The organism is Planococcus sp. 1R117A (genome assembly GCF_051417975.1).
In the GTDB taxonomy this organism is placed as follows: domain Bacteria; phylum Bacillota; class Bacilli; order Bacillales_A; family Planococcaceae; genus Planococcus; species Planococcus shenhongbingii.
Genome location: NZ_JBPRLO010000003.1, coordinates 115,344 through 172,238 on the forward strand (window position 1 = coordinate 115,344; position 56,895 = coordinate 172,238).

61 protein-coding genes and 1 other RNA gene (2 of these 62 running past the window's edge) are annotated in these 56,895 nt (G+C 44.2%); 4 read left to right on the forward strand and 58 right to left on the reverse strand.

The window, feature by feature from the left end; all coding sequences use genetic code 11:
* The 7 genes from ACSFXN_RS10330 to ACSFXN_RS10360 all read right to left on the reverse strand — a co-directional run.
* Window positions 1–463, reverse strand: the 5' portion of a protein-coding gene (locus ACSFXN_RS10330; RefSeq protein ID WP_437150036.1) for an ATP-dependent DNA helicase. It extends 1,445 nt beyond the left edge of the window; the window shows 463 of its 1,908 coding nt (coding positions 1–463); it begins with the start codon at window positions 461–463; the stop codon falls past the left edge of the window.
* 50 nt (window positions 464–513) lie between these two features.
* A complete protein-coding gene (locus tag ACSFXN_RS10335; RefSeq protein WP_437150037.1) occupies window positions 514–1,650 on the reverse strand; it encodes a THUMP domain-containing class I SAM-dependent RNA methyltransferase in 1,137 nt (378 codons plus the stop codon).
* A 608-nt stretch (window positions 1,651–2,258) separates the two neighbouring features.
* Window positions 2,259–2,640, reverse strand: an RNA gene (gene rnpB, locus ACSFXN_RS10340) — RNase P RNA component class B.
* Between the two features lie 49 nt (window positions 2,641–2,689).
* A complete protein-coding gene (gene gpsB / locus ACSFXN_RS10345; RefSeq protein WP_300989432.1) occupies window positions 2,690–2,983 on the reverse strand; it encodes a cell division regulator GpsB in 294 nt (97 codons plus the stop codon).
* 167 nt (window positions 2,984–3,150) lie between these two features.
* Window positions 3,151–4,398, reverse strand: coding sequence for a ribonuclease H-like domain-containing protein (locus ACSFXN_RS10350; RefSeq protein ID WP_437150039.1), 1,248 nt, complete (start codon window positions 4,396–4,398; stop codon window positions 3,151–3,153).
* Window positions 4,399–4,405: 7 nt separating this feature from the next.
* Entirely contained in the window at window positions 4,406–6,676 is a 2,271-nt protein-coding gene (locus tag ACSFXN_RS10355; protein WP_437150041.1) for a DEAD/DEAH box helicase, read from the reverse strand.
* Window positions 6,673–7,038: a YppE family protein gene (locus tag ACSFXN_RS10360; protein WP_437150042.1), complete on the reverse strand. Its 366-nt coding sequence runs from the start codon at window positions 7,036–7,038 to the stop codon at window positions 6,673–6,675. Before ACSFXN_RS10360 ends, ACSFXN_RS10355 begins: the two co-directional genes overlap by 4 nt.
* Window positions 7,039–7,332: 294 nt before the next feature.
* On the opposite strand from ACSFXN_RS10360, the gene recU reads away from it, so the two are divergent.
* Window positions 7,333–7,929, forward strand: a complete 597-nt coding sequence (gene recU, locus ACSFXN_RS10365) for a Holliday junction resolvase RecU (RefSeq protein WP_437150043.1) — start codon at window positions 7,333–7,335, stop codon at window positions 7,927–7,929.
* A 33-nt stretch (window positions 7,930–7,962) separates the two neighbouring features.
* Entirely contained in the window at window positions 7,963–10,755 is a 2,793-nt protein-coding gene (locus ACSFXN_RS10370; RefSeq protein WP_437150044.1) for a PBP1A family penicillin-binding protein, read from the forward strand.
* 305 nt (window positions 10,756–11,060) lie between these two features.
* Here ACSFXN_RS10370 and ACSFXN_RS10375 read toward each other — a convergent pair whose 3' ends face one another.
* The 16 genes from ACSFXN_RS10375 to ACSFXN_RS10450 form a co-directional block, all read right to left on the reverse strand.
* On the reverse strand, window positions 11,061–11,384 hold the full coding sequence (locus ACSFXN_RS10375) for a YpoC family protein (protein WP_437150045.1): 324 nt from the start codon (window positions 11,382–11,384) through the stop codon (window positions 11,061–11,063).
* Window positions 11,359–12,039: an endonuclease III gene (nth, locus tag ACSFXN_RS10380; RefSeq protein ID WP_301854599.1), complete on the reverse strand. Its 681-nt coding sequence runs from the start codon at window positions 12,037–12,039 to the stop codon at window positions 11,359–11,361. The genes ACSFXN_RS10375 and nth overlap by 26 nt, the downstream gene beginning before the upstream one ends.
* Window positions 12,040–12,051: 12 nt before the next feature.
* On the reverse strand, window positions 12,052–12,753 hold the full coding sequence (locus tag ACSFXN_RS10385) for a DnaD domain-containing protein (RefSeq protein ID WP_437150046.1): 702 nt from the start codon (window positions 12,751–12,753) through the stop codon (window positions 12,052–12,054).
* 43 nt (window positions 12,754–12,796) lie between these two features.
* On the reverse strand, window positions 12,797–14,092 hold the full coding sequence (gene asnS / locus ACSFXN_RS10390) for an asparagine--tRNA ligase (protein ID WP_437150047.1): 1,296 nt from the start codon (window positions 14,090–14,092) through the stop codon (window positions 12,797–12,799).
* A 26-nt stretch (window positions 14,093–14,118) separates the two neighbouring features.
* On the reverse strand, window positions 14,119–15,309 hold the full coding sequence (locus ACSFXN_RS10395; RefSeq protein ID WP_437150048.1) for a pyridoxal phosphate-dependent aminotransferase: 1,191 nt from the start codon (window positions 15,307–15,309) through the stop codon (window positions 14,119–14,121).
* Window positions 15,310–15,322: 13 nt separating this feature from the next.
* Window positions 15,323–15,799: a cell wall elongation regulator TseB-like domain-containing protein gene (locus ACSFXN_RS10400; RefSeq protein ID WP_437150049.1), complete on the reverse strand. Its 477-nt coding sequence runs from the start codon at window positions 15,797–15,799 to the stop codon at window positions 15,323–15,325.
* An 8-nt stretch (window positions 15,800–15,807) separates the two neighbouring features.
* A complete protein-coding gene (locus ACSFXN_RS10405) occupies window positions 15,808–15,978 on the reverse strand; it encodes a YpmA family protein (RefSeq protein WP_300989443.1) in 171 nt (56 codons plus the stop codon).
* Between the two features lie 93 nt (window positions 15,979–16,071).
* The gene (gene dinG / locus ACSFXN_RS10410) at window positions 16,072–18,834 is read right to left on the reverse strand and encodes an ATP-dependent DNA helicase DinG (RefSeq protein WP_437150050.1); all 2,763 of its coding nucleotides are present in this window, start codon (window positions 18,832–18,834) and stop codon (window positions 16,072–16,074) included.
* Between the two features lie 209 nt (window positions 18,835–19,043).
* Entirely contained in the window at window positions 19,044–19,427 is a 384-nt protein-coding gene (gene panD, locus ACSFXN_RS10415; protein WP_437150051.1) for an aspartate 1-decarboxylase, read from the reverse strand.
* A 3-nt stretch (window positions 19,428–19,430) separates the two neighbouring features.
* Window positions 19,431–20,267 carry a pantoate--beta-alanine ligase gene (gene panC / locus ACSFXN_RS10420; protein ID WP_437150052.1) on the reverse strand — a complete coding sequence of 279 codons (837 nt, stop codon included), beginning with the start codon at window positions 20,265–20,267 and terminating at the stop codon, window positions 19,431–19,433.
* 222 nt (window positions 20,268–20,489) lie between these two features.
* The gene (locus ACSFXN_RS10425) at window positions 20,490–21,473 is read right to left on the reverse strand and encodes a biotin--[acetyl-CoA-carboxylase] ligase (protein WP_437150053.1); all 984 of its coding nucleotides are present in this window, start codon (window positions 21,471–21,473) and stop codon (window positions 20,490–20,492) included.
* Window positions 21,451–22,584: a CCA tRNA nucleotidyltransferase gene (locus tag ACSFXN_RS10430; RefSeq protein ID WP_437150054.1), complete on the reverse strand. Its 1,134-nt coding sequence runs from the start codon at window positions 22,582–22,584 to the stop codon at window positions 21,451–21,453. The genes ACSFXN_RS10425 and ACSFXN_RS10430 overlap by 23 nt, the downstream gene beginning before the upstream one ends.
* Entirely contained in the window at window positions 22,581–23,723 is a 1,143-nt protein-coding gene (gene bshA, locus ACSFXN_RS10435; RefSeq protein WP_437150465.1) for an N-acetyl-alpha-D-glucosaminyl L-malate synthase BshA, read from the reverse strand. The genes ACSFXN_RS10430 and bshA overlap by 4 nt, the downstream gene beginning before the upstream one ends.
* 10 nt (window positions 23,724–23,733) lie before the next feature.
* On the reverse strand, window positions 23,734–24,138 hold the full coding sequence (mgsA, locus tag ACSFXN_RS10440) for a methylglyoxal synthase (RefSeq protein ID WP_437150055.1): 405 nt from the start codon (window positions 24,136–24,138) through the stop codon (window positions 23,734–23,736).
* A gap of 14 nt (window positions 24,139–24,152) precedes the next feature.
* Window positions 24,153–24,953 carry a 4-hydroxy-tetrahydrodipicolinate reductase gene (gene dapB / locus ACSFXN_RS10445; RefSeq protein WP_300989450.1) on the reverse strand — a complete coding sequence of 267 codons (801 nt, stop codon included), beginning with the start codon at window positions 24,951–24,953 and terminating at the stop codon, window positions 24,153–24,155.
* A complete protein-coding gene (locus tag ACSFXN_RS10450) occupies window positions 24,950–25,288 on the reverse strand; it encodes a nucleotide pyrophosphohydrolase (RefSeq protein WP_437150056.1) in 339 nt (112 codons plus the stop codon). The genes dapB and ACSFXN_RS10450 overlap by 4 nt, the downstream gene beginning before the upstream one ends.
* 108 nt (window positions 25,289–25,396) lie before the next feature.
* Here ACSFXN_RS10450 and ACSFXN_RS10455 point away from each other — a divergent pair, with 108 nt between their 5' ends.
* Window positions 25,397–26,263, forward strand: a complete 867-nt coding sequence (locus tag ACSFXN_RS10455; protein WP_437150057.1) for a YitT family protein — start codon at window positions 25,397–25,399, stop codon at window positions 26,261–26,263.
* A gap of 338 nt (window positions 26,264–26,601) precedes the next feature.
* On the opposite strand, the gene ACSFXN_RS10460 is transcribed toward ACSFXN_RS10455, so the two are convergent.
* From ACSFXN_RS10460 to cmk, 28 genes are all read right to left on the reverse strand, one after another.
* Complete coding sequence (locus ACSFXN_RS10460) at window positions 26,602–27,276, reverse strand: zinc metallopeptidase (protein ID WP_437150059.1); 675 nt, start codon at window positions 27,274–27,276, stop codon at window positions 26,602–26,604.
* Between the two features lie 51 nt (window positions 27,277–27,327).
* Window positions 27,328–27,939, reverse strand: coding sequence for a DUF1405 domain-containing protein (locus ACSFXN_RS10465; RefSeq protein WP_437150060.1), 612 nt, complete (start codon window positions 27,937–27,939; stop codon window positions 27,328–27,330).
* A gap of 58 nt (window positions 27,940–27,997) precedes the next feature.
* Entirely contained in the window at window positions 27,998–28,783 is a 786-nt protein-coding gene (locus ACSFXN_RS10470) for a menaquinol-cytochrome c reductase cytochrome b/c subunit (protein ID WP_301854611.1), read from the reverse strand.
* A 38-nt stretch (window positions 28,784–28,821) separates the two neighbouring features.
* Window positions 28,822–29,496 carry a menaquinol-cytochrome c reductase cytochrome b subunit gene (qcrB, locus tag ACSFXN_RS10475; RefSeq protein ID WP_300989457.1) on the reverse strand — a complete coding sequence of 225 codons (675 nt, stop codon included), beginning with the start codon at window positions 29,494–29,496 and terminating at the stop codon, window positions 28,822–28,824.
* Between the two features lie 21 nt (window positions 29,497–29,517).
* Entirely contained in the window at window positions 29,518–30,021 is a 504-nt protein-coding gene (locus tag ACSFXN_RS10480) for a ubiquinol-cytochrome c reductase iron-sulfur subunit (RefSeq protein ID WP_301854612.1), read from the reverse strand.
* A gap of 141 nt (window positions 30,022–30,162) precedes the next feature.
* A complete protein-coding gene (locus ACSFXN_RS10485; RefSeq protein ID WP_437150062.1) occupies window positions 30,163–30,615 on the reverse strand; it encodes a DUF2487 family protein in 453 nt (150 codons plus the stop codon).
* Between the two features lie 5 nt (window positions 30,616–30,620).
* Window positions 30,621–31,184: a ReoY family proteolytic degradation factor gene (locus ACSFXN_RS10490; protein WP_300989460.1), complete on the reverse strand. Its 564-nt coding sequence runs from the start codon at window positions 31,182–31,184 to the stop codon at window positions 30,621–30,623.
* A 14-nt stretch (window positions 31,185–31,198) separates the two neighbouring features.
* The gene (locus ACSFXN_RS10495) at window positions 31,199–32,452 is read right to left on the reverse strand and encodes a tetratricopeptide repeat protein (RefSeq protein WP_437150466.1); all 1,254 of its coding nucleotides are present in this window, start codon (window positions 32,450–32,452) and stop codon (window positions 31,199–31,201) included.
* 85 nt (window positions 32,453–32,537) lie between these two features.
* Window positions 32,538–33,824 carry a 3-phosphoshikimate 1-carboxyvinyltransferase gene (gene aroA, locus ACSFXN_RS10500; RefSeq protein WP_437150064.1) on the reverse strand — a complete coding sequence of 429 codons (1,287 nt, stop codon included), beginning with the start codon at window positions 33,822–33,824 and terminating at the stop codon, window positions 32,538–32,540.
* A 15-nt stretch (window positions 33,825–33,839) separates the two neighbouring features.
* Entirely contained in the window at window positions 33,840–34,928 is a 1,089-nt protein-coding gene (locus ACSFXN_RS10505; RefSeq protein ID WP_437150066.1) for a prephenate dehydrogenase, read from the reverse strand.
* On the reverse strand, window positions 34,925–35,308 hold the full coding sequence (gene aroH, locus ACSFXN_RS10510; RefSeq protein ID WP_437150068.1) for a chorismate mutase: 384 nt from the start codon (window positions 35,306–35,308) through the stop codon (window positions 34,925–34,927). Before aroH ends, ACSFXN_RS10505 begins: the two co-directional genes overlap by 4 nt.
* Window positions 35,305–36,381 (reverse strand): 3-dehydroquinate synthase, encoded by a 1,077-nt coding sequence (gene aroB / locus ACSFXN_RS10515; protein WP_437150069.1) that lies wholly within the window; start codon window positions 36,379–36,381, stop codon window positions 35,305–35,307. Before aroB ends, aroH begins: the two co-directional genes overlap by 4 nt.
* Before the next feature lie 2 nt (window positions 36,382–36,383).
* Window positions 36,384–37,556 carry a chorismate synthase gene (gene aroC / locus ACSFXN_RS10520; protein WP_437150070.1) on the reverse strand — a complete coding sequence of 391 codons (1,173 nt, stop codon included), beginning with the start codon at window positions 37,554–37,556 and terminating at the stop codon, window positions 36,384–36,386.
* 478 nt (window positions 37,557–38,034) lie between these two features.
* On the reverse strand, window positions 38,035–38,481 hold the full coding sequence (gene ndk, locus ACSFXN_RS10525; protein ID WP_300989466.1) for a nucleoside-diphosphate kinase: 447 nt from the start codon (window positions 38,479–38,481) through the stop codon (window positions 38,035–38,037).
* Between the two features lie 85 nt (window positions 38,482–38,566).
* Complete coding sequence (gene hepT, locus ACSFXN_RS10530) at window positions 38,567–39,541, reverse strand: heptaprenyl diphosphate synthase component II (protein ID WP_437150071.1); 975 nt, start codon at window positions 39,539–39,541, stop codon at window positions 38,567–38,569.
* An 18-nt stretch (window positions 39,542–39,559) separates the two neighbouring features.
* A complete protein-coding gene (locus ACSFXN_RS10535; protein ID WP_437150072.1) occupies window positions 39,560–40,264 on the reverse strand; it encodes a demethylmenaquinone methyltransferase in 705 nt (234 codons plus the stop codon).
* 5 nt (window positions 40,265–40,269) lie between these two features.
* Window positions 40,270–41,049, reverse strand: a complete 780-nt coding sequence (locus tag ACSFXN_RS10540; RefSeq protein ID WP_437150073.1) for a heptaprenyl diphosphate synthase component 1 — start codon at window positions 41,047–41,049, stop codon at window positions 40,270–40,272.
* A gap of 77 nt (window positions 41,050–41,126) precedes the next feature.
* Window positions 41,127–41,348, reverse strand: coding sequence for a trp RNA-binding attenuation protein MtrB (gene mtrB / locus ACSFXN_RS10545; RefSeq protein WP_437150074.1), 222 nt, complete (start codon window positions 41,346–41,348; stop codon window positions 41,127–41,129).
* A 28-nt stretch (window positions 41,349–41,376) separates the two neighbouring features.
* On the reverse strand, window positions 41,377–41,961 hold the full coding sequence (gene folE, locus ACSFXN_RS10550) for a GTP cyclohydrolase I FolE (RefSeq protein ID WP_301854619.1): 585 nt from the start codon (window positions 41,959–41,961) through the stop codon (window positions 41,377–41,379).
* A gap of 237 nt (window positions 41,962–42,198) precedes the next feature.
* Window positions 42,199–42,471, reverse strand: a complete 273-nt coding sequence (locus ACSFXN_RS10555; protein WP_036801889.1) for an HU family DNA-binding protein — start codon at window positions 42,469–42,471, stop codon at window positions 42,199–42,201.
* Window positions 42,472–42,645: 174 nt separating this feature from the next.
* Entirely contained in the window at window positions 42,646–43,356 is a 711-nt protein-coding gene (locus ACSFXN_RS10560) for a hypothetical protein (protein ID WP_437150075.1), read from the reverse strand.
* Window positions 43,357–43,366: 10 nt separating this feature from the next.
* Entirely contained in the window at window positions 43,367–43,570 is a 204-nt protein-coding gene (locus tag ACSFXN_RS10565; RefSeq protein ID WP_300989473.1) for a DUF2768 domain-containing protein, read from the reverse strand.
* Between the two features lie 87 nt (window positions 43,571–43,657).
* Window positions 43,658–44,677 carry an NAD(P)H-dependent glycerol-3-phosphate dehydrogenase gene (locus tag ACSFXN_RS10570; protein ID WP_437150076.1) on the reverse strand — a complete coding sequence of 340 codons (1,020 nt, stop codon included), beginning with the start codon at window positions 44,675–44,677 and terminating at the stop codon, window positions 43,658–43,660.
* Between the two features lie 21 nt (window positions 44,678–44,698).
* Complete coding sequence (gene der / locus ACSFXN_RS10575) at window positions 44,699–46,009, reverse strand: ribosome biogenesis GTPase Der (RefSeq protein ID WP_437150077.1); 1,311 nt, start codon at window positions 46,007–46,009, stop codon at window positions 44,699–44,701.
* 93 nt (window positions 46,010–46,102) lie between these two features.
* Window positions 46,103–47,137, reverse strand: a complete 1,035-nt coding sequence (gene fni / locus ACSFXN_RS10580) for a type 2 isopentenyl-diphosphate Delta-isomerase (RefSeq protein ID WP_437150078.1) — start codon at window positions 47,135–47,137, stop codon at window positions 46,103–46,105.
* Window positions 47,138–47,159: 22 nt separating this feature from the next.
* Window positions 47,160–48,305 carry a 30S ribosomal protein S1 gene (gene rpsA, locus ACSFXN_RS10585; RefSeq protein ID WP_300989477.1) on the reverse strand — a complete coding sequence of 382 codons (1,146 nt, stop codon included), beginning with the start codon at window positions 48,303–48,305 and terminating at the stop codon, window positions 47,160–47,162.
* 68 nt (window positions 48,306–48,373) lie between these two features.
* Complete coding sequence (locus ACSFXN_RS10590) at window positions 48,374–48,964, reverse strand: lysophospholipid acyltransferase family protein (protein ID WP_437150080.1); 591 nt, start codon at window positions 48,962–48,964, stop codon at window positions 48,374–48,376.
* A 1-nt stretch (window position 48,965) separates the two neighbouring features.
* Window positions 48,966–49,640: a (d)CMP kinase gene (cmk, locus tag ACSFXN_RS10595; protein WP_437150081.1), complete on the reverse strand. Its 675-nt coding sequence runs from the start codon at window positions 49,638–49,640 to the stop codon at window positions 48,966–48,968.
* A gap of 80 nt (window positions 49,641–49,720) precedes the next feature.
* Here cmk and ACSFXN_RS10600 point away from each other — a divergent pair, with 80 nt between their 5' ends.
* On the forward strand, window positions 49,721–50,134 hold the full coding sequence (locus ACSFXN_RS10600) for a hypothetical protein (protein WP_437150083.1): 414 nt from the start codon (window positions 49,721–49,723) through the stop codon (window positions 50,132–50,134).
* Here the strand turns inward: ACSFXN_RS10600 and prsW are convergent.
* From prsW to ACSFXN_RS10635, 7 genes are all read right to left on the reverse strand, one after another.
* Window positions 50,107–50,787, reverse strand: a complete 681-nt coding sequence (gene prsW, locus ACSFXN_RS10605; RefSeq protein ID WP_437150084.1) for a glutamic-type intramembrane protease PrsW — start codon at window positions 50,785–50,787, stop codon at window positions 50,107–50,109. The two genes, ACSFXN_RS10600 and prsW, sit on opposite strands and share 28 nt — an antisense overlap.
* Before the next feature lie 82 nt (window positions 50,788–50,869).
* Window positions 50,870–51,838, reverse strand: coding sequence for an asparaginase (locus tag ACSFXN_RS10610; RefSeq protein ID WP_437150085.1), 969 nt, complete (start codon window positions 51,836–51,838; stop codon window positions 50,870–50,872).
* A gap of 90 nt (window positions 51,839–51,928) precedes the next feature.
* Window positions 51,929–52,897: a YpdA family putative bacillithiol disulfide reductase gene (locus ACSFXN_RS10615; protein WP_437150086.1), complete on the reverse strand. Its 969-nt coding sequence runs from the start codon at window positions 52,895–52,897 to the stop codon at window positions 51,929–51,931.
* A gap of 199 nt (window positions 52,898–53,096) precedes the next feature.
* Entirely contained in the window at window positions 53,097–53,843 is a 747-nt protein-coding gene (locus ACSFXN_RS10620) for a metallophosphoesterase (protein ID WP_437150087.1), read from the reverse strand.
* 78 nt (window positions 53,844–53,921) lie between these two features.
* A complete protein-coding gene (locus ACSFXN_RS10625) occupies window positions 53,922–54,551 on the reverse strand; it encodes a CBS domain-containing protein (protein ID WP_437150088.1) in 630 nt (209 codons plus the stop codon).
* Window positions 54,552–54,618: 67 nt separating this feature from the next.
* The gene (locus ACSFXN_RS10630; RefSeq protein ID WP_437150089.1) at window positions 54,619–55,425 is read right to left on the reverse strand and encodes a LysM peptidoglycan-binding domain-containing protein; all 807 of its coding nucleotides are present in this window, start codon (window positions 55,423–55,425) and stop codon (window positions 54,619–54,621) included.
* Window positions 55,426–55,504: 79 nt separating this feature from the next.
* A protein-coding gene (locus tag ACSFXN_RS10635; protein ID WP_437150091.1) for a RecQ family ATP-dependent DNA helicase crosses the window boundary here: on the reverse strand, window positions 55,505–56,895 show its 3' portion. Its footprint extends 37 nt past the window's final position; only the last 1,391 of its 1,428 coding nucleotides appear in the window; its start codon lies beyond the right edge, outside the window; it ends in the stop codon at window positions 55,505–55,507.

Consider the following 56,895-nt stretch of genomic DNA (forward strand, 5'->3'; position numbering starts at 1 on the left):
GGCTGTCTTCAATATCGTACAAAAAATCAGCGTCGCTGCGTTTTTGCGCACCTTCAAACCGCTGCAGGCAAAGATATTGATCGCGTGATTTTGCCAGGCGGACATCCAGTTTTAAATCGAACAAATCGTTCAACCGGTCGATATCCCCGCCTTTTTTCACAAGCTGTTCAATCAGCGTTTCATCCGCACAGGAAATCAATGCCGGTTTGCCGGTATAGCGGGCGTAAGCAATCGCAGGCAGCAAATAAGCCAAGGTTTTCCCGGTGCCGACTCCAGCTTCAGCGAAAAGCACCGATTTTTCTTTTAATGCCTGTTCAATCTGGAATGCCATAAAGATTTGTTCATCACGCAAATCAAAGCCTTTTTCCGGCAACTCGTCGTAAAACACGTCACCGATCCAATCGTTGAGCGATTCAAAAAATGTTTTATCTTTACTTAATGGAAATGGTATAGGCTGTCTCATAAGTTCTCCTCACAGAGAAACGGAAGAGCTCCGGCCCTTCCGTTCTCGAGTCATTTATTTTTTGGCCGTTCTCCCCAGAATTGGAACAAATCTGTGCGAATAAAACCATTGAATAATTTTCGTTTTTTAGTTGCTGGCTGGCCGTAATGCGTCTCGAATTTTTCCATCGATGACAAGATGTAAATCGACCAGGTCGGGTGTTTGGAAAAGATCTGGCCCATATCACTGATCATCTGTTCAATCACTTCTACTTCACCAATCCGCTCTCCGTACGGCGGGTTCCCGACAACAACGCCATTTTCTTCATGCGTCACAAAGTCTCTCACTTGGCGCTGCTGGAATTGAATGATATCGGCGAATCCCGCTTCCCGGGCATTTTCTTCCGCTACTTTGATCATCCGATGATCGATATCGGTGCCGAGGATATTCAGCGGTTGGTCGTAATTCGCCAATTCCTCCGCTTCTGCACGGACATCATCCCAGATTTGCTGTTTCATCCATGGCCATTCTTCACTGTCAAAATCGCGGTTATAGCCAGGTGCAATATTTTGGCCGATCATCGCTGCTTCAATGACAATCGTCCCGGATCCACAGAAAGGATCTACAAACGGACGGTCCGGTGTCCATCTTGAAAGCTTCACTAAAGCTGCCGCCAACGTTTCTTTCAACGGTGCTTCCCCTTGGTCTAAGCGGTATCCGCGCTTATGCAGGCCAGCTCCGCTTGTGTCGATCGACAATTGGACTTTATCTTTTAAAATGGAGACTTCAATTTTAAAACGGGCTCCAGATTCATCTAAGAACGAGTTTCGTTTATAAGCTTTTTTCAATCGTTCCACAATTGCTTTTTTCACAATCGACTGGCAATCCGGCACGCTGTAAAGCTTCGATTTAACCGATTTTCCTTGGACTGGAAAATTCGCATCGACCGGAAGAAATTTTTCCCATTCAATTTCTTTAGTGCGTTCGAATAATTCATCAAACGAATAAGCATTAAATTCACCGGCAATGATTTTTACGCGGTCTGCAGTGCGCAGCCATAGATTCGCTTTTGCGATATCCCGTTCGTCTCCTTCAAAAAAGACCTTGCCGTTCTCTGTTTGTGTCTGGTATCCCAGTTCTTTTACTTCGTCCGCTACAATCGATTCAAGACCCATTGCAGCAGTTGCTAACAGTTTAAACTTACTCATAACTACTTCCTTTCCTGTTGCAGGTTATTTCTAATTTTTGTTTACATAATTATTAATAAAGGATTATTCCTTTTCATACATCGCTTCGGCCGCTTTGGGCAAGGCTCCCGCCATGAGCCGAGAAGAACACTCGTCTCATCGCTAAAAACCTCCTGCTCCTGCATCGCTGCGCTAGCTTCGTCGCAAAGGAAATGCCCCAAACTACCTTTGGTTCATTTCCTTGCCTAGCCCGTGGACGCGCCTTCACTGGATAAGTTTTTTAGAAAAGAGAGAATCATTGAAATAGCTTTTTAATGATTGCTTATATAGATATGGAGCAAAGCAGCGAAGACGCCAGCGGCTAAAACATATGCTCCTGTTTCTGCATCGCTACGCTAGCTTCGAAACATGAAAGTGCGTTGCAGCGCTGTGCGCTTCGTCGCAAAGACTTGGCCTCACAGACCTCGGCCAATGTCTTCGCAGTTTTTTTGCGGAATATCAGCAGATATATATGAATAATTCAATATATATTATTTATCCTTTTTAGGAAAGTTAAGTATATTTTCTGTAATAAGTAGAAAAGCCCCCCTAAAGGAGAGCCTTTGATAATAATTTAAAGCCAAAAGAAATTCTATAAGCCATGTTTTGTTTCCACGTACTCAAACGGCTTGCACCTTGTACTAGTGGACGGCAACCATCTATCTGCATGCCTAAAGCTTGCCTCTTCATCGGTTCATTTCCTTCAGAAAAGTGCCCCTACCATAATTTGGGTTTCTCACTCGCGGGGTTTACCTCGTTCCACCTGCATAATTTCTTATGCAGCTCCGTCACTGTGGCACCTTCAGGGTATTTCGGCCATATCCGAAGACTTAGGCGTTCTACCCGCCGTCAACTGCAAAAGCAGCTGCCTTAGCTTATTGTTTCGCTAAGCGCGATCACTACGGCCATCGCAGGTCCGTGTGAGCATGGACTTTCCTCTCCGGTAAAATACCGGAGCGATTGCCAGAATTTCCAATGGCTTAACAAGTATACGTTATTTCGTTGAATAATTCAATGGAATTTACTTGTTGTTCAATTTATTGCCGAATACGTGGTTTTCAAGATGAGACAACCGGCGCAAAATATCAAAATTCGTTGTCCCCGGAGCCGGAGCGGCCTGTCTTCTCGGCGCTTCTTCCAGTTCTGCACGCAGGCGTTTGTTCTCGTTTTGAAGCTGTTCGATTTTTTTCGAAAAAATCTCGTAGTCTTGAATAATTTCATCTAAAAAATGGTCTACTTCGTCTTGATTATAGCCGCGCATCCCAGTTTTAAAATCTTTTTCTAAAATGTCTTTTGCTGTGAATTTATTGTCCATTTTTATCGTCCTTCCATAAGGTGAAACTGCAATTAGTGAGGAATCCCTGCCCTGTTCATTGCTCGCTGAACCATTCGAACTTGTTCGAGCAGTTCTTACTGCCCTTTAATACAGGATTTAAAAAAACTGCCTTACGCTAAGTATAGCATAAGGCCAGTTTTCCGTGTTTAGTTCCGGGCAACTTCAGACCGTTTTTTTCGCTTTTTTCCTTCCAGGCGCAATAACCTTTTGTCGATATCCTGGATAAGGGAATTCCGGACTTTTGTGTGCTGGCTCGCCTCTTTCGCAAATCCTGCCATGATAATCGCCTGATCCAGATTACTCAGTTGGTGTTCATATAATTTAGCTGCGTGAATCCATGCCTCCACTTCAACTGCTCCGCGTAAATGAGGAGCTGCTTCTTTGAACAGCTGCACCGCTTCCTCGTACTGGCCGTTTCGCTTTTTCTGGATAGCCAGCAAGAACCTGGCAAACGCCGCAGAACTTCCGCGTTGTTGGGTAACATGTTCCAGATACGCGGCACTTTGGTCGAATTGCTTTAAATCTGCGTACCATTTCCCAATATTTGTATAAGCGCCACTTGTTTCAGAAATCAAATCTTGCATCAGCAAATCCGATGACAAAACGTATAAAGACACAAGCGACAAAATATCAAGTTCGTTGTGGTATAAAACTTTTGCCAAGCCATCCGAAAATCCGCTTTTCACAGCATCCAGATAAATCGGCGGAATCAAATACCCCGGCACATCCCCTTCTCGGATAAAACCAAGTTTTTCTTCTTCAATCGTACTTAGTTTCATACGTGCCAATTCGTTTTTCCAAATCCGTTTTGTGCCATGGAACAAATCGATTTGCTGCGGAGTCGGCAGCTTCGGCAATACTTGGCGGTGCATCGTCCATCTGGACGTTAATTGCGGCCAGTCAAAGCTTTTGCCGTTATAGGAAAAAATGATCGGTTCCTCGTCACGCCACAAGCCGGTCTCATACAAAAACGCCGCTTCGTGCGAAGGATCCGGCATAATATACTGTGTCATTTCAAAATGATCCTCTTTTTGGACCAGCAAGCCAATCAGAAAAATATAAGCTCCAGTTCCGCTGAGCCCGGTCGTTTCCGTGTCAAAAAAGACAATCGGATCTCCTTGCTTCAGCTTGAACGGGTGTTCAAACGGCGTCTGTTCCCACGCGGCCAAAACCCGGTTCAATTCATCTAATTGCACTTTGCCATGTATTTGATGAAGAGGGTAATGTATTTTTTTCTCGTAGACAAAACCGAATTTATTTTCTTTCAGCTCTAGTCCGATCTTACGCCATTCCTTTTCGTACAGCGGGCGTTCGACCGCTCTCGCTGCCTGTTTCTTGGCTGGCTGCTTTTTCAGCATGCCTTTCATCTGGAGAAGCTTATTTTCAAAAGACATGGACCGCTCACCTCTCTTTGCGAAGCTCATTCAATAACTTGATGACATGGCTTTTCATGCTGATCGCCGCGTCCTGGGCTCCGATGCATGATGGACAGCCGTCCAGGCATGGACATTCTGATACGTGCTCTTGTGCTTTATCCAACAGCGGCTGCCATAAATCATATATCCGTTCACTGATGCCAATGCCGCCTGGATAAGAATCATGGATGAAAAATGACGGCATGTCGTTATGGGTCGATTTGACTTGCGGCACGACATGCACATCGCGGCGGTCGCATTGTACAAAAATTGGGATGAACGATTCAATGGCATAAGCTGCTCCGGTCATGGTATCCGATAATTCCGAATCGCTAAAGCCGTCGGGTTTGACAAAGCTCAGCCATGTCGAAGAAGTATGCAATTCCTCAGCGGGCAAGGAAATCGGTCCAGAGCCGATATTATCATGGGTATCAAAACGGATTTTCTTAAATATCGTCGGCATGGCGAGTACGGCAATATCTCCGTATTGAACATCCGCATCATGCAATTTTTTGGTTTTGTCTTCACTCATCACTTTCAACTCAATTGCCAGATTGGCATCGGTAAAATAATCAACGTCCACTTCGCGGACATAAGCCTTTTTCTCTTCCCAGTCCAAAATCTCGACTTGGAACTGAGTGCCTTGATGGAGGTAAATCGCTTCTTCATGCAATAAAGTCAAGGCGCTGAAGCGGTCCATTTCTCCGATGACTCTCGTGTCGGCAGGAACAGACTGGTCGATGATCACGACGTTTTCCTGCGATGCTGACCGCAGCGATATATCATGAGCCGGGAAACGGTCGCTCATCCAGTGCCAGCGGTCAGAGGTTTGGACCAGGACGCCTTGTTCCTGCAAATACTCAAGCAATTCCTGCACTTCAAATTCCCCGTATTGGTCATCCGTTCTGAACGGCAATTCAAACGATGCGCATTTTAAATGATCCATCAGGATAATAATATTTTCCGGATGGATCCGCGCTTCTTCCGGTGACTGGTCAAGCAAGTATTCCGGATGATTGATAATATACTGGTCCAGCGCTGTGGATTGCGCTACATAAACGACAAGTGATTCATCCTGCCTTCTTCCCGCTCTTCCCGCCTGCTGCCAAGCGCTCGCAATATTGCCGGGATAACCCGTCATGATGCAAGCCTGCAGTTGGCCGATATCAACGCCAAGTTCGAGCGCATTGGTCGAAACCACGCATTTGATCGTCCCATCCCGCAGCCCTTTTTCAATAGCACGCCGTTCGGTTGGCAAATAGCCTCCCCGGTAGCCTTTAATCGATTCATCCTGCAGCTTGGTTTTTGTTATGGCTTGCAGATAAGTGACCAGCATTTCAACCCGTACCCGGCTTTTGGCAAAAACAATCGTTTGTATCCCTTGTTTCACCAGATGGGTAGCCAAATCGCGGACTTCCAAAACCGCACTTCTCCTTACGCCGAATGTCGGATGGATAATCGGCGGATTGTAGAAGACAATATGCTTTTTGCCGGAAGGCGCCCCGTTTTGGTCAATTAAAACATGATCTGTGTTTGTCAGATTCTCGGCAAGCTCTTTTGGATTGGCAATCGTCGCTGATGTACAGATGAATACCGGATTGCTGCCGTAAAATTCACAAATCCGCTTTAATCGCCGGATTACATGGGCAACATGTGTACCAAAAACGCCTTTATAAGTATGGAGCTCATCTATTACTATATAATGAAGATTTTCAAAAAGTGACACCCATTTAGTGTGGTGAGGCAAAATCGCTGAGTGCAGCATATCGGGATTGGTCATGACAATCTGTCCCGCTTTTCTCACTTTCGTCCGGATAGCCGGAGAAGTATCGCCATCGTATGTGTACGATAAAATATCCTGCTCCGTTTTTTCAATCAAATCATGCAGATCGCTTTTCTGATCCTGCGCCAATGCTTTTGTTGGAAATAAATATAAAGCCCGGGCTCCGGGGTCGTTGAGGATTTTATGAAGCACCGGCAAATGGTAGCAATAAGATTTTCCGGATGCTGTCGGAGTAACTGCAGTAAATGATTTTCCGCTCACTGCCAAATCGAAAGCCTGGCGCTGATGCGTATACAATTGGTCGATGCCTTTTTTGCGGAGTGCCGTTTTCAGGCTTTCGTGCATATCGGCCGGAAAGTCTGCATATGCAGCCGGCTTTTCCTTGACTGTATGCCAATGCTCAATCCGTTCCATCATATCCGGTTCAGTTTTCCACTCTTTCAATAGTTCAGGCAATTTTTTTCTTCTGATCATGTTTCTTCGCTCTTTTCGTCGATTGCCAGCATAAAAGTTTGCAGCGTATACTGTGCAGCTTGAATGGTCTGGATAAAGCGCTTCTTGCTGGTCTCTTTATAGAAGCTTTGCACAAAAAACTGCGCCATCCCTTCAGCGGCATTATCGATCTGTGGTTTGTGTACATATTTAGGGCGTTCTTGCTGAATGTACAACAAGGATTCCCGTTGCCATTCATTTATCTTTTGGTGCCAATAATCTGCGTATGGTTTTACTTCTTCATAAAAGTCCGGAACCGCATCCCGCTCACGCATATCGTAAAAACGGTCCAGGCATTTTCCGCATTCGTCATATAATACGGAAGAGAGTTCTCTAACTGTCATATTGCGTCCCTCCATTGCCATTAGTTTATCATAGAAGCGAAAACGGTACGAATATTAATCCATTGGCAGATAGCGGTGGTCCAACTGGTTGTTGAAGCCTTCATTGAGCTATTAATGAAATAGGAAGAAGCTTCCCCTTTTCTAACGAAAGTTTGTTTTTGTCGAACAGGCATTCTTTTCATTTGGAATTAACCTTCGAATCCGATATTATAAGACTAGCAAATTTGAAACCTTTAGACTTATTCATCGTCTAAATGCTATGTGATATGATAAGGTAAGCGAGGTGTATCACAGATGGCAATAAATTATCCAAATGGCAAAAAGTTCGTCCCTCCAAAAGAAAAAACCGTAAAAAAGAAGAAAAAAGATTTTTCTTTTAGTAATCGGGGTAAAACACTTGAGGACGAATTGAACGAAACCAATGATTATTATCTGCAATTAGGTCTTGCAGTTATCCACAAAAAACCGGTCCCTGTCCAAGTCGTTAAAGTTGAATATCCTTCAAGAAGCGCCGCTGTTATTCGCGAAGCTTATTTCAGAACTCCGTCGACCACTGACTATAACGGAGTATGGAATGGAAGATATGTCGATTTTGAAGCTAAAGAAACGGAGAACAAAACATCTTTTCCACTGAAAAACATACATGACCACCAAATTTATCACATGTCCCAAGTGGTCAAGCATCAAGGATTGGCGTTTCTGATCATCCGTTTTTCTTCCCTTCAGCGGTATTTTATCATGCGTTTTGAAGCACTCGAAGTGTTTTGGAACCGGATGCTCACCGGGGGCCGGAAATCGATAGCGTTAGAGGAAATCGAGGGGACAGCAGTTGAAATAATGCCGGGAGCTTTTCCGCGCATTGATTATTTGCCCGCCCTGCAAAATCTTTAAAATGAAAGTATTTACGAAAGTGAGGAACAGTTTGTGAGTGAAAAACCCCTTTCGCGCGAACAGCGCAGAAAAGCAATCGAACAGCAGAAGAAAACAGGTAAAAAGCAAAACAAAAAACCATTAGGCGGCGGCTGGATCAAGCGCATCTTTTTGACACTTTTGTTAGTAGGAGTATTCGGGTTGCTTTGCGGCATCGGCTTGTTTGCATTTTATGCAAGCAGTGCACCTGAACTCGACGAAGAATTATTGCGTGACCCCATTAGCCCTACTTTCATTGCAGCAGATGGAGAAACCGAAATTCCCTATATAACGTCCGAAAACCGGACTTATGTGGAATATAAAGATATTCCGAAAATGATGGAAGATGCCATTCTTGCTACGGAAGATAACCGGTTTTATGACCACTCTGGCATTGACGTCATCCGCCTTGGCGGTGCTGTTATTGCCAACATTACCGGAGGTTTCGGATCTCAGGGTGCAAGTACAATCACTCAGCAAGTGATTAAAAACTCTTTCTTGTCAAACGACAAAACCTTGAAACGGAAAGCTCAAGAAGCTTATCTTGCTTTCAAGCTTGAAAAAGCTTATTCAAAAGAAGAAATCTTCGAAATGTATTTCAATAAAATCCTCATGTCAGGTAACATTTACGGTTTTGGCACCGCTTCTGAGCACTTTTACGGAAAACCGCTCAGCGAACTTGAATTGCATGAAGCTGCATTATTAGCAGGTATGCCACAAAGCCCGAATGGCTACAACCCGTTCAAAAACCCTGAACGTGCTGAAAAAAGACGCAACGTGGTTTTAAGCCTTATGGAACAGCATGGAAAAATTACCACTGCTGAAAAAGAAGAAGCCCAAGCGGCATCTGTAACGGATTCACTTGTGCCGGAAGACCAGCGCAAAGTTGCAGCAGATACTGGCGAGTATTTGGCATTCATGGAAATGGTCGAAGATGAACTTGAGTCTCTTGAAGGCGGTTATTCATTAGATGAAGGCCTGACCATCTATACAACGCTTGATCCTGCTGTACAAAAAACAGTAAATGAAACAATGGCTTCTGATTTATTTTTTGATGATAAAGTACAGTCCGCATTGACAGTCGTCGATACAAAAACTGGCGGCATCCGTGCAGTTGGTGCTGGCAGAGATTACAGCGGCGATGTCCGCAGAAATTACGCGATAGCGAAAGACCGGGCAGTAGGTTCTACTATTAAGCCGCTGATCGATTACGGCCCGGCGATTGAATATTTGGATTGGTCTACAGGCGAAACGATTGTAGATGAGCCATACTCTTATGAAAGCGGCCAGAAAATCCGCAACGTCGACGGAGATTTTCTTGGACCGATGACAATTCGGGAAGCATTATACCGTTCACGGAACATACCGGCAGTCAAAACGCTCCAAGAAGTTGGAACTGAAAATGCAGCTGAATTCACTCAAAAATTGGGGTTAGATATTGATGGTATTTATGAGTCCACTGCATTGAACTCGGAAGATATATCAACTGTCGAAATGGCTGGCGCTTTTGCAGCATTCGGCAATGGCGGTGTTTTCACAGAACCGCACACTATCACAAAAATCGTTTTCCGTGATGGCACAACAGAACAAGTCGTTAAACCGGAATCCGTTCCTGCAATGAAAGACAGCACTGCGTATATGGTCACGGATATGCTACGAGATGTTGTAGATCCGAATTTGCGCGGATCAACAGGCAAGGAAGCGGCCATCAGCGGCTTGGATCTTGCCGGTAAAACCGGAACATCAAACTATTCGGAAGATGAACTTAGAGACAATAATCTCGATTCCTCTTCCGCACCGGATATTTGGTTTGCTGGTTATACACCCGAATACTCAATTTCTGTTTGGAGCGGATATCCGACAAGAAAAGTCGGCATCGATACCGCTTCTGATGAACGCCTGCTTTCGCAGCGCGTTTTCAAAACCGTTATGTCTGAAATTTCATCAGGATCTGGTGAGTTTGAAAAACCGGATTCTGTTGTAGAACTTGAAGTTGAAGAAGGAAGTTCCCCTCTTAAACTGGCAAGTGCTTATACTCCTTACAGCTTAAGAAGCACGGAATTATTCGTGCGCGGCACAGAACCAAACCAAGTATCACAAAGATATGTTAAAGAAGACTTGGACACTCCATCAGGCTTGCGTGCAAGCGTTGATGGCAATACAGCTAACCTATCTTGGAATTATGATGATACTGACGGTGTCGCTTTTAAAGTGACTGTCGAAGTAGATGGCAACAATACTACTCTGGACACGACAAGCAATATGAGTTACTCATTTAATGGCCTTGAAGAAGGAAAAACCTATACGTTCCGAGTAACTGCAGTCAGCAATAACGATGCGAGCGACCCGGCTTCCGTTAGAGTATCGGTAGCTGCAGCTCCTGAAGAGCCGGAAGAAGAACCGGCTGAGGAACCAGAAGAGCCGGCCGAAGAACCGAAAGAAGAACCTGCCGAAGAGCCAGCTGAAGAACCGACTGAAGAGCCAACTGAACCAGTTGAACCGGAACAGCCGGCCGAAGAACCGGTTGAACCGGAAGAACCTGCCGAAGAACCGGTTGAACCGGAAGAACCGGTTGAACCAGAAGAACCGGCTGAAGAACCGGTTGAACCGGAACAGCCAGCTGAAGATGAAGGCAATGGCAACAGCGGTAATGGTAATAGCAATAGTAATGGCAATGGAGGCGAAGGCAATAGTGAAGGTGGAGCAAATCCCGCTTCAGTCCCAACTGAAACTCCTTCTGCTAAAACTCCACCTGCAGGGACCCCTCCTGCAGAGACTCCAGCAGCTGAAGAAAATACCCAGCCGTAAGAGAATATTAGAAACCCGCTTCTGCTTAAAAGCAGAAGCGGGTTTTTTGTTTATTATGAAAGCTAAATAAGTTGAACTAATAATAGTTAGCGGTCGATATTCCGCAAAACAGCTATCGAAGCAATGCAGAAACAGGAGCAGGAGGTTTTTAACTATGGGAGGAGTATCTTCCTCGCTTCTTGCGAGAGCCTTGCCCAAAGCGGCCGAAGCGGTGTATTAAAGAGCAATATATTAATTTAACCATAGATGAATCTGAACAAAAAAGCTGCCGAGAATTTCTCGGCAGCTTGATTTGAATTTCCACTTTACTCTTCTAACCTTTTTAACTGGACACGCTTAGAAGCGATCAATTTTTTCATTTCGGCAAACAACTCATCTAATTGGCGGAATGCTGCATAATTAGATGGCCGCTGTTCAATAAACATGAGCCGTTCCTGTCCGTTAAGAGGAGTAATCTGACCATTACATTGCTGTAATAAATTTTTATATAATATGATTCCATCTGCCATCGCATTTTGGCCTTTACTGTCCCGCAGCCGATGACTATTTTCAATAACTTCTTTCAATATAGTCCACTGGTTGAAAAATGGATCTGTCTTTTCTTTAATTAACCTCTGTGACAATTTCATGCTTGACCAGCCCTTTTTTATCCCGTTTTTGACCTTCTCTGCAACGATCAAACAAAGGGCAAATGTGGCAGCCAGGATTTTGGGCTTTGCAGTGATAACGGCCGAAAAATATGATTTGATGATGGGTTTTCGACCAGTCTTCTGCCGGCGTTTTTTTCATGATGGTTTCTTCCACTTGCAGCGGGTTGTCTTTCCAGCGGTTCAAGCCGAGCCTTTTGGCTACCCGTTCTACATGAGTATCCACTGCAAGAGCAGGAATCCCGAACGCCACTGACACTACAACGTTTGCTGTTTTGCGTCCCACTCCCGGCAATGTCATCAGCAAATCCCGGTCTGCCGGTACAGTGCTATTGTATTCATCGATCAAGATTCTGCTGAGCGCTTGAATGTTCTTCGCTTTGTTTCGGAACAGTCCGATCGAACGGATATCCAGCTGCAATTCTTCCAGCGGCACAGAAACATAATCTTCAGGTGTGTGATACTTTTGAAAAAGATCAGCTGTAACCTTATTAACCAGCTTATCGGTGCATTGCGCCGACAGTAATGTGGCGATCAGCAAATCAAACGGATTGCGGTGTATCAGCTCACAATGGGCATCTGGAAACATATGATCCATTTCTTCCAAGCATAGCTGCCATTCTTTTTTTGACATCATTTGGGTCACCTTCTAATTCCGGTCCTCCAGCCAATTGTAGAATTGCACTTTTTTTGCATTATTTGCTGCAGGCTGAAGCTGGATATTTTTTTCTCTGAACGAAGTTGCATGCCGTGTAACTTCGTTCGAAGTTGTAATGTTTTTCTTTTTCCATTCAAACAAAATCCGGTCTACGTAGCGCAGGCTGATTTTTTGGGAAATCACGGCTTCTTTCAATGCCATCCGGATAATGGCCGGTGTATGCCCGTCTTGATCCATCCACATTGAAATGGTTTCAATTTCCATTGGAGATAAAAAGCGTCCAAACTCTTGCTCGAATAATTGGAAGATTTCTCCTTCCAATGCTTTTTGCGAGTTTTCTTTTTCTGCATGCTGTTCTTTATAGACACAATCCAATAATCTGTCCCACAGCGGCTGAAGAGAAATTCGTTCTGTTAAAATGTCTTTTTCTTTTTCTTGCTCTATCGCCAAATAGCCTTGCTGCATCAGTTTCTGCAGCATCGTAGTCACGCTTTTTTGCGTCGTCATCATGCGGGACCCGATTTCATCCGGTGTCGGAAAGGGATTTCCTGCCTGTTGGAATGCATGAACATGCATAATGAGCATAGCTTCTTCATCAGTTATCTTCAACTCTTTATAAAAGCGAAAAAAGAGCTGGGAAATGCTAACATTTCCCTGCTCGATCCAAGTGTGCAATCGATTCGGTTGTTTCATATCCCAACCACCTTTCTATTGTTAATTCTCAAAATCATTATTCTTATGGGTATAAACGGTTCAATAGGCGCGGGAACGGAATTGATTCTCTGACATGTTCTGCTCCGCTGATCCAAGCAACCGTACGCTCTAGCCCAAGCCCGAAGCCTGAATGCGGCACAGCTCCGTATTTGCTCAGTTCCAAATACCAGGCATATGCATTTTCATCCAAGTTATGCTCCTGGATGCGCTGTTTCATCAAGTCGTAATCGTGGATGCGCTCTGATCCGCCGATGATTTCCCCGTATCCTTCAGGTGCGATCATGTCTGCACATAAAACGACGTCATCACGGTCTGGATGCGGCTGCATATAGAACGGTTTGATGCCTATAGGATAGTTGATGATGAATACCGGCATTTCGTAGCTCTCGGCAATCGCTGTTTCATGCGGCGCTCCGAAGTCTTCGCCCCATTTAATATCGTCAAAACCGTTGTCATTCAACCATTTGATGGCATCATCATATGTAATGCGCGGGAATGGTGCTTTAATTTTTTCAAGTTTCGTAGTATCTCGTTCCAGTCTTTCCAGTTCCAGTTGGCAATTTTTCAATACCGATTGCACTAAATGTGTCACATATTGTTCTTGCACTTCCAGGCTTTCCGCATGTTCCATAAACGCCATTTCCGGTTCGATCATCCAGAATTCAATCAAGTGGCGGCGCGTCTTCGATTTTTCCGCACGGAATGTCGGGCCGAATGAAAACACTTTGCCCAGCGCCATCGCTGCCGCTTCCATATACAATTGGCCCGATTGGGACAAGTAAGCATCTTCATCAAAGTATTTTGTAGCGAAAAGCTCAGAAGTTCCTTCTGGTGCTGACCCTGTCAATATAGGCGGGTCCACTTTCACAAAGCCATTGTCATTGAAAAATTCGTAAGTTGCACGGATGATTTCGTTGCGGATTTTCATAATAGCATGCTGCTTGCGTGAACGCAGCCATAAATGGCGGTTGTCCATCAAAAATTCCGTACCGTGTTCTTTCGGCGTAATCGGAAAATCTTTCGCTTCATGGATGACTTCGATGCCAGTTACGGCAAGTTCATAGCCGAAAGAAGAACGCTCGTCTTCTTTCACTTCTCCTGTTACGTATAATGAAGTTTCCTGTGTCAACGATTTGGCAGTGGCGAACAACTCATCGCCCACTTCCGCTTTAACCACAACAGCTTGTACAAATCCAGAGCCGTCCCGCAATTGCAGAAAAGCAATTTTCCCGCTTGAACGCTTGTTTGATACCCAAGCGCCTAATTTAACTGTTTGTCCGTTGTATTTTGCCATCTCAGCAATTGTTATCTTTTTCATCATAGCCTCCAGAAATTATAATTCAATCAGTCTTTCCATTTTGAAGATACAAATTGATGGATCCGTTCAACCGCTTCCGTCAGCGATTCAAGAGAAGTCGCGTACGATAGGCGGATCGTATCATGGGCGCCAAAACCGGAGCCTGGAATAACTGCCACATTCGCTTCCGTCAATAAACCCGTTACGAAATCATCAACTGAAGCATAACCGGTTTTATGCGCTGCCTCGGAAACATCCGGCAACAAGTAAAATGCACCTTGTGGACGGATTACTTTAAATCCAGGAATGGCCTCAAGTTTAGGGAAAATTGCTTCCAAACGGCTTTCAAATGCCTGGCGCATTTCCTCTACTGTATCCTGTGGGCCGTTATATGCTTCAATTGCGGCATACTGTGAAGTCGTAGTTGGATTTGACGTTGAATGGCTTGCAAGATCCGTCATCGCCTTAATCAGTTCTGCGTCGCCTGCTGCATAACCTATTCGCCATCCGGTCATTGAATGAGATTTTGATACGCCATTAATGACAATTGTGCGGTTTTTCGCATCTTCCGATAAGGTTGCTATGGACGTATGCACCGTATCCCCGTAGATTAATTTTTCATATATTTCATCTGAAATGATTAAAATATCGGATTCGCGGCATACTTCTGCCAGCTCCACCATTTCTTCTTTTGTATAGATCATGCCAGTCGGGTTGCTTGGTGAATTGATGATCACTGCTTTTGTCCGGTCCGTAATAGCTTCTCTCAGCTGCTGCGCTGAAATTTTATATGCTTGGCTGGCTGTTGCCTCTATGTATACCGGAACGCCTTGCGCCAGTTTGACTTGTTCCGGATAGCTGACCCAATAAGGAATCGGAATGATGACTTCGTCGCCTTCATTCAGCAAAACTTGGAATAAGGTGTACAGCACATGTTTCGCACCGATGCCGACCATAATTTCTTTTGGCTCGTAGGACAGATTTTGATCGCGCTGCAATTTATTGATGACGGCTTCTTTTAACGCTGGAAGACCGCCTGCAGGAGTGTATTTTGTTTTTCCTTCTTTCATCGACTGATAAGCCGCTTGTAAAATGTTTTCCGGTGTATTGTAATCCGGTTCACCGGCTCCAAGACCGATAATATCGACACCTTGTGCTTTTAACTCATTTGCTTTGGCTGTAATGGCCAGAGTTGTTGATGGGGTTAAAGTTTGTACGCGATCTGCTAAGTTGATCAATGGTTCCACCCTTTCACAAATTAAGTATTTGTTTCCATGTAGTGCCGTCATTAGCCAAGATATAGACGTAGTTTAGCTGATCTTGTTTATTGACGTAGGCAATTTCCCATACAGGTCCCTTGCTTTCCATGCCCAGTTTTGTATGGAGGATTTCTTTGACGTCTTTATCAGCGAGCGCTTTTTCACGAGCTTGTTGGGGAGTCACCGCTCCTTCAAGCGGCACAGTCTTCAGCTCTCCTTTTCCGGCCGGTACAAATACTGCTTTTAATGCACCTTTTGAATCTGTTCCAATGACCGTTACAGAAGTTTGCTTATTGGAATAAACATATGCCTGCTGAATATCCTCCAGCAGAAAGTCATTTTCCACTCGCTCTATTGCTTGTTTTTCCACTTCTGCATATGGCTTATTGCCTGCGACAATAACGCCGATCATCAATGCCACAGCCAGAAAAGAAAGAAAGCCCAGAATGAATGTAATCCATTGCTTCATTTAATCACCTAAGTCTTATAAATTGTAAAGACCGCTTTTTCCGGATCTTCTTTATCAAGTGCTAAGCCGAACATCAGATTATTATGCTTTAAAGTACGGTTCAAGGCGTCTACCACTTTGTATAAATCCGCATTATATTTCACATTTACAGTGGATAACACTTCAATTTTTGATTCCATGCCAGCGACCTTCCTTTCATTTGCTTGCCGTCTATACGGTTATAGTGATGCATCCGCCAGAAAAAATATTCTTGTCAGATGCCTGCCTCATTATCATTGCTTATTATACCAATCTTCAATATCCGTTACCATCTTTTCTAAAGACACTTTTGATACTTTCACTTTTGGCAAAGCATTCAAAAATTCAATGCCATATGATTTCGTTTCAATCCTTCTATCCAGAACGATGAACATGCCTTGGTCATTTTTGGAACGGATCAGCCTGCCGAAACCTTGGCGCAAACGCAGTACTGCTTCTGGCAAGGCGTAATGCAGAAACGGATTGATGCCTTCTTTTGAAATGACTTCAGATCTGGCTTTGAAAATCGGCTCATCCGGTGATGTAAACGGCAAGCGCACGACTACAACGGCCCGCAGCGCATCACCAGGCACGTCGACTCCTTCCCAGAAACTGTTTGTCCCAAACAGGACCGACTTCTGAAAACGCTGAAATGATTTTAACAGCCTCATCCTGCTGCCAGATGAAATTCCTTGCGCAAACAGCATATAGTCGTCCAATAAACCGGTATCCTGGATCAAGTCCACTGTTTTTCTCAGCATGTCCTGCGATGTGAAAAGCACAAAACAACGCCCTTCCGTAACAAGTACAGTCTGAATGACCGCATCTGCTACCGACTCAATATAATCGCTTTGGGAAACTTGCTGGATATCCGGCATATCTTCGACGATGAAAACGCGTGCTCCTTGGTAAAATTCTTTTGGCGGCTCAAACTTCGTAATGGGTACATCCTGTGGTATGCCCAGCTGATTAACGATAAAACGTTCATTGGACGGGACACTCATCGTACCCGACAGCCAGATAATCGCTTTTTCTCCCCGTACAGGCCCAATGACTTTTTGAACAATCGAAGTCACTTCAAAAGGCTGCTTGTAAAGTGACAAACTCGTCGGCAAGCTTCTTAAATCGCCTTCTATCCAACTGACTTCATCCTCGAGCGGGAACACAAAGATTTCACTGAATTCCACTGCTTTGACCATTAACTCTTCCGTCCAATACCGCCAATCTGTAATGACCAATTTGTCCTGGATCGACGTTTCCGTCAACCGTTCTGCTTTTTGCAAAATAAGCTGGGACATATCAATCCACTCGTTCAAATAACGCAGCAAATCCATAAAACGTGCTTTATCATAGGGCATTTCGCTTAATAACGAAGCGCATTTCTTATGGCGGCTGCCTCTGAACTTCGCTAAAAATTCAGCTGTCAGCATCGCGGATATTTCATCAAATAACGAGACGAATTTAATAAACAACGATTCCAGTTGAAGCATTTCCGGAATCGACGAAAAACCGGTTTTTTCTGCAGTTTTATATAATTTAGCAAATAACTGCTGATCGTCATACGTGCCAAGTTGCCCAAAAATATATTTCCATTGCGTATAAACAAATGTTTTTTCATGCTGCGAAACAGCTGCCTGTACGACTTGGTGGGCTTCATCCCAGATAAAAGCATCAGTGTTCGCTAATATATTCGAACTGGTCAAGCGCTGATTTAATAAGAACGAATGGTTGGTGACGATTACATGGGCATGCTTCGAACGCTCCAAGGCAAACTCATAAAAATCGTATGCTTTTTCATCACGCGATAACCTTCTGAGATGCGAACGCCGGATTTTATCCAGCACAAACTGGCCGCCGCTTGAAGCATTTAACTCGTTTAAATCGCCGGTTTCAGTTGACGTCAGCCAGATCAGCACTTGCATGATGGTGAAAGTTTCATCATACGACTCATCTTCGCCTTGTAATAGCTCATTAAACCTCGACAAATCAATATAATGGCTCAATCCTTTGACTAAGACGAGCCGTACCGGAGCACCGACGATCTGTTCAACAATTTTCCCTTCTTTTTGAACCAGTTGATCCTGCAAATGAGTGGTATACGTGCTAATCAGCACCTGCTTGCCTGTTTCAATCGCATGATTGACCGCAGGCAATAAATAAGCGATCGTCTTCCCCATTCCGGTAGAAGCTTCAATCACTCGTTCTTCTCCGCCTTTCAGCGCCTTCTGAATCGAAGCCATCATATCAAACTGGCTTTGCCGCCGTTCAAACTGAGGAAATACCGCTTCAAGGCGCTGTTCCCAATCAATCGCAGCAGCATGGCTATTGGATATATCGTTACTTTCCAGTTTCCGCCGTTTTAGCGGCAAGCCGTTGAAACGGGCAAAGTCATCCATTTGGGCGTTCCTTTTTTGCTGCGTCAATTCAAAAAAGAGACGGGATAAATCGGACTTCAGCTGAAAAGAGCGTTTATGCAATTGAGCTAGTGTATCATAAGGCAATTTTCCCAAGTCTTCTATTGCTTTTAAAAACAAATGCGCCGTCGCTAATGCGTCATCATCTGCACGATGGGCACTTTTAAGCGGAATTCCCAGTTCCGCAGCAATATCCTGCAATTTATAACTGTATGCAGTCGGATACATCAAACGGGCCATCTCCACTGTATCCATCGTCAAACCGTGCCATTTCGGCAATCCGCTGCCGGTTAGTTCAGCCTGCAAAAACGGCAAATCGAAATTGGTGTTATGTGCCACGAATATGGCATTCTGCAATTTTTCAAAAATCAATGCAGCGTGCGCCTCAAACGGCAGCGCATCCGCTACATCCTGTTCGTTAATATTCGTCAAATCCTGGATAAAGGCCGGTATTTTCCGCCCAGGATTGATAAACTCGGTGTATGTATCGGTAATTTTATTATTTTCAATCGTTACCATCGCTATTTGAATAATCCGGTCACCTTTAGCAGGGGAATGGCCTGTAGTTTCAATATCGACAACGACATATTTTTCGGTGTTCATCACAAGCCCTCTTTCTCAGGTGGTTCTTTCATAAAAAATTGTAACATATCCTGGCTCTTTCCGTCTGTCAGCCGAAACACAAATCTCTTTCATTGTACGGGTGATTGCCATAAAAATGATACAAAGACCCTTCCGTACACACACGCGGTATTCCGGCATTCGTTAATATGTCCATATAAAAAAGCCTCCGAAATCGGAGGCCTCCTGTTTCACATAATTGTCGCTTCGGGTTCATAATGGATAATTTCACGGACTTTGTTGTTTTCATCCATGATGGCGACAGTCGGTTTGTGGCCGCGGGCATTTTCGTCCATCACATAGCCATAAGTCAAAATAATGACAATGTCCCCTTTTTGTACAAGGCGAGCTGCTGCTCCGTTGACACAAATCACGCCGCTACCGCGCTCCCCTGCAATGATATAGGTTTCAAAACGAGCGCCGTTGTTATTATTGACCACATGGACTTTCTCGTTCGGCAGCATACCGACTTGATCCAATAAATCCTGGTCAATTGTAATGCTGCCGACATAGTTCAAGTCTGCCTGCGTCACTGTGGCACGGTGTATTTTAGAATTGAGCATCATTCGTAACATGTCTTAGTTCCCCTTTATGTTGAAGATTAAGTTATCAATCAAACGTGCTTTTTCAAACTGCACAGCAAGCGCAAGGATTGCTTCGTCTTCGATATCGTTAGTCAATGCCGGATAAGCGAGCAGTTCGATATAGTCAATGGTTCCGGAAATGCGGCCGTCGAGATAATTCCGGACTACTGCTACCGGGTCTCTGCCTTCGATCGCCGCCTGTCTTCCCAGCTGCAGCGCTTGTTGAAGATGCGGTGCTTCTTGGCGTTCTGCTTCGCTTAAATAGACATTCCGTGAACTTTTTGCCAGCCCGTCCGCTTCCCGGACAGTTTCGCCGCGGCGGATAGTGAGCGGAAAATTATAATCTTCCACAAGCGATTCAATAATCGCCAGCTGCTGAGCATCTTTCTGGCCAAAATAAGCGCGGTCCGCTTGCGTCAAATGGAATAATTTTGTGACCACTTTCAGCACACCATCAAAATGGCCCGGCCGCTTCGCTCCGCATAACACATCAGCAAGTGCACCAGCTGAAATGCTGATCTGTGACTTACGCGGATACATCTCTTCAACCGACGGTGCAAAAATGACATCGGTGCCCGCTTCTTCTGCTAATTGCCGGTCGCGATCCCAATCTCTTGGATAGCGGTCAAAATCCTCATTGGGGCCGAACTGTGCAGGATTGACAAAAATGCTCATGACGACACAGTCATTTTCCGCTTTTGCTTTATTGACAAGTGAAATATGGCCATCATGCAGAAAGCCCATTGTCGGTACCAGTCCGATCGTTTTTCCAGACTCTTTGGTTTTTTTGACCCAGCTTTTCAGTTCTTGGATCGTTTCAATCGTTTGCAAAACTCTTTCTCTCCTCTCAGGAAGAAAACCATATAAAAAGCCTTCCGTCAAAAAAGACAGAAGGACAGAAAATTCGAATTCGGTTTCCTCCGTCCCTGTCATATAGTAGATCAAGGCAGATATTTAAATTATAAAGTTATCAGATGAATAAATCCGGTGCAGTTCGCAAGTGATACTGCCCTTTAAAATACTATAGCAGAACTCTAAAAAAAACAAAATACTTTAACTTGTCATTTCTATATCCGCAGAATAAATGCCGTGAAGCTTGCCATCCGCTGTGCGGAGCTGCAGCACACCCTCATCCGTAATGCTTTCCGCAATACCTTCAAGCGTTTCTTTCGCCATGCGTGCCCGCACCGGATGTCCGATTGTCGACGAATAGCTTTCCCACAGCAGCTTCAAAATACCAAAGCCCTCTTCAACGTATAAATCCGTATATTGCTCAAGGAATTGAAGCATTGAAGAAACCAGTTCTTTCCGGTCTATCTCTTTGCCGCTTTCCATTTTCAGCGAAGTTGCTATGTTCTGCACTTCCGGATCAAAATCATCCGCCACTTGATTGACATTCAAACCGATTCCGATAATCAATGCTTGAATCCCGTCAGCATCCGACTGAAGTTCAGTTAAGATACCCGTGCATTTTTTTCCATTCAATAAGATATCATTCGGCCATTTGATTTCAGGCTTTAACCCAGTCACTTGCTCAATTGCCCGAACGACTGCAACTGCAGCCACCAGCGTGAATTGCGGCGCTTTTTGAGGAACTACATCCGGGCGGAGGATGACACTCATCCAAATGCCTTTATTCGCTGCAGAATGCCATCTGCGAGCCATCCTTCCGCGTCCGGCAGTTTGTTCCTCAGTCATGACTACAGTGCCGTCCGGCGTATTTTCCTGAGCCAACTGATGCGCTATGATTTGAGTGGAAGGACATGATTCAATGTAATGGATGTTGCGGCCCAAGCGTTTTGTTTTCAAGATGGCTTGAATAGCAGTAGGTTCCAATGTATCGGGAAGGCCTGCTAGGATATAGCCTTTCTTTTTCACAGAAATGATTTGATACCCCTGTTCTTCCAGCTCTTTTATATGTTTCCAGACAGCGGTCCGCGATATGCCAAAGTCATCCGCCAGCTGCTGGCCAGAAAGCGCAACGCCTTGCGCTTCGATAAGCCGCTGCGCCAATTTACGCGTTACCGTGATATTCATTCGTAAACCAATCCTTTATGATTTCTTTGTCATTTTTCAGCTTGCCGGAAACGATGCTGCGCTCCATTTGTTCAATCCATTGCCGTATCCAAGGGCCTTGTTTCTTGCCGCTCCACTCCATCAAATCAATCCCATTTGCAGCAATTTCCGATTTCGACTGAATGGGCAAGGCCGCTTTTCCAGCGGCAATGTCGGCTTCCACTCCTGTAAGTGCAGCAGCAATTGCCAGCTGCTGCCCGCTAAAGTGATAGTAAGTCCAGATGTCCCATTGCTTTAGTCGTGCGGCTTTCAGCGACTGTTCAATGAGTTTTCGCTCTTCATTCGAGAATTTGTAAACACGAATGTCTTTAAATTCCCGGTTCTGCCGGTACAGCATATAGGCCCAGCCGCTTGCAGCGATGTCGACCGGCTCATAAGATGACCAATCCGTTTCAAAATATTCCCCGGCCGGCAAATATTTCGTCAAACCGGATTCCTTCAAATAACTCATGCTGCGGGCGGTGTGTCCTTGGACCATGATTTTATCGAGTTCATTTTTCAAGCGCTCGACTGCAACGCTTTGGATTCCTTGCGCTTGCTTGCGGATTGATGCCAATGTGATGGAATCGATCTTAAAATCAAGCTGACCTGAAAAGCGGACTGCCCGGAGCATTCGCAAGGCATCTTCCTGAAAACGCTCATCCGGATTTCCAACTGCACGGATCAGGCGTTTCTCGATATCCTTTTTCCCTTCAAACGGATCGATGATGTGGCGTTCTTTATCAAGCGCCATCGCATTGATGGTGAAATCGCGCCTTTTTAAATCTTCTTCCAGCGATTGTACAAATTCCACTGAATCAGGCCTGCGGCTGTCGGAATACATGCCTTCTGTCCGGTATGTCGTCACTTCTATCCCTACTCCGTCCAAGAGCACAAGCACCGTGCCATGATCAATTCCCGTATCAATGGTCCGGGAAAAGAGGGTTTTCACTTCTTGCGGAGCAGCATTCGTTGCGACATCAATGTCCTGTGGTGTTTTGCCGAGCAGCAGATCCCGTACCGCCCCGCCTACTATATAAGCTTCAAAACCGCCTTTTTCAAGAGTTTGAACCACTTTTAAAGCAGTCTTCATTCGCTTGCACCCCTATCTAACAGACGTTCATAAACCGCTTCATACTGCTCCAGGATTGTCGTTGAATTGAAGCGCTGTTTCACCGTTTCCAACGAACCGTTTTTCAGCATTTCCCGTTCTTTTTCGTCTGTCAACATCCTAATGGCATAGGCTGCCGCTTTTTCTACATCTCCCAATTCAACTAAATAGCCGTTCTGTCCCGGTTCAATAATTTCAGGAATTCCTCCGATATTCGTGCCGATGCATGGAACACCGCAAGCCATCGCTTCCAATAAAACCAAGCCGAAAGCTTCTTTTTCAGACATGAGCAGCTTAATGTCGCTGATATTGTAAAGTTCGGATAAATTATCACGCTTTCCGAGGAACAAAACGTGTTTATCAAGTCCTAGATCTTTGACTTGCTGAACGATGCGGCCCATCTCCGGACCATCTCCGACAAGCAGCAATTTGGACGCCACTTGCTTTTGCACACGATTGAACGTATCGATGATATCGGGTACCCGTTTTACATTCCGGAAATTCGATACATGAATCAGCACTTTTTCCTCTTCAGCTATGCCGAGATCCTGTTTCAAGCTGCCGGTATTTGAAACCTTATATTCTCGTTCATCGACAAAATTATAAATGGTTTCTATTTGTTTATCGGGCTTGATCAAATCATAGGTCTGATCCCGCAGTGAATCCGACACAGCCGTCACCACATCGGATTTTTCAATCCCGTATTTAATCGCTTCTTTTAATGAAGAATCCGATCCGAGCACAGTGATATCCGTGCCGTGTAAAGTAGTCACAATGCCGATATTGGATCCCGCCATAGCCCGTCCTAAAATGGCACAGACCGCATGCGGAATGGCATAATGCACATGCATCAGATCCAATTGTTCGTTTTTGATGACTTCCGCTATTTTTGTAGCCAATGCAATATCATAAGGGGCATATTGAAATACCGAATAACTGTTGACATCCACTTGATGGCTGAAAATATTCGGGTACAGGCGGTTCAAGCGAAAAGGCGTGCTGGATGTGATGAAATGGACTTCGTGGCCTTTTTCAGCCAGCATTTTCCCCAATTCCGTCGCAATGACACCTGAGCCTCCCACTGTTGGATAACAGGTGATGCCAATCTTCATTTTTCGCAAAACTGTCACCTTACTCTCTCTCTTTGCTGATTAGACGCCAATCAATAAAACCTTCTTTAAGCCCTTGCAAGAGCACTTCAGCGGTGCCCATATTGGTAGCCAGCGGCACAGCATATACATCACATAGTCGAATTAAAGCTGATACATCCGGTTCATGCGGTTGGGCCGTTAAAGGATCGCGGAAGAATATAACCATATCCATCTCATTTTGGGCAATCATAGCCCCAATCTGCTGATCGCCGCCAAGCGGCCCCGAACGGAAACGGATAACATCAAGTCCCGTGCCATCAATAATGCGCTGTCCAGTGGTGCCCGTGGCATACAGAGAGTGTTCAGATAAAATCGGCTGGTACGCTATAACAAATTGTATTAAATCATCTTTTTTACGGTCATGTGCAATTAATGCGATTTTCATTCAAACATTCTCCTTTATCCAATAATATGTTCAAGCCCATAAATCAATTCTTCGGTTTCCATCACGGTTTTAATTGACAGCACTACTCCTGACATGAATGAACCGCGGTTAAAGGAGTCATGGCGAAGTGTCAGCAATTGACCTTCTCCTCCAAGCAATACCTGCTGATGGGCGACAAGGCCCGGCAGCCGGACACTGTGGATGCGCATTCCATCATAATTGGCTCCTCTTGCTCCTGGCAACGTCTCTTTTTCACGGACATGCCCTTGCTCATGGACAGGCCGATGCTCGGAAATCAAATGTGCTGTTTTCATCGCGGTGCCGGACGGAGCGTCCAACTTTTGATCATGGTGCATCTCGATGATTTCAACATCCGGCAAATATTTGGCGGCTTGTTCTGCAAATTTCATCATCAAAACAGCGCCGACTGCAAAGTTCGGTGCGATAATGCAGCCTACTTTTATGTCTTTCGATAACTGCGTAAGTTCTTTTAGCTCTTCGTCCGAAAATCCAGTAGTGCCAACGACTGGGCGGATTTTTAAATCTAATGCGCCTTTTGTGTGTTGATAAACCGATTCAGGCGATGTTAAATCCACCAAAACATCCGGACGGGTCGCCGCATGTAATTTCTCTAAATCCGTGAATACTGGAACCGTGTAATTTTCAGGAAACAGACCCGTATCAGCTAAAGTTTCTCCGATATCTTTGTAATCCAGTACGGAAACCAATTCCATTTCCGGGTTCTTCATAACAGTATGTACGGCTTCCTGGCCCATTTTCCCTCTTGCTCCGGCAATCGCTACGCGAATTGTCATTTTCCATCTTCCTTTCGTGTCCAACGATTTTTGTCTCTCGTATTGAATTTTTCCATAATGCGGTCATGGGCATGCGCTAAATCAATATCCATTGAATTGGCCATGCAAATTAAGACAAACAGCAAATCGCCCATTTCTGCTTCTATTGTATTATCTTCTTCTGTAGACTTCTTTTTCTTTGGCCCGTATTCATGCATCACTTCACGCGACAATTCACCTAATTCTTCTGTCAGCCGTGCCATCAGTTCCATCGGGCTGAAATAGCCTTCTTCAAACTGTCCGATATACTCGTCAACATCTTTTTGAAGCTGTTTCATTGTTTTATCTCCGCTCATTTCATCACACTCCTCATTTCATCGTAAAGAAAACTGAGGATGTTGTCAAAATCAATATTTTAGCTGATAATACAGAAGTTGACTTTACGGATAGGAGATGAATGCCCCATGAAAGAATTACAAGTGAAAAACATCTTATTCATATTGTTGGGATCGGCCATTTACAGTTTTGGTTTTGTCCATTTCAATATTCAGAATGAGCTGGGCGAAGGCGGATTTGCAGGCATTACCTTAATTTTATTCTTCCTATTTGAATGGGATCCCGCTTTAATGAACTTATTATTAAATATCCCGCTATTTTTTATTGGCTGGAAGCTGCTCGGCAAAAAGGTTTTTCTTTATACCATCATCGGAACAGTCGCAGTTTCTTTCTTTCTAAAAATATTTTTAGTTTATGAAATTCAAATCAATTTGCACGAAGACCTTTTCTTAGCCACGCTTTTCGCCGGGGTGTTTGTCGGCATCGGCCTGGGTATTATTTTCCGCTACGGTGGAACTACCGGAGGCGTTGATATCATTGCCCGCCTGGTTCAGAAATACAGCGGCTGGAGCATGGGAAAAACGATGTTCTTATTTGATGCTTGTGTAATTGCGCTGTCCCGCTTAACTTTCCTGGATAACCGCACAATGATGTACACACTTGTTGCGGTATTCGTCGGAGCCAGAGTCATCGACTTCGTCCAAGAAGGTGCTTACTCAGGACGGGGAGCAATGATCATCTCGAATTCACAGGAAGAAATTGCAAGCCGGATTGCGAAGGAAATGGACCGGGGCATCACCATTCTCCGTGGATACGGCCATTTCACTAAAGAAGAACGGGAAGTTCTCTACTGTGTAGTAGCCAAAAACGAAATCGTCAGACTGAAGAACATCATCAATAGCGTAGATCCCCACGCGTTCGTATCCTTAATGGAAGTCCATGATGTAATGGGTGAAGGGTTTACACTAGACGATCAAAAACAACCGATTGGGTAATGTGAAAAGCGGAAGCGCCTGTCCAGTCCCGACAGGCTTAAGGCAGAACACCGAAACGGCGTGTTTTGGCCGTACAGGTGGGCTGACTTAAGACCCCGAGGGACTAGGCGCTGCAGCTGGACAAGAAAAGCGGAAGCGGCCGTATAAGGTTCGACCGGCATAAGACGAGCCGGCGAAGCGGCGCTCTTTGCCGCACAGCCGAATTGGCTTATGTCCCGAGAACCTGGCCGCTGCAGCTGGACAACACGAAAAGTGGAAACAGAAGTATCCACAGAAAATAAAAGCTAGATAATAAGAAAAAGACCGTTCCAGAAATCCGGAACGGTTTTTTATGCTTCTTAAGATCTGTTCATATTCGTATAAATCAACAGCAAACGGGCCAGTTCCATAACTGCTACAGCCGTTGCTGCAACGTATGTCATAGCTGCGGCGCTCAACACTTTTTTCGCATCGCGCTCTTCTTCATTGCGGATGATATTGTTCGCAAGCAATTGATCCATAGCCCGGCTGGATGCGTTAAACTCCACCGGCAATGTGATAAGCTGGAAAATTACCCCTGCAGCCAACAAAATAATACCGATCAATAAAGCACCACTCCACGCGGAAAATAAACCGATCATGATAAATACCCAAGACATGTTCGAAGAAATATTAACAACGGGCACTAATCGATGGCGTAAACGGAGGAACGAATAATCTTCGGCATCCTGAATCGCATGCCCCACTTCGTGTGCCGCTACCGCTGTGCCGGCAACCGATGCTTCATGATAGTTATGGCTGCTTAAAGCCACTGTTTTTGTCAACGGGTTGTAATGGTCGCTTAGCATACCGCGGCTTTCCACTACTTTTATATCAGACAATCCATTGTTATCAAGAATGGTACGCGCTACTTGCGCTCCAGTAATGCCTGATGTTGAGCGGACTTTTGAGTATTTGCCATATGTTCTCTTTAACTTAAATTGAGCCCACATAGGAATAATCAGCAAAAGGATGAAATAGACAATAAAATCCATCTGGTTAATACACCTCTCTTTCTGCTTCTACCTCTATTTTACTAGGATTGGTCAGCTATGGTCAACTGATACGCTATGCGGCTTGTTTATATATACGACTAAATATGACAATGCGATGCACGCGATTGACAGCCAAAAAGTGAAGTACCCTATCTGTGCGGTGTAGGCATCCAAGCTGCCATAAATCGGCATTTGCCCAAAGACATAATCGATTACGTCATTGTGCAAGGTCCAGACCGCTGTAACAGCAGCAGCCAGCCAGCCGAAGCGGTAATGATCGATATAGAGGACAGCTTGCAGTGCCATCGCAAAATGAGACCCCACGAGCATCCAGCCGAGCAAGCCGATTGACCCGCTTTCGACCAAAGTCAGTAAATTCATAACCACGGCCCAGAGCCCATATTTGATCAAAGTGACAAATGCTAAAGCTTCAAATATCGGACTTCTCTTTCCTATTAGCCATAAGCCCAAAACAATGGTGAAGAAAAGGCTGGCTGTCGGGCTATCCGGTACAAATATTAAAAACTTCGGTTCGGTTATTTTCAACTGCCATCCATACCATATGTATCCATAAATCGTTCCACCCAAGTTCAGGAGAAAAACCAGCCACAGGAACGGCCGAAACATCAGCCAGGCGGAAACCTTCTGCGCAAAAGAAATCATCTAATTCTTCCCTTCAGATAGCAAAAAAGAGCCGGTTTCCCGGCTCTTTTTTTAACTATTATTCTTCTCCGCCTAGACCTGCGATAAATTCAGACATGATCTTAAGATCTTCTTCTGAACCTTCCCATGACGGCGGCATTTTTTGTTGTCCATCTTCTTCAATACCATTTACAGCGATTTCTGCAATTTCTTCAGCAGTAAGCCCTGTATTAGTAAGAGCTGGACCTACGGCACCTTCTAAATTATCGCCGTGGCAGCTAATACAAGCGGCGCCTGAGTAAATTTCATACCCCGGATCTGCTGTATCAATTGCCACTTCTTCAACGATTTGCCCTTGCGCTTCAGCAGCTTCCCAATCATGGTTCGCTACGGATTCCCATGTAAGGAAGATGATTGCCGCAACTGCAAGCAGCATGAAACCTGTAGGAAGCGGACGTTTTGATGGTCGGCGTTCCGGACCTGGATCCAAGAACGGAGCTAGTGCCAACGCACCAAAAGCAAGTCCTGGCATGATAATTGCACCTATGATGTTAAATGGACCAGATGCAAATTGATATTTAAGCAATTGATATAAGAATAAGAAATACCAGTCTGGCAGTGGAATATAGCCTGTATCTGTCGGATCTGCCTTACCTTCTAGTGGTGAAGGATGGGCGACAGTCAATAGCAAGAAACCAATCAAGAAGACAGCACCAATCATCCATTCTTTCAAAAGGAAGTTTGGCCAGAAAGCTTCTGTCTTGCCAGGATATTCGGAGTAATCTTTAGGGATATTCGGTTTACGATGCTGCAAACCTGGAATACGAGAATCCCCAACGAATTTCATCCCTTTTCCGCGATGCATAGTGTCCCCTCCTTAAAAAATCCTTGTGGCCGCTAGTCTTATAGCGGGCCGGAAATACCTTGTTTTCTGATCATGATAAAATGCGCTGCAAGCAACCCAAGCAAAGCAGCTGGTAAGAAGAATACGTGAATTGCAAAGAATCGCGTCAGAGTCTGTGCACCGAGGATAGTTGAGTCCCCAGCAAGAAGAATCTTGATTGATTCACCGATAACCGGTACAGAAGCGGCAATTTCAATACCAACTTTTGTTGCAAATAACGCTTTCATATCCCATGGAAGCAAATAACCAGTGAAACTTAAACCAAGGATAACACCGAATAGCATAACTCCGACGATCCAGTTTAATTCACGAGGTTTTTTATAAGAACCTGTAAAGAATACTCGCAATGTATGAAGGAAAATCATAACAACTACAAGAGAAGCTCCCCAGTGGTGCATCCCACGCACTATTTCTCCAAAAGCGACTTCGTTTTGAAGATAATAAACCGATTCCCATGCATTTTCAATATCTGGCACATAATACATTGTCAAAAACATACCGGATAGAATCTGGATTACCGTGATGAAGAAAGTCAATCCTCCAAAACAATAAACGAATGCTGAAAAGTGGTGTGCGGGGTTTACGTGTTCCGGTACTTCATGGTCAGCAATATCGCGCCAGATCGGCGTGATATCTAAACGCTCATCAACCCAATCATATAACTTGTTTAGCACTGGTGTCGTACCCCCTAACTATTAAACTAATGTGTTTACTTGTATTGCTCCGATTGCCAAAAAGCCATCTCTTTCTTCCACTTCGTATTCATCGAGTGGCCCAAGCGGCGGCGTTCCTGCAACGTTTTGGCCGTTCTTTTCGTAACGTCCGGCGTGGCATGGACAGAAGAATTGGTTCGGGTGTTCCGGGTCAGCAGCCCAGTTCACTGTGCATCCCAAGTGTTTGCAGACTGGTGAAAGGGCAACAATTTTATCCCCTTCTTTGTAAACCCAAGCTGAACTTGTTACTTCAGATGTATACCAAGCATCCACCTGCTCGTAGGCGAAGTCGACGCGTACAGGTTCTTCAGTTAAATCAGCTACTGCTTGGTCGGTTAAAATGTAATCTCCAGCATCTTTCTGCTGAAGAACCGGGTCAACCGCAAAACGAACCATTGGCATTAACATTCCCGCTGCCATAAATCCGCCGACACCTGTTAAAGTGTAACCTAAAAATTGACGTCGTGATACACGATTATTACTCATCCTTTTCCCCCCTCTAACATTCAAGGTCAGTCCAATGGACATACTCAATTCAAATATAATTACTAGGACAACCTAATGATATATCAATCAAATGTTAAGGTCAATATCGCATTGAAGCGATTGTGACAGATTGTGAACATTTCATGAATGCTGTGTCCACTCATTGATAAAAAGCGGCAACACTTGGCGCAGCTGGTCTTCCATAACCGATTGCTTGAACGATTGGTCCATGCTTTCGGTCGGAATTGCAGGCAGCCAAATGACATTTTTAAATTCTTCCAAGGTCCGCCATTCAGCATCAGTTGTTATATAAAAGATATGTTTAAACTCTGTATTTCCTATTTCTTTAGTCAATTCGTCAGCCAATCTAGAACGATCTGCCCCTTTGGCATATGAGACGGGCGGAAACAACAAAATGCGTCCTTTAAATTGCTTTTCCAATAAATTGGCCAGCGATTGAAGATAATCGGAAGCACTTGCACTTGTTTTCAGTCCAGACGAATTTAAATCCAACTGAACCAAAGGAACAACCGCTGAATCGACATATTCTTTTTGCTGCAAGTATTGATCTATTTCTTTCCCTGAAAAATGCATATCGCCTATTCACTCTCCATTTTCTTTAAAGCCTTGATAGATTGAAGCAATGCGGAAAGCTCGAAGAATTTCTGGCGGTCATTCGCATCGAGGGCTTCATCTATTTGTCTTAAAATTGTATCTTCTTGAAAAGCAGCCATACTTTCTTCCAGCACTTTTTCGGCAAGCAGCCGGTCTTCATCAGTGATGGTTGCATGCTTTGGCATGTAAGGATTTTCTTCAAGCACTGACATATACAGCGCTGAAGGCGGTTGGTTCGGGAAATTCAACTGGACGAACAAATCTTCATCCGGATTAAGCCGCAAGTCATGGAAAGACTTTTCCGCATCCGCTGTCATCAGATTTCCTTTATAAAAGCGGAAAGGAATTTCCTTCGATTCAGTGGAGGACATGACCATTGCGCGTGGGCAATAATGTGCCTCTTCAACAAAGTGAGTTTTTTCGAGCAGGTCTTCATTGCTTAACATGTAGTTGAGAATCCAGATGCATTCCCGTCTTTTCATTTTGTGGGTCTGCAAAAACCAGCGGACAAACTGCTTTTTTTCTCCTACCGAAATATAAGCGGTCATGAAAACTCCTCCTTTCAATCAAACGACTGTTGCCAATCAAACCATTCAGGGTTTTCCGGTTCCAGCACCTGAAGTTCTTTAATGATTTCGAGGGCTTTCTCTCTTTTCCCTTCCTCAATCAGAAAACGTGCATACTTCTCCAAGAAATTTGAGTCATCATGAAATGCAGGATAGGCTTTTCCGAAATAGACAGCTGCCTTATCGAATTGTTCAGTCCGCTCGTAAGATTCGGCAATCATCGGGTAGAGGCCTGCCCAATCATCTTCATTGGCCACAACGCTTTCAGCCAACTCCAGTACATCTTCATCCATTTCTTCAGCATGGAAATAAGAAACGAGAGTGTAGATTGCTTCCATATATTCTGGGTCCAATGCAATCGCTTGCCTCAAATGATTGACTCCTTCTTCAGCCTTGCCAAGTTTCAATGCCAATTTTCCGGCAAACAAATAAAGCTCTTTGCTGAATTCGTCTCTTGCAATCCCTTCGAGAATTGCTGTATAGGCGGCATCATAGTCTTCTGCCATATTGAAACTCTGTGCACGAAGTAAATAAGCAGAGAAATAATCGGGGTCAATTTCAATCAGCTCGCCCAGCCGGCGCCCGGCCAATTCGTACTGCCGCGTCTGGAATGCGGCAAAAGCTGCACCATATAAGACATCCGGCTGAATCTGGTCTTTCAAAACTTCTTCGTAATAAGGCAATGCTTCTTCATAAGCGGCGCCGGCACTATAAACTTCCGCCAGCCTCTCGGAAAGATTAACTCCTTCTATTGCAATTTCCTGCGCTTTTAAATCCTGGTAGATTTTAGCGGATTCCAAGTAGCGCCCCGAATCCAGCAGCAGCTCCGCTTTTGCCTGAAGCAGCAGCGGTTCGTCCGGAAGCAGCTCTATCGCTTCGTTCAAGCGGCTTTCGGCAGCTTCCAAGAGTCCTTGCAGCTGAAACAGATCTGCCAGCGTAACGAGCACCTGTGGGTATAATTCATCGTCTTTCGAAATTTCCATTAAAGTGTTGAGCGCTTCGTCTTCACGGTCCACCTCAATCAGCAGGTTTGCCCGGTCAACTTTCAATTGGGATTCTTCCGGGAAAACGTATTGGAGATGTTCGAGGACTTTAATCGCTTCTTCAACATAGCCAATTTCAGCTAACCACTCGGATAAATCGTATTGCTCCTCCGGATCCCCGTTCAGCAAAAATGGTTCCAGTAAAGCGTTTACGGAATCAGGATCCCCTAGCTCAACTGCTTTTTGAATATCTTCAATGCTTGCCATACTATCACCTATTCTTTCAGTTTCATACTTCCATCCTACACGAAAGTGTGTTCGAATCATAACAAAAAACCCCCCAAATGGAGAGTTAATTGATCAAAGAATTCATCTGTTCGACAAAATTTGGAAACGATACAGCAATGCAGTCAGGGTCGTCGATATGGACTTCTCCTTCTGCTGCCAAAGCAGCAACTGCGGCCATCATGCCAAGACGATGGTCACCATATGTTTTCATGTCAGCGCCGTTTAAAGCAGTCGGTCCATTAATGACCATGCCATCATCAGTGGCTGTGATATCGGCACCCATTTTAGACAGTTCCGCAACCACTGCAGCGATTCTGTCTGTTTCTTTCACTCGGAGTTCTTCCGCGTCTTTGATGATTGTTGTACCATGAGCTTGAGTGGCAATGAGCGCAATAAGCGGAATTTCATCAATCAATCTCGGAATCAGTTCTCCTCCGATTTCAATGCCTTTAAGCTTCGAGGAACGTATTGTCAAATCTGCTGAAGGCTCGCCTTCAACTGCTCTCTCGGTCCAGTCGACATCTGCCCCCATTTGTTTGATAACATCAAGAATTCCGGTCCGCGTCGGATTGCTTCCAACATTCGTGAGCAGTACTTCACTTTGTTCTGTTATCAAAGCGGCCCCGATCATGAAGGCGGCAGAAGAAATATCTCCCGGCACCTGGACATGGGCAGCCTTCAGTTTTTGGCCGCCTTCCAGTTCGATGGCGCCATCGTTCCTTTTTGTCAACGTTGCACCGAAATGTTCCAGCATGATTTCCGTATGGTCGCGTGTCGGCACAGGTTCAGTGATAACTGTTTTGCCTTCTGCCTTTAAAGCGGCGAGCAAAATTGCTGATTTCACTTGTGCACTGGCGACCGGCAACGTGTAATTGATCCCCTGTAAATTAGTTCCTTGGATTGCCAATGGCGTATATTGGCCATCCTGACGTCCGCGGATATCCGCACCCATTTCGCGCAGCGGATTAATAATCCGTTTCATCGGTCGCTTTGCAATGGACTCATCACCTGCCATGACAGAATGGAAAGAAGTTCCTGCCAGCAGCCCAAGCATGAGCCGGGTTGTGGTGCCCGAGTTTCCGGTATCCAGCACTTCAGACGGTTCTTGCCAAGATTCTTCCCCAGCACTTTTAATGGTAACGGACTTCCCGGTCAATTCGATGTCTACACCCAGCTTCCGGAAACAGCTAATGGTGCTCAAACAGTCATCGCCCAGCAAAAAACCTTCAACTGTCGTTGTTCCGGCGGCCATAGATCCGAACATGATCGCCCGATGGGAAATGGATTTATCTCCCGGCACTTGTATGGTCCCTTTCAACGAAGGATTTGAATAAGATAAAGTCAAAGTCATTAAACTGCCATCCTTTCAGGAAATATACGTATCGTATGCTGTTCTTTTACTAATGCATTCTTTTGCCCGTTCGCGGTCTTCAGGAGTTTGGAAACTGATGACTAAAATCCCGAAGACGTCCTCGCGGGTCTCCAGAATCCGCAAATTGACGATGCTGATTTGTTCTTCCGCCAGATAACCAGCTATTTCGGAAATGCTTCCTGGAACATCCGGAATATCGATATACAAGTCATACACACTATACATTGCTCCGTGGCCAGCAATCGGAAGTTCGTCCCGCACCGACTTGGCGCGTTGGAAATACTGCTGGATTGGTTCTGGCTCATTGCGGACCAATAAGTCCCGCAATTGCTCCATTTCCTCCATCCAATTAGTCAATTGCTGGACAATCATATCATTGTTCTGTGTAGTTATGTCCCGCCACATTTCCGGGTTCGACGACGCGATTCGGGTAATATCCCGAAAACCTCCTGCAGCGAGCTGCTTGGCAAACGGATATTCTTCCTCTTTAGCCAATTGGTGCACCAATGAAGCTGCTATCAGATGCGGAAAATGGCTGACGATTGCTGTCATATAATCATGCTCATCAGCTTTCAGCACTTTGATTTTCGCTTTCGTCACCGACAAAAGCTCTTTTAGAAAAGAGATGCTTTCTTCACTGGTGCCTTCCGATGGCGTCAGAATATAAAAGGCGTTCTCAAACAAAACCTCTTTTGCAGCCTCTACACCACTTTTGTGGGAACCCACCATCGGATGGCCGCCAATGAACGTATGGTTCAATTTTCTAGCAGCTTCCATAATGTGGTTTTTAGTGCTGCCTGTATCGGTTAAAATGACATCCGCTTTCAAATTCCAATACTTGCTTTGTTCCATCAACTTGATTGTAGTGCCTACCGGTGTCGCAAAAACGATGACATCCGCTTCTGCGGCTGCTCTTTCAAGAGACGGAGGTGAGCTATGTATAATACCCATTTTAAAAGCTTTTCTGGCTGTATGCGGGTCTGCATCATACCCGGCAACTTGTACGCCGGCATGCCGCTGCAGCGCTTTTGCCAATGACCCGCCGATCAAGCCAAGCCCGATGATCAGCACTTGTGGGTTCATAGCATTTTCGCCTCATTGTTTTTGACCAGATCAGGACGCAACTTCACAGCATCATTCAAATAAACATGCTGGATTTCCTTTTGAGCCAATGTTGTATTTACATGCATCATGACGCGGATACATAGCGGCAAACTGCCTGGCACATCCATTTCATGCGTGCACATGACAGGAACATAATTCCAGTTTTCAAGTGTCCGCACCGCTTTTGCCGGAAAAGCCGATGCGATGTCGGTGGTCGTTGAAATGATGACAGAAGCCACATCATCCGGTTTAATCCGGTTTTCTTTTGCCATCTTTAAAACAAGACGGCCCGTTTCACGCAAAACATCTTCCGGTTGATCGGCTGCCACAGTAATGGCTCCTCTAACTCCTCGGATCATAATAACACCCCTCTTATTTTTAATTGCAATTGTTCATAAGCGGCTTGTGCCTGTTCTTCGTCAATGGCTTCGACATACGGCTGACCCGTTTTTTGAAGCAGTACAAAATTCAGCGACCCTTTTGAAGATTTTTTATCTTTTTTCATATAATCAATGACATCATCAAATGAAATCTCCTGGATTTTCTCCAATGGATAACCATTCGCTTGGCACCATGCCAAAAACTCTTCCAAGCGCGGATGACCGGATAATAGCAAGGCATAGGCCATTCCAAGAGCAACTGCTTCGCCATGAGTGATTTTGCCATATCCGAGATAAGCCTCTATCGCGTGTGCTAAAGTATGGCCAAAATTCAAATACTTTCTGACGCCGCCTTCAAATTCATCTTCTTCTACGATTGCTGCTTTTACCGCAATTCCCCGCTCCAGATGAAGCATCCAGTCCTCATCAACCAATTCATTGAACGAATGGATCCGCAGCAGCTCAGACAGCCACTCTTCATTGGAAATAAAAGCATGTTTGATCACTTCCGCCATGCCGGACCGCACTTCATGCTGGGGCAATGTCTTCAGAAACTGGATATTGTAAAGTACTGCCGCAGGCTGGTAAAACGTCCCAATCATATTTTTTCCAAGTGCATGGTTGATGGCTGTTTTGCCGCCAACTGCGCTATCATGCGCAAGAATAGTGGTCGGAATCTGGATATACGGAACACCTCTCATAAATGTCGAAGCAACAAATCCGGCAACGTCTCCTGTGGCACCTCCGCCGAATGCCAAAAGAAGCGACTTTCTGGAACAGCCTTCTTTCAATAAGAAGCTATGGCAGTCCATAAAGGTTTCAATGGATTTTGCGTGTTCGCCAGAAGGTGTAGTAAATACACTCACTTCATATGGCTGCAAAAACTGCAAAAGTGAATCAAGGTGAAGCGAAGCGACTTTCTTGTCAGCTATGACCACGATACGGTCAGCTGAATTTAGCAGCTCGCGGTATTGGCTCGAGAACAATTCAAATACATCAAGCCCAATGTGGACATTGTATGGTTGATCGGCTTCGACTCGAAGTGACTTCATGTTTAGAACTCCTTCGTATAATTTAAGTAATTCTGTAAATTTTCTTTCAAGCGAGGCATTTGATCCGCATCAAATTGCTCAATCAATGCATTGGCTACTTCCCAGGCTATTACATGTTCTGCAACGATGGAAGCCGCCGGAACCGCACAGCTGTCCGAACGCTCGATGCTCGCTTGGAAAGGTTCTTTCGAATCAATATCGACACTCTGAAGCGGTTTGTAAAGCGTCGGAATCGGTTTCATGACTCCTCGTACAATAATCGGCATGCCCGTTGTCATTCCGCCTTCAAATCCACCCAAGTTATTTGTTTTGCGGGTATAGCCTAAGCCTTCCGTCCACTGGATTTCATCATGTACTTCGCTGCCTGGTTTTCTGGCCATTTCAAAGCCAATTCCGAACTCCACGCCTTTAAATGCATTGATGCTCATCATTGCAGCAGCGATTTTCGAATCCAGTTTGCGGTCATAATGGACATAGCTGCCAATTCCTGCTGGCATGCCTTCTACTATTACTTCAACCGTCCCGCCAATCGAATCGCCATTTTTCTTCGTTTCATCGATTAAGTCGGTCATTTGTTTGGTTACTGACGGATCTGCACAGTATACGGCATCGTTTTCGACAATCTCCCGGATTTCAGCTGCAGTTTTTCCTTGGTAACTTTCAGGATTCACTTTAATGCCGCCAATTTCCGTTACATGGGCTACAATTTCCACGCCCATCTGAGACAGCAATTGTTTAGCAACTGCTCCGACAGCGACACGTACAGTCGTTTCCCGCGCAGAAGAGCGCTCTAGCACATTGCGAAGGTCGCGGTGCCCATACTTCATGCCGCCATTCAAATCGGCATGGCCTGGACGCGGACGTGTAATCTGGCGTTTCACTTCATCCGTATCTTCAATCGGCTCAATGCCCATAATATTCGTCCAATGTTTCCAATCGTCATTTTTGACTACTAGAGCTACCGGCGAGCCAAGTGTTTTGCCGTGGCGCACGCCTGATACTATTTCAACCGTATCTTTCTCAATCTGCATTCTCCGGCCGCGTCCATGTCCGCCTTGCCGTCTTTTCAATTCCTTGTTAATCATTTCTGCAGTCAGCGGCATTTGTGCCGGTAACCCCTCGATGATGGCGGTCAACTGTGGACCGTGTGATTCTCCTGCTGTTAAATAACGCATGACACTTTCTCCCTTCAACGCACTAAAGTATTTATGTATCACTATAACATATAGTATTTCATCAATTCTATCTTAAATTCAGATAAAGTGAAACTTCAATCTATTGGGAAATTTAATCTTTACAATTCCTTCAATGACATTAAACTATTTAAAAACAATTATTGTGAAATAAAAAAACTGCCCAAATGGAATGGACAGTTTGCTGAAGTTAAAAAATGATTATTAAGCGTTGAAGAAATCACCCCAACTCTTTTTCATTACTTGAAGTCAACTCAGTGATCGAGAAACAGCCAAATACTTTCCGCGAGAGGATAGAGATACTGTCCAGGCTAATCCTTTCGGAACTTTTCCTTGCCTCACCACTGGCTTTCCTGTCGAACAGAATTCGCATTTCTTTTTACCTTTCACTTACCCACAACTTTTTATTATGGATTTTAGGCAAAATAAAAAAAGCAGCGAAGCTGCTTTTTTACCTGGATTAGTTTACCCAGTTGTTCATTGTTTTTTCGTATGATACCAATTCTTCTTCTTTGAAGAACAAGCCGATTTCGCGTTCAGCGCTTTCAGCTGAATCCGAACCGTGGATCATGTTTTTGCCGACAGTAACTGCGAAGTCGCCGCGGATTGTTCCTGGAGCTGCATCTTTAGGGTTAGTAGCGCCCATCATTTGACGTGCAGTCAAAATAACGTTTTCGCCTTCCCAAACCATTGCAAATACAGGACCTGAAGTGATGAATTCAACCAATTCACCGAAGAAAGGACGTTCTTTATGTTCGCCGTAATGCTGCTCAGCCAATTCAGCTGGAATCTGCATCAATTTAGCCCCAACCAAGTGATAACCTTTTTTCTCAAAACGTGCTACGATTTCACCGATTACATTGCGCTGTACGCCATCCGGCTTAACCATCAAGAAAGTTTTTTCCATTATGAACACTCCTCTATTTAAAGCTCGGGCTTTTTGCCCACCTTAAAAAATACTATCAGTTTGATGCTATTTGTCAACTATCTGGCTAAAACTTTCTCTTTCCAATAAAAAAGGCGATTTTTCGCATTGTTTTATTGGCAGGGCTTTTAGGCAAATAATCCAGTTCCTGCAGCGCTTTTTTCAAATACCGTTCACTGATGGCTTTCGCTTCACTGATTCCCGGACTGTTGCGGATGGTTTTAACAACTAATAGCCGCTCCTTGTCCGTCAACTCTTTTTGAAGGCTGTTTTTCAATAAACTGTATACTTCCGGATTGCGGCGTGCACATAACACCGGCAACGTGATATTGCCTTGAATAAAATCGCTCCCTGCCGGTTTTCCAAGCTCTTCGTCTGTTGAAGTAAAGTCCAAAATATCATCGATGATCTGGAAAGACATGCCGATGAAATAACCGAACCTGCGCAAATGGGCGGCGGTTTTTTCATCTGTCCCTGATACTAATGCCCCTAATTCACAGCTCGACGAAATAAGCAAAGCCGTTTTGCGTTTAATGCGCCGCAAATAATCCCGTAAATTTTGATCCAGTTTATATTTATCTTCAATTTGAATGATTTCGCCGCGGCATACTTCAATCATCGTCTTAGATAAGATATGGTGAAGTTTTGGAGAATCGATGTCAGTGATATACTCCAATGCCCGGGCTAATATAAAATCACCCGTATACATGGCAACACTATTATTCCATTCCGCCTTGACCGTCGGTTTGCCTCTACGGATATCCGAGTCGTCTATGACATCGTCATGCACAAGGGACGCCATATGAATCAGCTCTAACGGGACGGCAACTTGTTTCATCACATCGATATTGTAATTTCCGAATTTGCCCGCAAGCAAAACAAAAACAGGTCGGATTCGTTTCCCTCCGGCCTGCAATAAGTGAAGAGAAGCATCGTTTAATAGGTGAGATTTGGAATCCACTGCCTGTTCTAATTCTTTTTCAATCATATCTAATTCCGGTTTAAGATCGGAATAGAGCAATTTCAACTTCACCTTTTCCACTTAAAAAACCTTCTCCCGCTATTTTACTTTTTTAATGCCTAAATGCAGTGCAGCTGCACCACCAGTGTAAGGTTTGTATTTCACTTTTTCAAATCCGACCTGAACAAAAAGTTTGGCCAGCTGTTTCATACCCGGAAAGCCTTTAGCCGATTCTTGCAGCCATGAATATTCCTTATAGCTTTTCGCAAACAACTTGCCGAATACCGGCATGATGAAACGGAAATAGAACCGGAAAAACGGCTTGAATAGCAAATTATTCGGCTGTGATGTTTCAAGGCACGCAATCATCCCGCCGGGCTTAAGAACCCTGTGCATTTCTGACAGCACCTGCTGGTAATCCGGTACATTGCGAAGACCAAATCCAATTGTCGCAAAATCAAATGAATTGTCCGGAAACGGCAATGCCATTGCATTTCCCTGAACCAGTTTTACCTGAGGCATATGTTTGGTTTTCTCGATTCCAACATTCAACATGTTCTGGCTGAAATCCAATCCGACCACTTTGCCTGTCTCACCTGTTGCTTGGGCTAAAGCGATCGTCCAATCTGCCGTGCCGCAGCATACATCAATTGCAGCAGCCCCTTTAGGCACCTGCATTTTGTCCATGGTGTCTTTACGCCATTTACTGTGCTGCTGAAAACTGATGACAGAATTCATTTGATCGTAATTGTCCGATATTTTTTCAAAAACTTCATGTACACGCTGTTCTTTCGTTTTTTGCATCTCAGTCATCCTTCTCGGGTTAGCTGCTCAGCTCTATGCTGGTGCGGGGTTATTTGATGGAGCATAAAGCTCTTGAGTTCATAGTTGAAATTATAAGAATTGATGGTCAGCGAAATATCTTCATGCAATAAATCCAACTTCTCCAGTAGCCAACGCTCTGTATGCAACGGGTGCTGGAGAGTCTGGTTTAACAAACGCAGAATTCGAGTCTGGCTGTTGTTTTGCAGGCATTCAAGCTCTTCCACATATCGGATATAGCGAAGCATCAAAGTAGCCAGCGGTGCATATTTCTCAAATCCATAAAATTTATAAAATGTCATTAATAATTCCGTTTCAATCACCTGGACTAAGCCATCGATTTCTTCAACTGAACGGACTAGCCCATCGTAAAAAGAAGCTTTGTTTTCGCTCACTTTTATGATTGACGTCGCCAAACGCTGAATCATCGTTATATTGTTTAAATTGGCCAGCATCTGATAATAGATGCCGCTGTAAAAATCACCAGCCAGGACAGTTAACTGCTGTTTTTTTGTTATGACTAGCGCATTTTCCTTCACTTCATCATGGGCATGCAGAGCAGCATAAACGATTGAAACTGTTTTTGCTGAAGCCTCTATTTCGCCTGACCAATGATTTTCGTCAAAAAAAGGCAGCAACAAAAAAAACAAACGTGCCCGTTCAACTGATGGACCTTCCGTGAAATTCTCTAGCGTCCGCTGTTTTACAGCTTTTAAGACATCGAGTTCCATAGAAGTGATTTTTGAATGTATTAGTTGTTCATTCATACTGCTTGCTCCATTCATGATTTAGCCATATTACCCTAGTATATCATAAGCAAAGGCTTGCCTTCATCCAATAACGCCTATTTTTTCGCTTCGCTTTCTACCAGGCCATGGGCTGTTTGAATTTCCGCTTTGCCGCGAATTTTCATCGCTGACGTGTGTTCTGTGAATTGGGCAATCATTACTTCACCGGTATCCAATTTTTCGGTATGGTGAAATTTAGTGTCATTGCCACGAGTTAAACCGATGACGTTTACGCCGTCTTCTAATGCGCGAATCACAATGTATTCTAGTTGAGCCATTTTTTCACCCGCTTCTTTGAAAGTTCAATTAGTTCATATTTATATAAGTGATAATTTCCGATCGTTTGATATCATCTTTTTCAAGTATGCCTCTTGAGACTGCAGTCACTGTTTTAGCGCCTGGCTTTTTGATGCCTCTCATCGTCATGCACATATGTTCCGCTTCAACCATTACGTATACGCCGTGCGGGTTTAAAGTTTCCATCAGTGAATCAGCAATGGTGGAAGTGATCCGTTCCTGCAGTTGAGGGCGCTTCGCCACTGTTTCTACTGCGCGTGCCAGTTTGCTTAATCCGGTCACGACTCCATCTCGGGGAATGTAAGCAATATGGGCTTTGCCAAAAAACGGAACAAGGTGATGCTCACAAGTCGAGTAAAAAGGTATATCTTTTACAAGAACCAATTCCTCATGTCCTTCGTGGAAAACCGTACTGAAATATTCTCTTGGATCTTCTTTTAATCCAGAAAATATTTCTGCATACATTTTGGCGACACGTTTCGGTGTATCCAGCAATCCTTCTCTGTTCGGGTTTTCTCCTACAGCTTCAAGAATCATGGTAACCGCTTTTTCTATTTTATCTAAATCTACTTTTTTCGAATCTATATCTATCACGTTGTTTCCTCCTGTAAAAGACAAATCGGATTTCCCTCCGTTTTAACGGCCCGTAAGATTCCCTGCTGAGAGAAGTTAATCTTTATACGACTGCAGCAACCGTTTAGGTTTCTCTTGTTTTTTCTCACATGAATCGTAGCATATAGCCACGTTATACGCAAAACTGTTAGCTCAAAAAAAGAATGGCTTTTACGTGAACAAGTCACGAAAAAGCCATTCTATGTACTGCACTGAAAATTATTTCACTGCGTCTTTAAGCGCTTTACCTGGCTTAAATGCAGGAACTTTGCTTGCAGCGATCTCGATTTCAGCACCAGTCTGCGGGTTACGACCTTTGCGTGCTGCGCGTTCGCGTACTTCAAAGTTACCAAATCCGATTAATTGTACTTTGTCACCTTGAGTTAGAGCGTTTTGAATCGCCTCAAATGCAGCGTCAACTGCTTTTGCAGCGTCTTTACGAGAAAGTTCAGCTGCTTCAGCAACAGAGTTCACTAATTCTGTCTTGTTCATGCTATTCACCTCCTCTCAAAGGGGATGCAATCCTTCAATCCTGTAAAAAGAGTATCATATCGAAAATCGCATAGCAACAGGTAATAGAGCGGTTTTGCAATAAAAAAAGCAAATAATGGAGTATTCTTCCTAAATATTTACATTTAATGCGAAAACCGCTCTAATACTGCGATTTTAATCAACTTTAAAGACAGGTTCATTTTTTTCATTCACGGTGTAAGGAAGTGAATAAGCCGGAACGACCGGGCTGTTTTCATACAATAAAAACCTGATGTCTTGGCCGGGTTCCAATGTCCCCTCATATTCCTGGAGAACAGTATACAAATCCATTGAATAATCTACAAACACATCGCCTTTGCCATTCACAACAAGCGGAAGATTTCTGCCGCTATATGGACTGACCGCTGTTTGTTCTTCGCTGAATCCCATCGCTTCATAATTCAGTTTATAAACGTTATCTGCAATAATTTCAGAAATCGGAGCTTGTCCGCCATTCGCGCTTTTCCGTACGTTAATCGTGCGGATCGCTTCTGTAAGGCGCAAATCCACCAATTTAACTGTTGGGTTTTCCTCAACATCCATCAGGACATATTGATAAACTCCACCAGATTCATATGCATTCGGAGGTATTTCCGCAAGATAAGTCGGGGCGATTTTTGAAAAATCAATTGGATATTTAATGTATTGATCCACGTCCATATCTCTGGTTTTGATCGGCAATAACCCGCCACTTGCTCCACGGTACTGGTTAACAGCATTCTGAACAGAAATTAGTTGATCTTCATAAGGAATTTGGTTTTCTGCCCGTTCACTTTCCGGATACATGCATCCCGCCAAAAGCATCATACTGAGCATCATAATAATTGCTAATAATCCTTTTTTCATTTTCATCACCTCAAGCGCCGCCGGTTGGGCCGCTAAGTACTATGAATACCATGATAAAGAATCCGAGTATCAGCAGAATATAAGCCACTAAAGCAAAAAGGAATTTCAAGATGCCGTTTTTTAATTTGTATCTGCTTAAATAAATCATTCCCATCGAAATGATCAAAAAAGCTATACCCGCAAAGGAGACCCACATCTTATCTAAAGAACTCATAACTGACCGCCTTTCGTTCTATTTCACCCCGTATTATAACATAAAGAAAGAAGAGGCCGCGGAGCTGAACCTCTTCTTTTGTGACAATTAAAGTAAGTTGATAAGGTCTTCCATTTCGTTTTTCTTCATACGCCCCATAAGGATGTCAACCGCTTCCGTAGTTGATACACCTTCAAATAAAACGGCATACAAAGCTGCCGTGATCGGCATAGGGACATCGTATTTTTTTGACAATTGATAAGCAGCTTTTGTAGTACGGATGCCTTCGACAACCATCCCCATTTCTTCAAGCACTTCATCAATGGTCTTGCCTTTTCCTAGCATATTGCCGGCACGCCAGTTTCGAGAATGGACACTGGTGCATGTGACAATCAAATCTCCAACGCCTGAGAGGCCGGAGAACGTCAAAGGCGTAGCCCCCATCTTGACACCCAGCCGCGCGATTTCAGCAAGCCCTCGGGTCATCAGAGCGGCTTTGGCATTATCTCCATAGCCAAGGCCGTCAGTTATGCCAACAGCTAGCGCAATAATGTTTTTCAAAGCTCCGCCGATTTCTACCCCGATTACATCTGTATTCGTGTAGACGCGGAAATAATGATTCATGAACAGATCCTGGACCCGCTCAGCAGAAGCCGTATTCTCACAGGCTGCCGTCACAGTAGTCGGATGTTCAATTACCACTTCTTCTGCATGGCTTGGCCCCGATAACACCACTACATCTTCTATCCATTGCTCCGGAATTTCTTCGCGGATCATTTCACTGATCCGTTTCAGCGAATCCGGTTCAATGCCTTTGGAGACATGGATGAATAATGCTTTTTTCGTCAAATTTTCTTTAATTTGTGCACAGACTTCCCTAATTGCCTTTGTCGGAACTGCTAACACAAATATTTCTGAATGATTGACGGTTTGCGGCAAGTCGTTTGTAGCCTTCAGGTTTTCCGGCAATTGGATGCCTTTTAAGTATCGATTGTTTGTATGGCTGTTGATTTCCTCAGCCTGTTCTAAACGATGGGTCCAAAGCAAAAGGTCATGGCCATTTTGAGTCAACACATAACTCAAAGCAGTCCCCCAGCTTCCAGCCCCAAAAACAGATACTTTTTCCATTTTCAATCCCACCTTTTCCAATTATGTCCGGGCGCGAGTAATCAGCCGGAGCGGTGTTCCTTCAAAGTCAAAGCTTTCACGGATCCGATTTTGTAAAAATCGTTCATAACTAAAGTGCATAAGCTCAGGTTCATTGACAAACACCACAAAAGTTGGGGGCTGTATAGCCACTTGCGTTGCGTAGTAAACGCGCAGTCTGCGGCCTTTATCCGTTGGAGCAGGATTCATCGCCACTGCATCTTCAATAACCTCGTTCAAAATACTCGATTGGATCCGTCTCGAATGGTTGTCATTTACCCGGTTGACGATTTCCAGAATATTATGGACGCGTTTTCCGCTTATTGCTGATACAAACATAATTGGCGCATAGTCCAAGAATAAGAAATGCTCGCGGATTTTTCTCGTCATGACGTTCATGGTTTTTTCGTCTTTTTCAATTGCATCCCATTTATTCACAACGATGATGACACCTTTTCCTGCTTCATGTGCATATCCAGCGATTTTCTTGTCTTGTTCTTGAATGCCTTCTTCGGCATTCAAAACAACCAGCACAACGTCTGAGCGTTCAATTGCCCGAAGTGCACGAAGCACGCTGTATTTTTCAGTAGTCTCATAGACTTTCCCTTTTTTGCGCATTCCTGCTGTATCGATAATGACATAAGGCTGTCCGTCGTACTCATACTCCGTATCGATTGCATCTCGGGTGGTTCCAGCAAGATCGCTGACGATTACGCGTTCTTCCCCTAAAAATGAGTTGACAAGTGATGATTTCCCGACGTTCGGGCGGCCAATCAATGAGAATTTAATGACGTCATCTGGATATTCTTCCCCGTCTTCTTGCGGGAAATTCTTTGCAACTTCATCAAGAAGATCTCCTAAACCCAGTCCGTGGGAGCCAGAAATCGGGAAAGGCTCTCCCATTCCTAATGTGTAAAAATCATAAATCATATGGCGCATATCAGGGTTATCGATTTTATTGACTGCTAAAATGACCGGCTTTTTAGTGCGGTATAAAATTTTAGCTACTTGTTCGTCTTGAGCTGTGACTCCGTCACGCCCGTTAACGAGAAAGATAATGACATCCGCTTCGTCCATTGCGATTTCCGCTTGCTGGCGGATTTGTTCTAGAAACGGCTCGTCTCTTAAATCGATGCCGCCTGTATCGATGATATTGAATTCATGCGTCAGCCAATCTGCCGAACTATAGATGCGGTCACGTGTAACTCCTGGAATATCTTCCACGATGGATACACGCTCTCCGACCACGCGATTAAAAATCGTGGACTTCCCAACATTCGGCCGGCCAACAATTGCTACTACCGGTTTTGACATAATTACTTCATCCTTCCACTTCTAATATCCCTATTATACACGAAAAAGGTGATGGCATCTTGTAAATGTCCATCACCTTAAAAGGTGTAATATTCAGTTTTTCTTTCGATTGGCAAAAGCCGCCGGGTCATAACCCCTAAGCAATAGATAATGATAAAGCTCTCCTGAAATAATGAGCGGGCAATCTTCTAAATCGGCGATATCTTTGGCGCCCAACGCCGTCATCATCATCCCTAAATCCTCTTTCAGAGTTTCAATATCTGTTATCAACTGCTTTTCACCGTGCTCGATTGCGGTTTTTAAAAAGGAGCCAGCCAACCCCGCCGCATTTGCTCCAAGCGCGAAAGCCTTTATCATGTCCAAGGCATTTTGAATGCCGCCTGACGCCAGCACGGTTTGAGGAAAGGCTTTTTTTACTTCGATTATCGCTGCTGCTGTTGGAACTCCCCATTCTTGAAAATAAGACAGCTTGCGCGCCCGCCGCTCATTTTCAATGGCTGCAAAGTTCGTGCCGCCATAACCGCTAACATCGATGGCAGCGATTTTAGTTGAAGCCAGTTTCTCCGCTGCTTCACGGGAAATTCCGAAGCCCGTTTCTTTAACGATTACAGGAACCTTCACCTTTTCCGCTATTTCTTCAATCCGTTCCAAAGCGCCTTTGAAATCGCGGTCACCTTCAGGCATCGTCAGTTCCTGAATGACATTCAAATGTATTTGAAGAGCGTTGGCTTCGATCATTTCGATCGCTTCTTCAGCTTGTTTTAAATTTGCTTCACTGCCTAGATTGCCGATAATGAAACCTTCCGGATTCACTTTGCGGACAATTTGATAAGACGCCCTTTCTTCAGGGTCTCTTAACGCTGCCATCTGAGAGCCGACTGCCATCGCAATTCCGGTCTCTTTTGCTGCATATGCCAGGAGCGCATTCAGCTTTTCAGTCTGCCTACCGCCTCCGCCTGTCATGGCATTAATAAAAACAGGTGATTTCAATTTCAAATCACCTGTCTCGGTATAAATGCGAATATCTTCTACACCAAGGTTCGGCAATGCTTGATGGACGAAACGAATATCGTCAAAAAACGTGCCGGCGCTTTGGCCTGTTGATAAGGCAAATTGAATATGGTCCATCTTCCGATCAGCTCTTGACATCTTATTCGGATTTAAATCCTTTTAATTTATCGCCAATAACATCACTGATTGAAAAACCACTGGATTCTTCCGGCATTTCATAATTGGAATAATCATGTTCTTTCTCTTTTTCCTGAAGTTCTTTAATGCTGAGTGACAGGCGTTTATCAGCTTTATTTACTTCCAGTACTTTTACTTGGACTTCCTGGCCTTCAGATAGAACTTCATTCGGGGTCGCGATATGCTTGTGGGCGATTTGCGAAATATGAACAAGACCTTCAACTCCAGGCAATACTTCCACAAACGCACCGTAGCTTACGATCCGTTTAACTTTTCCAGTGTGGACAGAACCTTTTGGCGCTTTTTCTTCAATGGCATCCCACGGTCCAGGAAGTGTATCCTTGATCGACAAGGAAATCCGTTCGGAATCCCGGTCTACCGAAAGAACTTTTACCGTTACTTCTTGTCCTTCGGTTACGACATCGGATACTTTCTCTACATGCTCATGTGATAATTGGGAAATGTGAACAAGTCCATCCACTCCGCCGATATCCACAAAAGCACCAAAAGAAGCAATGCGCTGTACTTTCCCTTTAAGCACATCCCCTTGGTGAATATGTTCCATCACTTCTACTTTTTGCGATTCTTTTTCCATTTCTACAACTGCCCGATGCGAAAGAATTAACCGATTGTTTTCTTTTTCCATCTCGACAATTTTAAAAGTCATAACTTTTCCTTTGTAGTCTTCGAAGGATTCAACGAAATAATCTTCTACTAATGAAGCCGGTACGAACCCACGGACGCCGAGATCGACCACAAGTCCGCCTTTTACGACATCTTTCACTTCAGATTCGATAATCTCGCCCGACTCAAACTTTTTCTCCAACTCGTCCCATGCCTGTTCGGCATCAACTTTCCGTTTGGATAATACAAAGTTTTCGTCTTCTACTTTAGTGATGATTAAATCTAGCTCATCACCAACCTGAACTGAATCTGATGCTTTCTCGATATGAAGGCTTGACAGCTCACTGATTGGAATAACCCCATCAAAAGGTGCCCCTTCAATAGTTACAGTTACTGCTTTTTCTTCTATATTAGTAACAATACCTTTTACGCGATCTCCTGTTTGGAAGTCACGGTTTTCCATCATGTTCATTTCCTCAGACATAAGTAGCCCTCCTTCACAAACTATCCACTTTCTATTTTATTCGAATTCTCTAATAAAAACAAAAATTATCACTTATTTTTGCTATATTCATCCAGAATATCTTGAATGCGGCTCATGATCATTTCTGTCACTTCTTCAGCAGATGCTTTTCTTTCTCGGAAAGGCGCCATTTGTATAGGCTCACCGTACACCACTCTTACTTTACGGAATGTTTTATAAGGTCCAATAATGGCACAAGGAACTACATCAGCATTGCCGCGAAGAGCAAAAAATCCGGCTCCGCTCAATCCTTTTTTTAAGACGCCATCCGTTGATCTTGTCCCTTCAGGGAACAAGCCGACGACTTCTCCGCTTTTCAGCACTTTCAATGCTGTTCTAAGCGCTTCCCGGTCACTCATTCCCCGTTTTACAGGAAATGCATTAACTTTTGGTAAAATCGGTCCTAGAATCGGCAACTTAAAAAGTTCTTCCTTTGCCATGAAATGCACCGTCCTTGGAGCAGTCATGCCCACAACCGGGGGATCAAGCGCATGAATATGGTTAGAGCAGAGCAGGACGCCTCCTTCTTTCGGAAAATTCTCAATGCCGATCACTTCGAAACGGTAAAGAGGCGTTAATGTCGTTTTTACAAGGGATTTTCCAATTGCATACAAATTCACCTTAACTCAACCTTTCTTCTGCCAGTCGCAATATTTCTGCTGCAGCTTCTCGAATCGTCAAAAAAGTCGTATCGAGATAAATCGCATCTTCCGCTTGGCGGAGCGGAGATACTTCCCGTTCACTGTCCATTTTATCCCGCTTCGCAATTTCCGCCTGCAATTCATCAATTGGCGTATGGATACTGCGCTTTTTATTTTCTTCAAATCGGCGGCGTGCCCGTTCTTCGACACTCGCAGACATGAACACTTTCAATTTCGCAGTCGGCAGAACATCGGTTCCGATGTCACGGCCATCCATGACCACGCCTCGTTCTTCAGCAAGCTGCTGCTGCAGTTTAACCATCTGTGTGCGCACGGATTCATGAGCCGCCATTTCAGAAACCGCTTTTGTCACATGCTGCGAGCGGATATCTTCCGTCACATCTTTATTATCAAGAAAAACCAGCTGTCCGTTTTCGGAAGGCTGCAAATCTATTTCTGTATCGGCCAGCAGTTTTCCTGCCTCTTCATTGCTGGACAGATCAATGCCTTCGTTTAATGCTTTAAGAGTGATGGCACGGTACATAGCACCCGTGTCGATATAAATATATCCTAATTGTTCTGCAACAATTTTTGCTATTGTGCTTTTCCCGGCAGCCGCAGGGCCATCAAGAGCAATCTGTATTGATTTCGTCAAAAAAGTCACCTCATCATATGTATTCAACATATTTTAACATAGAAAAGCGGAGCCGCCTATTCAGTCCCGACAGGCAAGAGATGGACCAAACAATTTTGGTCCATCTCTTTGCGACGAAGCACGAAGTGCTGCAGGAGCAGTGGGTTTTTAGACGATTTGGCGGAGCGGCAGGTTTTCAGCCGCATAGCCGAAGCGGCTTACGACCCGAGGGACTAGGCGGCAGAGCTGGACAACACAAGAAATGCGGAAATGGCCGTTCAGATTCGACAGGCATAAGACAGACCAGCGAAGTGGCGTTTTCTGCCACACAGCTGGGTTGGCTTATGACCCGAGAATCTGGCCATTGCAGCTGGACAACAAGAAATGCGGAAATAGCCGTTCAGACCCATCAAGATTCCTTTGAAATTTGGCCACAAAAAAAAGCCTTGGGCTACAAGACTTTTTACATTCAAGAGAGAATGCTGTGTTATGGATGTAAGGAAGTATTGTCATGATAATGCGTCAAAGACAACTGGTGCGCTTGTTTTACCTTCCTTAAACTAAACCACCATAGAAACAGCATAAATGGAATCACACTGTAGGACCATTTCGTATTTGTGTATAAAATTGAATTATAGGCCAAGTGGAGAACCAAGGAGCTGATCAATGCCATCGCCAGCAATTTTGGGCCATGTGGACCTTTGGTAAACTTCGCTTTGCCTAAATAATAACCTGTAACCACTCCAAATAACGCGTGGCTTGAGACTGGCAGAAAAGCTCTGATAAATGCAGTTTCCAAACCGAACTCAAGCAGATATAAGATATTTTCTACTGTAGCAAACCCTAATGACACGCTTGCTCCGTAAAGAATGCCATCATATGGATCTTCAAAATCAATATGCCGGTATACGGCAATAATTAAAACAAGCCATTTGAAAAATTCTTCAACTATACTCGGAAACAGCACATTCTGGCTGAAAGCATGGTTAAAGACTCCTTCAAATTCAAAAACATACTGAATGAACAAAATCGGGAAAGTCAGCACTGCCCCGTAAATGAAACATTGAAACAAAAGTTTTGAAGGTTCGTTAGCAAATTGGTCACGCAAATAAAAGTAACTGAACAACGCCAGACTTGGAGCAATCGCAACTGTCAGTAAAATTATCATATGCCTGCTCCTTTGCTTAAAGTCCCTTAATTATAACACGGCATACTGGTAAATATTATCAATTTATCAATTTCATAAATGCTTATTTATTGAAAGTGTTAATGCCTACTTTTTTTGCATTAGATAATACGATTGCCAGCTTGATCCGCGCTTTTTTACTGTCGTAATCGCTGCCCAGCAAAACGCCTTTCAACATCAGATCATGGGCACTGCCGGGGTAACTGTAGCTTGGATATGCTTTGCCTTCTTCTGCGCTAGTCGTCAAGACAATCGTGATGCCTTTTTGAATGGCCCGCTCAATCGCTTCAACCATATGAGGCGACACTTGCCCTCTACCCGCAGCTTCCAGAACGATTCCTGCCACATCAGTGTGCGCCAGCAAATCAATCATATGGCCATCTTGTCCGGAATAACATTTGATAATTTCCACTCTCGGCAAATCGCCTTTTACTTCGTGAACTTCATGGAATATCGGTTTTTGGTAAATGCTTACCACATCATTATCAATAATCCCTAAATATCCATGGCCGAATGAATCGAACCCTTGCAAATTGCTGCTATGCACTTTTTTCACATATTTCGCCGTATAAATCCGTTCATTGAAAACCACTACTGTGCCGACGCCTCTCAAATTATCATCAACCGACACATAAATGGAGTTCCGCAAATTTGAATAAACGTCTGTTCCTACATCATCAGGTGAACGCTGTGAACCTGTAACGACAATTGTGCGGTTGTCATCGATTGTTAAATCTAAAAAATAAGCGGTTTCTTCCAATGTATCCGTCCCATGGGTCACTACAATCCCATCCACTGTTTCATCTTCCATTTCTGCTTTGATGGCTTCCCGCAGCTTCAGCATCTTGTCGAAGCCGATATGCATGCTTGGCAACTGAAAAATATCGATGACTTTTACTTCTATTTCTTCAGGCAATTGGCATAGCGCCGCCAGTTCTCTTCCTGAAATGGCGCCTGATTTCAGCAATCCTTTCGAAACTTCCTTGCTCGCTATGGTTCCGCCGGTGGTAATCAAAGAAACTTTTTTATTCATGCAATACAACACCCTTTCTCCAACCTATTTTACACCATTGTACCGTGCTGCAAATATCTTTTTACGGGCAAGAAAAACAAAAAAGCGCACTTAGCGTACGCTTTCCTTTTCCGCAATGGCGGCAGCAATTTGTTCTCCATGAAAACGGCCGTTTTCAATAAAGATGGAGTTGGCATTATTTCCCGCAGCAATCACTCCGGCAACATACATATCATCTGTATCGGTTTCCATTGTCACTTCATTAAATATAGGGCAGCCTGTCAATTCGTCTATCGCAATGCCAATCTTTTTCAAAAAATCGTGGTCAGGATGATAGCCGATCATCGCAAATACGAAATCATTCGGAATCGTTTCTTTTGTATCATTGACAGTCAGTTCTACTTCCCGCTCCGTAATTTTATCGACAATAGAGTCGAACAGCATCGTAATTTCACCTTTTTTCACCAAGCTGTCAAACTCCGGCAAGATCCAAGGCTTGATGCTTTTGGAATAGCTTGTGCCGTGATAGGAAACTGTTACGCGGCTTCCGGCTTTATGCAATTCAAGCGCTGCATCTACTGCTGAGTTCTTGCCGCCGATAACAAGGATATCTTGGTCAAAATAAGGATGCCCTTCCTTGAAATAATGCATGACTTTCGGCAAATCAGCACCTTTTACTTCCAATTTATTCGGATTGTCGTAATAGCCGGTTGCCGCAATAACATATTTCGCATGATAGGTATTTTTGGACGTCCGGACAATAAACTTCTCTTCTTTTTCAACAGCCAAAACGGTTTCAAAAGAACGCACTTCGATTCCGCTTCTTTTCACTACTTCCCGGTAATAGACCAGCGCCTGGTTGCGCTTGGCTTTCCGGTCTTCTGTTATAAAAGGAATATCCCCTATCGACAATTTTTCACTGGAACTGAAAAAAGTCTGATGGGTCGGATAGTTATAAATGGCATTGACGATGTTTCCTTTTTCAATGACTACCGGCTGAAGGCCTATTTGCTTGATAGCGATGGCTGCTGCCAAACCGCAAGGTCCTCCCCCGATAATCAGAGCATCTACATTTTCCATACTTGAAACCTCTCCCACAATCAATATCTATTCCTTAAGAATAGAAGACTTCTTTCACCGTTGGCAACTAAAAGCACTTTGCTGTTTCCTGCACTTTAAAGAGACATGAAATACCTGTTTTTCCATTTAGAATTTCATTGGCCACAAAAACAATTTGTTGGACTGCCATTCAGCAGACAAAGGCCTTAATCGAAGTTTTTTATTTCGGATGTATGTCAAAAACATGATATTCCGCTTCCGCGCCTAAACGAAGCGGCAATTTGGTGGTGCCGTATCCGTTGCTTACCAACTCCACTTTCCCACCGCTCTCAGTTAATCTTCCTTTTTCCGCAATCCCGTATTTACCCAGACGTATCTGACCGCCATGCGTATGGCCGGCAAGCAGGAAATCGGCAGGGTATTTTTCTCTCACATATTTAAATACAGCAGGCGTATGGGATACAAAAATAACAGTGTCGTCTGATGCTACATCAGAAAAAGCAGTAATGATTGAATTTTTTCCATAGCTGAAATAATCAATGCCAACCAATTTCAAGTGCGGCTGCCCTAGAAGATTAACTCCTTCGTTTTCTAAAACTTTGACATTATACTCCTCAAACAGCTTGCGCACTGCCGCCTCGCCCACGCTTCGATCGTGATTTCCCCAAACAAAGTAAAGCGGGCCGAGTTTGCTGAGGATTTTCAGATTTTCTTCAACGCGGCTTAATGGCACACCTTTTTCTGTTAAATCCCCTCCTATGATGACAACATCTGCAGGATCTTCCAACAAACTTGAATTTAACTTTCTTCTGTGAATATCTGAAATAAACATTAACTTAAATGGTTCAAACCGATGTGCGGCATGCAATTGAACGCGTTGACTCTTCAAGTTTTGCTGAAAAGCGTTGCGCAACATAAAAAGAAGCAGCGCCAGAATTGCCAGACTGCCTTTATAAATCCATTTCATATAAAGTAATTCCCCTCAATCAAAATAAAGAGACAAAAGCAAAGAGCTGCTTGTGCCTCTTTAAAAGTAATTTTAATCTCAGTCTTCCGAGATATCCAAAACCCGGAATCCCGATTTTTCCAACTCTTTTAAAAAGCGGTCAACATTGTCTTTTTTCTTGATTTTCAAAACGATGCGCCGTACCACTTTATCCGTTTCATCAAATGTAACAAGCGAGACCACAGATTCTTTATACTTCTCTATTATATCACCAAGCCGTCCAATGCGCCCTTCTGATTCAACCGAAGTAAAGGTGATGCGCACACCTTCTTGCTGCATGCCAAAAGCGCTCTGCAATTGATTCATTACATCAAAACGTGTCACTATCCCCAAAAATTCGTTATCCTGTACAACTGCAAGAATCGGAAAATCATTCAACTCGACAATTGCTTTTTCAAAGACATCGTCGATATTCAGATAAACTTCCTGATTAACAACTACATCGCTAACTTTAGCTGTGCTGGTAAACTCGTCCTTCGTCTGGCCTGAATAGAAAAATGCCCGGTAAGCATGGAACCATGTGAAAATCCCTTTATATTCAGTGCCATCTACAACCGGCAAAGCGTCTATTGAATGGCGTTCCAGCAAGTCAAGACCCATTTGGATTGAATCATCCATTTTAACTGTAATGCATTTTTCTCTCTTTACCATCACACTTTTCACAAACATCCAGTTCACCTCTACTTTTTCCTCAGCTTTGTTGCTTTGTTGCGGCAATACTTTTATTGTTCCCTCTTTAAGGCAAAATTAACGTACTGCCAACACTTATTTCGTTAGAAGTTAAACCGTTTGCTTGTTTGATCTTTTCAACTCCTGCATTTGCTCCTGCTGCTCCGTAGGCATTAACGGCAATCCGGTATAGGGTTTCGCCTGATTGGACCACATGTGTCTTTTGTGATGATTTTGCTTTTTCTTTGGCTTCTTTCTCTTTTTCGGCTGCTTCTTGTTCTTGCTGTCTTTTTGCTTCTGCTTCTGCTTTAGCTCTAGCTTCTGCTTCTGCTTTGGCCTCTGCTTCTGCTTTGGCTTTGGCTTCCGCCTCTGCTTTGGCCGCTGCCTCTGCTTTGGCTTTGGCTTCTGCCTCTGCTTTGGCTTTAGCCTTTGCTTCTGCTTCCGCCTGTTCCTTTTCTTTAACAGCAGCTTCTTTTTTAGCTTGTTCTTTCTCGGCAGCCGCTTTTTGAGCTTTGGCTTCTTTAGCTTCTTTTTCCGCTAAAGCTTTCGGCTCTTCCTCTTTTTCTTCTTCTCCTTCGACGGGAACAAGAGGAGTTTCAGATGCCGGCGGTGTTGTTTCCAGGCTCACTTGATCATTTACTGTGCTGGTAATTAATGTGTCATTCGGCTCATACAGGAAATATACGTATATAAGAAGTGTCACAGGGATTAACATGAAAATGAAAAACAGCGTAGGCAGCAGCATGTTTTTGGTCTTTTTCGGTTTCTTATTAACCGCTTTGCGCTGTGCCCTTCTTGAAGGAGCAGCAATGCTTTGAACTGGAATTTCCTGTCGGCCTTTTTCAATGGCTTTACGATAATTTTGTTTACCCATAATCGACTACCCCTATCTTCTCTAATAACTCTATTATGCCGAAAATTTCCCATTTTGTAAATGAGATTTCCTAAAATTGTCATAAAGGCAATAGTGCATTCAGCCGATTTTCCCAATGCTGCAGCACAACTTTTTTGGGCTTAGAAGTCCGCTTGTCAAATACCGTGTAGTCGATGCCATCATTAAGGCAGCAGTTTTCAGGCTTTTGTGCTAATTGCTGGTCAAAACATTCAATAATATACTGTCTAATGCATCCAGATAAGTTGACCAATCTCCTCATTTTATCCACTTGCTTTATTTTTTCCTGCTGAAGAATTTCCATTTGAAGCAATGTCTCAGCGACCGTCAGTTGGCTAAGCCAGTATTCGATGACCCGCAACGCGGTTTCTCTGACTATACCTGCCGCAACCAGCTGTTCTGCGTTAGAAAGATTTGCTGCCACTTCCTGAATTTCATGCCTGGATGGTAATTCATCCATTACAAGGCTTAACATCAGCCCTTCGTCTCCTTCTGCGTAAAGCAGCGTTGCCAGGGCGGCCCGTCCGTCACGCCCGGCTCTCCCCACTTCCTGCACATACCCTTCTACAGAAGTGGGCAGTTGAAAATGGATAACATGGCGGATATTCGGTATATGAACGCCCATACCGAACGCATTAGTAGAGCAGACCCAATCCAATTCTCCATTTTGAAATTGCTGCTGGACAAATATCCGATCCTGGTGCTCCATGCCACCGTGATAATAAGAAGCCTGCAATCCAATCTCCATTAAAATTGCCGCCAGTTCCTGTGATTTTTTGCGTGTTCCCGCATAAATAATCCCCGGCCCTTCGCAATGCTGGACAAAAGAAGTCAGCCATTCCAATTTCTCCTGGGGCTTTTCAAATTTTTTAATATCATAAACAATATTTTTGCGATCCATCGGATGCGTGTAAATATATGGATGGCTAATTTCCAAATATGTCTTGATTTCATTGGTCACTTTTTCTGTTGCAGTGGCAGTCAGCGCCAGAATTTGCGGATGTCCCAAGTCCGGCAAAATTTCCGCGATCCGCAAATAATCCGGGCGGAAATCAAAGCCCCATTGCGAAATACAATGTGCTTCATCGGCTACCAGCAGCGAAACATGGATTTTTTTCAATTGCTTTTTAACAAAAGGCTGAACCAGCATTTCCGGGGAAATGAAAATAAACCGATAGCTGCCAAGTGTATTCCAGATTTTTTCCCTTTCCTGCGGTTTCAGAAAGGAATTGATTGCCACAACGGATTTTTCGCCCATTTTTTTCAATTGGGAAACTTGATCTTGCATTAACGACAATAGCGGAGAGACGATCAGCACACTTCCTGGCAAGAGATGGGCAGGCAACTGGTAACACATTGACTTCCCCATTCCTGTTGGCAACAAAGCGATGACATCTTCGCCTTTTACAATTTGTTCGATGACTTCTTTTTGGCCAGGGCGAAATGAAGTAA

What these genes read in the sequence shown, in the direction of transcription:
- prsW (WP_437150084.1), bottom strand. Translation starts at nt 50,787, where the DNA reads ATGATAATTTTACTGACAGTTGCGATTGCTCCAAGTCTGGCGTTGTTC.
- ACSFXN_RS10455 (WP_437150057.1), top strand. Translation starts at nt 25,397, where the DNA reads ATGAAAGAATTACAAGTGAAAAACATCTTATTCATATTGTTGGGATCG.
- ACSFXN_RS10630 (WP_437150089.1), bottom strand. Translation starts at nt 55,425, where the DNA reads ATGGGTAAACAAAATTATCGTAAAGCCATTGAAAAAGGCCGACAGGAA.
- ACSFXN_RS10360 (WP_437150042.1), bottom strand. Translation starts at nt 7,038, where the DNA reads ATGACAGTTAGAGAACTCTCTTCCGTATTATATGACGAATGCGGAAAA.
- ACSFXN_RS10405 (WP_300989443.1), bottom strand. Translation starts at nt 15,978, where the DNA reads ATGGAATCAAAAATTGAAGTGTTATCCACTGTAAATGTGAAATATAAT.
- nth (WP_301854599.1), bottom strand. Translation starts at nt 12,039, where the DNA reads ATGATGTCAAAAAAAGAATGGCAGCTATGCTTGGAAGAAATGGATCAT.
- ACSFXN_RS10470 (WP_301854611.1), bottom strand. Translation starts at nt 28,783, where the DNA reads ATGCATCGCGGAAAAGGGATGAAATTCGTTGGGGATTCTCGTATTCCA.
- mgsA (WP_437150055.1), bottom strand. Translation starts at nt 24,138, where the DNA reads ATGAAAATCGCATTAATTGCACATGACCGTAAAAAAGATGATTTAATA.
- aroB (WP_437150069.1), bottom strand. Translation starts at nt 36,381, where the DNA reads ATGAAGTCACTTCGAGTCGAAGCCGATCAACCATACAATGTCCACATT.
- fni (WP_437150078.1), bottom strand. Translation starts at nt 47,137, where the DNA reads ATGGACCATATTCAATTTGCCTTATCAACAGGCCAAAGCGCCGGCACG.
- ACSFXN_RS10565 (WP_300989473.1), bottom strand. Translation starts at nt 43,570, where the DNA reads ATGAGTTCTTTAGATAAGATGTGGGTCTCCTTTGCGGGTATAGCTTTT.
- ACSFXN_RS10385 (WP_437150046.1), bottom strand. Translation starts at nt 12,753, where the DNA reads ATGAAACAACCGAATCGATTGCACACTTGGATCGAGCAGGGAAATGTT.
- ACSFXN_RS10610 (WP_437150085.1), bottom strand. Translation starts at nt 51,838, where the DNA reads ATGAATAAAAAAGTTTCTTTGATTACCACCGGCGGAACCATAGCGAGC.
- panD (WP_437150051.1), bottom strand. Translation starts at nt 19,427, where the DNA reads ATGTTACGAATGATGCTCAATTCTAAAATACACCGTGCCACAGTGACG.
- ACSFXN_RS10540 (WP_437150073.1), bottom strand. Translation starts at nt 41,049, where the DNA reads ATGAATGAACAACTAATACATTCAAAAATCACTTCTATGGAACTCGAT.
- ACSFXN_RS10615 (WP_437150086.1), bottom strand. Translation starts at nt 52,897, where the DNA reads ATGGAAAATGTAGATGCTCTGATTATCGGGGGAGGACCTTGCGGTTTG.
- der (WP_437150077.1), bottom strand. Translation starts at nt 46,009, where the DNA reads ATGTCAAAACCGGTAGTAGCAATTGTTGGCCGGCCGAATGTTGGGAAG.
- mtrB (WP_437150074.1), bottom strand. Translation starts at nt 41,348, where the DNA reads ATGGCTCAACTAGAATACATTGTGATTCGCGCATTAGAAGACGGCGTA.
- ACSFXN_RS10350 (WP_437150039.1), bottom strand. Translation starts at nt 4,398, where the DNA reads ATGTCTTTTGAAAATAAGCTTCTCCAGATGAAAGGCATGCTGAAAAAG.
- aroA (WP_437150064.1), bottom strand. Translation starts at nt 33,824, where the DNA reads ATGACTTTGACTTTATCTTATTCAAATCCTTCGTTGAAAGGGACCATA.
- ACSFXN_RS10400 (WP_437150049.1), bottom strand. Translation starts at nt 15,799, where the DNA reads ATGAAGCAATGGATTACATTCATTCTGGGCTTTCTTTCTTTTCTGGCT.
- gpsB (WP_300989432.1), bottom strand. Translation starts at nt 2,983, where the DNA reads ATGGACAATAAATTCACAGCAAAAGACATTTTAGAAAAAGATTTTAAA.
- ACSFXN_RS10480 (WP_301854612.1), bottom strand. Translation starts at nt 30,021, where the DNA reads ATGAGTAATAATCGTGTATCACGACGTCAATTTTTAGGTTACACTTTA.
- ACSFXN_RS10450 (WP_437150056.1), bottom strand. Translation starts at nt 25,288, where the DNA reads ATGAGCGGAGATAAAACAATGAAACAGCTTCAAAAAGATGTTGACGAG.
- ACSFXN_RS10505 (WP_437150066.1), bottom strand. Translation starts at nt 34,928, where the DNA reads ATGAACCCACAAGTGCTGATCATCGGGCTTGGCTTGATCGGCGGGTCA.
- ACSFXN_RS10490 (WP_300989460.1), bottom strand. Translation starts at nt 31,184, where the DNA reads ATGACCGCTTATATTTCGGTAGGAGAAAAAAAGCAGTTTGTCCGCTGG.
- recU (WP_437150043.1), top strand. Translation starts at nt 7,333, where the DNA reads ATGGCAATAAATTATCCAAATGGCAAAAAGTTCGTCCCTCCAAAAGAA.
- ACSFXN_RS10375 (WP_437150045.1), bottom strand. Translation starts at nt 11,384, where the DNA reads ATGAAATTGTCACAGAGGTTAATTAAAGAAAAGACAGATCCATTTTTC.
- ACSFXN_RS10555 (WP_036801889.1), bottom strand. Translation starts at nt 42,471, where the DNA reads ATGAACAAGACAGAATTAGTGAACTCTGTTGCTGAAGCAGCTGAACTT.
- ACSFXN_RS10460 (WP_437150059.1), bottom strand. Translation starts at nt 27,276, where the DNA reads ATGGATTTTATTGTCTATTTCATCCTTTTGCTGATTATTCCTATGTGG.
- aroC (WP_437150070.1), bottom strand. Translation starts at nt 37,556, where the DNA reads ATGCGTTATTTAACAGCAGGAGAATCACACGGTCCACAGTTGACCGCC.
- ACSFXN_RS10425 (WP_437150053.1), bottom strand. Translation starts at nt 21,473, where the DNA reads ATGAATATCACGGTAACGCGTAAATTGGCGCAGCGGCTTATCGAAGCG.
- ACSFXN_RS10485 (WP_437150062.1), bottom strand. Translation starts at nt 30,615, where the DNA reads ATGCATTTTTCAGGGAAAGAAATAGATCAATACTTGCAGCAAAAAGAA.
- ACSFXN_RS10355 (WP_437150041.1), bottom strand. Translation starts at nt 6,676, where the DNA reads ATGATCAGAAGAAAAAAATTGCCTGAACTATTGAAAGAGTGGAAAACT.
- ACSFXN_RS10570 (WP_437150076.1), bottom strand. Translation starts at nt 44,677, where the DNA reads ATGGAAAAAGTATCTGTTTTTGGGGCTGGAAGCTGGGGGACTGCTTTG.
- ACSFXN_RS10625 (WP_437150088.1), bottom strand. Translation starts at nt 54,551, where the DNA reads ATGTTTGTGAAAAGTGTGATGGTAAAGAGAGAAAAATGCATTACAGTT.
- ACSFXN_RS10620 (WP_437150087.1), bottom strand. Translation starts at nt 53,843, where the DNA reads ATGAAATGGATTTATAAAGGCAGTCTGGCAATTCTGGCGCTGCTTCTT.
- ACSFXN_RS10465 (WP_437150060.1), bottom strand. Translation starts at nt 27,939, where the DNA reads ATGATTTCTTTTGCGCAGAAGGTTTCCGCCTGGCTGATGTTTCGGCCG.
- aroH (WP_437150068.1), bottom strand. Translation starts at nt 35,308, where the DNA reads ATGATCCGAGGAGTTAGAGGAGCCATTACTGTGGCAGCCGATCAACCG.
- dinG (WP_437150050.1), bottom strand. Translation starts at nt 18,834, where the DNA reads ATGAACACCGAAAAATATGTCGTTGTCGATATTGAAACTACAGGCCAT.
- ACSFXN_RS10430 (WP_437150054.1), bottom strand. Translation starts at nt 22,584, where the DNA reads ATGAAGACTGCTTTAAAAGTGGTTCAAACTCTTGAAAAAGGCGGTTTT.
- ACSFXN_RS10335 (WP_437150037.1), bottom strand. Translation starts at nt 1,650, where the DNA reads ATGAGTAAGTTTAAACTGTTAGCAACTGCTGCAATGGGTCTTGAATCG.
- ACSFXN_RS10495 (WP_437150466.1), bottom strand. Translation starts at nt 32,452, where the DNA reads ATGGCAAGCATTGAAGATATTCAAAAAGCAGTTGAGCTAGGGGATCCT.
- ACSFXN_RS10535 (WP_437150072.1), bottom strand. Translation starts at nt 40,264, where the DNA reads ATGCAAAAAACGAAAGAACAGCGTGTACATGAAGTTTTTGAAAAAATA.
- ACSFXN_RS10560 (WP_437150075.1), bottom strand. Translation starts at nt 43,356, where the DNA reads ATGAAAAAAGGATTATTAGCAATTATTATGATGCTCAGTATGATGCTT.
- ACSFXN_RS10600 (WP_437150083.1), top strand. Translation starts at nt 49,721, where the DNA reads ATGGACCAAACAATTTTGGTCCATCTCTTTGCGACGAAGCACGAAGTG.
- ndk (WP_300989466.1), bottom strand. Translation starts at nt 38,481, where the DNA reads ATGGAAAAAACTTTCTTGATGGTTAAGCCGGATGGCGTACAGCGCAAT.
- dapB (WP_300989450.1), bottom strand. Translation starts at nt 24,953, where the DNA reads ATGACAATTCGCGTAGCGATTGCCGGAGCAAGAGGGAAAATGGGCCAG.
- rpsA (WP_300989477.1), bottom strand. Translation starts at nt 48,305, where the DNA reads ATGTCTGAGGAAATGAACATGATGGAAAACCGTGACTTCCAAACAGGA.
- asnS (WP_437150047.1), bottom strand. Translation starts at nt 14,092, where the DNA reads ATGAAAAAGATAACAATTGCTGAGATGGCAAAATACAACGGACAAACA.